The organism is Halomarina halobia, assembly GCF_029338575.1.
In the GTDB taxonomy this organism is placed as follows: domain Archaea; phylum Halobacteriota; class Halobacteria; order Halobacteriales; family Haloarculaceae; genus Halomarina; species Halomarina halobia.
In genome coordinates this window covers 2417234-2470857 of record NZ_CP119992.1, presented here as the reverse complement: position 1 = coordinate 2470857, position 53624 = coordinate 2417234, and the positions used below count along the sequence as shown (strand labels likewise).

The following is a 53624-nucleotide window of genomic DNA, read 5'->3' as shown; positions in this document are numbered from 1 at the left end:
CCTACAATCAGCGTCTCTCCAGTCGTGAGGCCAACGACGTCGACCTCGTGATCGCCGTACCACCACTGCCCGGTGTCCGTGATCGTGTACTCCGGATAAAGCGTCCGCAGAGCGGAGCAACACAGTTCCTCGAACGGGTGGCTCACGAAGTCTGCCAACTCCGGTTCGATCAGCACCTCGTAGGCTTCGTCCCCGAGTTCGTCGTACCTGTCTCCCGTCCCGTATACGAAGTGAAACCAGAAACGGAAGAAGTGGTCGCGGATGCGGTACCGACTTCGCTTGGTCCGCTCCTTCCGTTCGGTGATCGGGACGTGCTGGTCAACCAATCGCAGCCGCGAGAGCCGATTCAGATACTTCGACAGCTGGTTGTAATCGATTCCAGTCGTTCCGGCGATCTCGTTTCGGCTCGTGCTTCCACCGGCGATGGCTTCCAGAATCGAAAAGTAGCGTGTCGGTTCCGTGAGTTCCATCCGGAGGACGTAGTCGGGCTCGTCGTGAAGGGAGCCGTGTCGCGAGAGGATCGTTCGCTGAACGTTCTCGCCGAGACTAACTTCGGGGGACACCTCTTCGAGATAGTACGGAACACCGCCGAAGACACCCCAGGTGAGGACTTGTCCCTCTGACGTGTACTCGTCGGCGAAGAACTCCATTGCAGCATCGAACGGGAGCTGCCTGATGTCTAAATTGAGAGACGATCGGCCGTAGAGAGGACTGTTCCCCAAGAGCGCTGCTTCCTCCATCATGCTAATCGACGACCCGACGAGTACGATGGTGGCCGTCGAATCATTGAGTTCGTGGTCGAACATTGCCTGGAGGACGGATGGGAGACTCTGGTCCTGTTCGACGAGGTACGGAAATTCGTCGAGAACGACGATCGCGTCCTGATCGGCGAGATAGCCGAGAACTGCCTCCCAGTCTTCACGAATGCGCATGATTCCGGGATAGAGCTCCGACACCGTTTCGATGAATTGCTGGAGTTGTAACGCCTCCGTTTTCTGCTTCGCTTGGTAGACGATCGCCTGGTCGTACTCTTTGAGCGAGCGTTTGACGAGTGCAGTCTTCCCAAGCCGTCGCCGTCCATAGATCACTGCTAATTCTGCATCGTCTGAGTCGTAAAGGTCGTAGAGACGAGTGAGTTCCTCCGTCCGATTCACGAAGCCGGGCATACGATTCGATGTCTTCCCCGGTCGACATAGTACTTTTGTTAACCATACTTTAAAGTATCGTACTATAAAGTATCGTACTCTCTAGTACACGTGTATCGACGGTGGAGGCCTACGAAGTGAACGTAATCACGAAGTGGACGAGGAGATCCGAGAGATCGTCGACGACTGCATCGAACACAACCGCCCGGGAGTGACCGACGACTACGGTCGTGAACCGTTGTTCGCTACCAAGTAGGTCGCCCAGCAGATTCGACGATCCGGAAGTACGCGTACATGTGGTCACCGGCTTCACTTGGTCCCGTCGGGCTCGTTCTGCGTGTCTCGAACGGACGTGAGCGACCGCAATCGAACTCCGCGGGATTTGAACCCTGCCAGTCGCAGCGCCCGACACGGCGGGGCGAACCGCTGACCCACCTTCTGCGACGAGCGAACGAGCGTGACGACCCCGGAGGGCTCAAAAGGTCACCACCTCAAATAATGTCATCTATCATTTGTAATCGTGGTCTAATGTATTGCCGTGTGTAGGATTGCTCGTTAGTGTTTTATGAGGTGTAGGCCCTCCTTCGAACTGTGTTGTCCGCGCAACTGATCGAGGGGCGGAGCCGTACGCGATGAACGACACGTCCCCGCCTCCACCGCCCGTCCCGGAGCCGGCACTGTTCGGCCCCGTGGTCTGCTGGCGGGTCGGCCACGACTGGATCGAGAACCCGTTTCTCGACGCGCAGGAGTGCCTTCGCTGCGGGGCGATGCGGGGGGCCGACGGGGAGTACGTCCCGCAGGGGATCACGCCGCGGGACATCGTGATCGCCCTCGCCGTCGGACTGCTCGTCGGGGCGTGGCTCGTCGTCGGCTTCCTCATGTACTACACCGGGTTCTAACCCGCGCCGCGGTCGGGCGTCGGGCGAGGCGGCCGGGCGCTTTTCCGGAGTGCGCCGCCCGCTGCCCGCCTGAGGCGAACGCGAGCGCGTAGCGGGGCTACGTGTATTCCCGTCGCGCGCGGTGACGGTACGATCGGTGACGGAACAGTTATCCGGAGAGTCACCCGAGGGGCAGTCATGTCCGCTACGAGCGCGACTCCGTCGCTCGGGGAGTCGCCACGGGACATCCTCGCCGCTCGATGCCGAACCGTCGCCGAAACGGCCGAACGAATCGCGTCCGCCTACCGGCGGGTGGCGCTCCTCCTCGACAGCTGTACCTCGCTCGCTCGCCGGCGGCGGGTCCTCGACCTCGCCGCGGTGCGCTGGCGGGCGCTGCTCCCCGAACTCCCCGCGGAGTGGGAGTCACCGCCGTACCCGCCCACGACCAACCCGGACACCTTCACGCTCTACGCCGAGGACTACGACGCCCTCGCCGGGGCGTACCGCGAGACGGCGACCGCCCTCTCGACGGACGCGATGACGAGCGGGACGCGGGCCTTCCTCCGCTCCGTCCTCCGCTCGCTGCCCCGCGACGTCTGGCGGGCGATCGTCCGCTCCACGGTCGTCCACGGCCTCGCCGAACGGCTGGAGGCCCGTCACGACTCGGCCCGGGGGCGGCGCGCCGAGTGAGGTGACCACCGCTCCTCGGGTCGGGACGTTGCCAGCCGTTCCCTTTCGTCGCCGGCGCGCGAAGGGGCGGACGGAGGCGTTCGACCCATGGAGTACGTAACCACGCAGGGCGTCGAAGTCCCCGCCCTCGGGCTGGGAACCGCGCGGTTCGACTCGACTGACGTCTGTCGGCGAGCGGTCGAGGCGGCCCTCGACATCGGCTACCGCCACGTCGACACGGCCCAGATCTACGGCACCGAGGGGGCCGTGGGGGCGGCGGTCTCGACCGCCGCCGTCGACCGCGACGACGTGTTCGTCACGACGAAGCTGAGCGAGTCGAACCGCAGCCGCGACCGAGTCCTCGAGTCGACGCGACAGTCGCTCGCGGCGCTCCGGACCGACTACGTCGACCTGCTGCTGATGCACTCGCCGAACAGCACGGTGCCCCTCGCGGAGACGATCGGCGCGATGAACGACCTCCGGGACGAGGGGATCGTCCGACACGTCGGCGTGAGTAACTTCTCGGTCGATCAGTTGCGCCGGGCGATGGAGCGCTCCGACGCGCCGATCCTCACGAACCAGGTCGAGTACCACCCCTACCGCGACCAGTCGGCGCTCCTCGAGACCTGCATCGACGAGGGGGTCGTGCTGACGGCGTACAGCCCGCTCGCCGTCGGAAAGGTGACGTCGAACGCGACGCTCGCGGAGATCGGCGACCGGTACGGGAAGACCGCGGCCCAGGTCGCGCTCCGCTGGCTCCTCCAGCAGGAGATGGTCGCGGCGATCCCGAAGGCGGCCGGTCGCGACCACCTGCGGGAGAACTTCGACGTATTCGACTTCGCGCTCGCGGACGACGAGATGCGGGCGGTCTTCGAGGGGACGGGCGGCCCGATCGACGGACTGCGCGACCGCCTCGGGCTGTAAGGGGAGGAGGGCGGGCGCGACGCGTCTCCGACGATCCGCCCGAGCGCGGTGTAAGACCCTCGCGCCCGGACGTGGGACATGCGCGAGCTCGTCTTCGCACCCGACTACGAACCCGGGTGCAACCCCGTGACCGACGTCCTCGCGACCCGGCTCTCGCGGATCGAACCCGAGCGCTTCGGCGGAGGCGAGACGGACGACTCGCGGTAGTGCCGGCGAACGGGACGAGTCCTCCGATACCAGCCCACTTGCCACGTGTGTAGCCCCGGCCTCGTTCGGGGGCTATACGTATTGACGTGGATGTCATGCGGGATCGACAGTCAGTCCCAGCTAGCACGATACGCCGGGCGGCCGACGGAGCACGTGGGATACGGAAACGGCGGCCCTCACGGTGTCGCGTGGCTGGCACGAATGAAACGGCGCAAGTTCCTCCTCTCGGCGGGAGCGATCGGATCGATGGGATTCACCGGCCGATGGATCTCCCGCCCGGAGGACACCCTCAACGTGAAAGTATGGTTCAGCGAACGGGCGGCGGCCTATCCGGGGCTGCGACGGCGGGTCGGCGACTACCTCGGACGGGCGTTCCGACGGGCGCACGACGGGACGGTCCTCGAGTTCGGCGGCACGCTGCGCGTCTCGACCGAGCGGGCGTACGACCTCGTCGTGGGGGGCGAGTGGCCGCGACGGCTCGCCCAGGGGAGCGCCGGGCTGGGTCCGGCGACGCCCTGCGACGACGTCAACCTCCTCGTCACCGACGAACCGCTGACCGAGTGGCCGACCGGCGCGGGCGTCCCGCACGTCGCGGCGGTCGGGGGCGCGGCGGCGATGGCGAGCCTCCCGCCGGCCGCGATCGCGTCGACGGTCGTCGGGCGGACCTGGGGGACCTACGCGATGCAGGTAGCGCTCCACGAGTGCGGCCACGCGCTCGGCCTCGACCACGACGTCGGCTCGATGCGACCGGACGACGGCGCGCTGGTAGTGAGCCCGATGGTCAGCGGCTATCCCTGGGAGACCCAGTCGATCAAGGCGGAGTACTTCGACTACGAGCGCAGCGTCTGCGGGTGTCGCTACGTCGAACCGGACGGACGCGAGCCGCGCCTGATGCTGCGCTACAGCGACTGCGCGGCCGAGCGCATCCGCACCTACCGGGGCGGCGTCACGCCGTGGTAGGCACTCACGGTGGTCGCCCCGCGGTCGCTCCGCCGCAGCCGCCCCACGGATCGCTAACCGATCACCCGCCGTCGTCCTCGTCCGCGACGGCACCCTCCTCCCAGCCCTCCGTGAACACCCGGTCGTCGGGCGCGCCGAGGGCCGCCAGGCGCTCCGTCGTCTCGACGACCATCGCCGGGACGCCGCAGACGTAGAAGTCCCGCCCCTCGAAGTCGTCGAGGGACGCCTCCAGGTGCTCCTGGACGTGGCCGGTGGGACCGGTCCACTCGTAACCGCTGTCCGACAGCGAGTAGACGACGGTGAGGTTCTCGTGCTCCGCCTCGAGCTGGTCCAGGGTCTCGCGGTAGAGGACGCTCTCCCGGTCCTTCTCGCCGAAGAAGAAGTGGGCGTCGCCCTCACCCTCGCGGAGGTACTGTTTCAGCAGCGCCATCACGGGCGTGATGCCCGTCCCCGTGGCGACGAAGGCGACGTCAGCCTCGGGGTTCTCGAGCGTGAGGTTCCCCTCCAGCGAGCCGAGGACGACCTCGTCGCCGACGCGGCGCGTGTGCATGTACGCCGAGGCGGTCCCGTCGTCGTAGACTTTGATGGCGAGCGTGATCGAGTCCGTTCCGGGGAGACTCGTCGGCGTGTACGGCCGGACGACCTCCTCGCCGTCCCGCTCGAACTGAACGGTAGTGTGCTGTCCCGGCTCGTAGTCGAACTCGTGGCCCTCCGCTCGCAGGCGGAACTGCTTGACCCGGGGCGTCATCCGATGGATGGAGACGACCTCGGCCGTGACGGTCATGGACGTCCCTACGCGCCCCCGCGACGAAAATCCTACCCAGCAGGGCTTTGTCGCCGGTACCCCCACACCCGGTATGCTCACCGTGGACTGCGGCACGCTCGTGGACGGTATCGCCGACGAACCGCGCTACGACGCCCGCGTGGTGATCGAGGACGGGCGCGTCGCGGCGGTCGGTCCACGCGACGAGGTCGAGGCGGTCGGCGAGCGGGTCGAGCACGACGTGGTGATCCCCGGGCTCGTGGACGCCCACGTCCACCTCGCCGGGGTGCGGACGATGAGCCCGATGGACTGGGCGCGCGAGGACGTGGCGACGATGACCGCCCGCGCGACCGCGGACCTCCGGCGGCTCCTCGCGGCGGGCTTCACGAGCGTCCGTGACGTAGGGAGCGCCGCGGGCCTCGGCCTCCGGACGGCCGTCTCGGAGGGCGTCATCCCCGGTCCGCGGATCCACACGAGTGGGCGGGCGTTCTCCCAGACGGGCGGACACGGCGACTCGCACTTCCTTCCCTACGAGTGGTCGCGCTCGCGCGCGGGGCTCTCCGAGATCGTCGACGGCCCCGACGAGTGTCGCAAGGGGGCCAGGCGACGTATCCGCGACGGCGTCGACTGCATCAAGATCATGGCCACCGGCGGGGTGCTCTCGGAGAAGGACGCCCCCGACCAGAGCCAGTACACCGCGGCCGAGATCCGCGCGTTCGCCGAGGAGGCCCACCGCGTCGGGATCCCGGTCGCCGCCCACGCGCAGGGCGCGCCGGGGATCAAGAACGCCCTTCGAAACGGCGTCGACACCGTCGAGCACGGCTTCTACGTCGACGACGAGGCGATCGACCTCCTCCTCGAGACCGACGCCACCTTCGTCCCCACGCTCTCCATCGTGCATCGGATCGTCGCGGAGGGCGCGGACCACGGCATGCCGGAGTGGGGGTGCGGAAGGCCCGCGAGGCCCGGCGCGCGCACCTCGACTCCACCCGACGGGTCCACGAGGCGGGCGTCCCCGTCGCCCTCGGGACGGACTTCATCGGCCCCGACCTCGTCCCCCACGGCGAGAACGCGCTCGAGGCCGAACTGCTCGTCTCTGCGGTCGGCCTCTCTGAGATGGAGGCGATACGGGCGGCCACGAGCGTCGCCGCCCGCACCGTCCCCGGCGACGAGATCGGCGCGATCGAGGCGGGGCGCTACGGCGACCTCGTCGCGCTCGGCTCCGATCCGCTCGACGACATCGAGGCGCTCCGGGACGTCGAGGCGGTGTACAGGGGCGGTGAGGTGGTGTGGGGTAGGTCGATCGCGCACACCTGCGGGTTCGAGGATCACCACCCGGACGGCGTGAACCGTCCGTGTGGACCGCAGTCGAATGCTCGAAGTCGACTGTCTCGGATAGAGTCCAGGCTCTGAACGACGGCCGAGACAACCGCCGGCACCAGCGGACGCGCCGAATCCCTCGAAGGAGGGACGCGACTGAGGGGGTGAGGCGCGGTTTCGGTCCTTCCGGAACCGCCGGACGGTTCCGGAGTCCAGTGAGACGCGAAACGTCTCACTATGCAGATGTTGCCAGCGAGTGAGCGAAGCGAACCAGCGCAGCAAACGGTGGGTGAACAGGCGACGCCGCGGGCGGGGCTGGGTTCGCGGGGCGTGGCGTCGCACACCCGCGAGCACCCCGCGACCGAAGTCAGGTCACACGGACGCTGGTCCCGCTCTCGGATATAAAGATACGGACCGGCGACTGGCCAGGGATCCACCGTCCACACCGGTTCAGCACCCACGAGGGCGCGAGCGCAGCGAGCGCCCGAGGAGGTGACGTGGTTCGAGAGACGCCGGTGGCGTCTCTCGTCATCTCGGAGCAGCAAAGCTGCTCCGACGAATCATCGGAAGACCGGCGGTCTTCCGAGATCACGAAAGGCGCTACGCGCCTTTCGAACGACCGTGCTTTTGATCCAGCTTTTGCCAGCGAACCGCCAGCGACCCGCTTCGCGGTCGCTGGCACGTGAACGCAGCAAAAGGTGGTGGTGCTAGAAGGATTCGACGTGCGGCCGCAGGTCGAGTTCGAGCGTCCACGTCGAGCGGTCCTGCTCGATCAGGTGCCAGTACTCGCGGGCGATCTCGTCGGGGTCGAGGAACGTCTCCGTCCTGCGGTCGCCCTGCTCGCGGGCGCCGGGGGTGAGGATCTGCCCGTCGATCACCACGTGCGCCACGTGGATCCCCTCGGGGCCGAGTTCGCGCGCCATGGACTCCGCCATCCCGCGGGCGGCGAACTTCGCGGCGGAGAAGCCGATGGCCCCCTCGCGGCCCCGGCGCGAGGTCGTCGCGCCGGTGAAGACGACGGTTCCCCCCTCGCCGTCGAGCATGTCACGCACGGCCTCCTGCGAGCAGTAGAGCGCGCCCTCCGCGCCGACGGCGAGCGCCTCGCGGAACGCCTCCCCCGAGATGTCGAGCGTCCCCCTCCAGGGGGCGGCGCTCGCGTGATTGACGAGCACGTCCACGGGGCCGAACGCCTCGCGGACCTCGGCGAACCCGCGGGCGACCTGCGCCTGATCCGAGACGTCCGTCGGGACCGCGAGCGCGCGCTCGCCGAGGTCGGCGGCGAGGTCGTCGAGGTAGGCGGACGAGCGGGCGAACAGCCCGACCGAACAGCCCTCCTCGACGAACCGCCGCGCGAGCGATTCGCCGAGGCCGGGACCGACGCCGGCGATCACTGCCGTGTGCGTCATGCGTCCGGTCACGCGCCCCGTCGGCGTAGTCCTTGCCCCCGGCGCGTCGAGGTCACGCCGGGATACTTATTACATTCCGTGAGTGTCATTTGATATGACCAAAACGAAGTTCCTGCTGACGCTGACGCTGGCGCTCCTCGTGACGACGGCCGGCTGTTCCGGTCTCCTGGGCGACGGCCCGGAGGGTTCTGCGCCGGCGACCGGCGACGGCGCGACGAACGGATCGACGCCCGATAACGCGACGAACGACACCGAGGAGCCATCGGCGACCGAGGTCGACGCGGCGAGCGCGCTCCCGAGCGACCTCGCCGCCGTCCACGAGCGGTCGCTCCGCGCGGCGGGGTCGTTCAGCGCGAGACAGGAGATCACCATCGCGTCGACCGACCCGACCGTCGAACCGAGCGAGTTCAACGCGTCGGTCGGGTATCGGATCGACCTCGGCGCGGACCGGGCGCGCAGTTGGAGCGCGTTCGCGCTGTCGATCGACACCTACACCGAGGGCGAGACGACGTACGAGCAGTCGAAGTTCGACCCGAACGCGACGGACGAGAACGCGACCTACACGGTCGCGTCGGCGAACGATAGCTCGTCGTTCGTCCCCGATCCCGTGAACGTGACCGAGGCGATGGGCCTCCCCCTCACGGAGGTCGGGAACGTCAGCTACGAGCGCGCCGGGACCGATCGCTTCGACGGCGCGGCGGTGACGCGCTACGTCGCGGACGGGCCCGAGGCGTACCACGGCCTGCCGACCCACACGTCCGATAACGCGACCCTCGCCGCGTTCTCCGCGACGCTCCTCGTCGACGACTCGGGGATCGTCCGCCTCAACGAGTGGTCGGCGACGCTCGTCGACGCGGAGGGTGCCGAGGTGTCGTTCGCGTACCGACACGCGATCACCGACGTCGGCGAGACGCGCGTCGAGCGGCCGCCGTGGCTGGAGTACGCGCGCGAGCGGGGAAGTCGGTAGAGGTGAGCTGAACGAAACCGAACCGAGCTACCCGAGGTTCTCCCCCTGGTAGCTCCCGTCGTAGACGCCCTCGTGATCGGCCTCGGCGAGGACGAGCTGGGCGACCCGCGCGCCGCGTTCGAGGTCGATATCGCGGTGGACCTGCAACAGCCCCTCGCCGACCCCCTCGTAGCCCGCGTCCCAGACGGCCGTGTTGAGCATGCAGGAGTTGCGCATGAGCGACGAGCGGGGATAGATGAACCCGACGTGCCCCTCGGGAATGCCGACCGTCTCGGCGTACCGGAGGACGTACGCGCCGGGGTCGAGGCGGAAGACGTCCGCGTCGGGACCCTCGCGGGGGGGACACTCCGCCCGCTCGCCGATCGTCTTCCCGTCGCGGTCGATGCGCCCGCGGGAGACCTGTTCGAAGACGGTGCCGAGGGTGAGATCGAGGCCGTTCGGCTGGACCTGCTCGGGCGAGACGGGCGAGCAGTGATCCGCGACGAACGCGCCGCTTCGGTACATACCGGCGATGCGACGACCTGACGGATGACGCTTGTGATGCGCCGCACGGACCGATGGCCCGCCTCGACTCACGACGGAACGGCTATCAGCGACCCCCCGAAACGAGGTATCGAATGTCTCGTTTCGAGCCCCGTCGAGTCGGGCGGGCCGTCGCCGACAGGATCTGCGCGTGGTGGTTCTCGATCGATCGGGGGTGGCGAGCGACGGCCATCGGCATCGGCCTCGTTCTCGTCGTGGCGGTCGGATCGCCGTGACGGCGACCCGGCCGTCGTCGCTGGCCGCGGCGCGGGCGCGCTCGCTCGCCCCGGGGGCGGCCGTCCTCGTCGCCGTCGCCGTCGCCGCCCACGGGGTGGCGGCGGTCGTGCCGGGCGTCGGGATGCTCGTGGTCGCCATCCTCGTCGGCGCGATGATCGCCAACACCGTGGGAACGCCCGCGTGGGCTGAGCCCGGGATCGGGCTCCACACGCTCGCACTCGAGGTCGGCATCGTCCTCCTCGGCGCGCAGCTGACGCTCGGGGAGGTCGTCGCGTCGGGACCGACCGTCGTCGCGCTCACGCTCGGCGTCGTCGTCCTGGGCGTCCTCCTCGGGGAGACGCTGGCGCGGCGGGTGTTCTCGCTCCCCGAGCGAACCGGCTCGCTGCTCGCCGCCGGGGCGAGCGTCTGTGGGGTCTCCGCCGTCGCCGCCGTCGCCCGGGTCGTCGACGCCGACGAGAGCACGGTGGCGTACGCCGCGGGGACCGTGCTGCTGTTCGACGCGGTCACCATCGTCGCGTTCCCGCTCGCCGGGGAGGCGCTCGGCCTCGGCCAGAAGCCGTTCGGCGTGTGGGCGGGCCTGAGCATGTTCTCGACGGGGCCGGTCGCCGCCGCGACGTTCGCGTACGGCGAGGTCGCCGGGCGGTGGGGGACGGTGACGAAGCTCGTCCGCAACGCGTTCATCGGCGCGGTCGCGATCGGCTACTCGGTCCACTACGCCCGCGGCGACGGGACGGACCTCCGGGCGCTCTGGACGGAGTACCCCAAGTTCCTGGTCGGCTTCCTCCTCGTCGTCGGCGCGACGAGCGCGGGCGCGCTCACTGCGGACGGAACGGCGCTGCTCGCCGCGACGAACGACTGGCTGTTCGCGCTCGCGTTCGCCGGGCTGGGGTTCGACATCCGCGTCGGGGAGATGCGGACGGCCGGGCTCAGGCCGGTCGCGCTCGTGCTCGTCCAGTTCACGATCGTGAGCGCGCTCGCGCTGGTCGCGGTGACGCTCGTCGTCGGAACGTAGGTTCGCCGGCGGAACGTGCGGCCGGCCAAAAACCGTCGTCATCGTTCGTGGACGATTCACGGAGGCACGTCGCCTAAAAGTGCAGAATACGGGTGTTTTGGGGCGTCCTAACGCAAAGCTGGCCGAACACGCGGGATTTATATCTCCACGGGAGGCATCTTCGGGTGATATGGGACAGACGCTCACTGAGAAGATCTTGGCCGACCACCTCGTCGAAGGGGAACTCGAAACCGGCGAGGAGATCGGCATAGAGATCGATCAGGTGCTCACGCAGGACACCACGGGTACGCTGGTCTGGCTCCAGTTCGAGGCGCTCGGGCTGGACGAGGTCCAGACCGAACTCGCCGCCCAGTACTGCGACCACCAGACGTATCAGTTCGACTTCAAAAACACCGACGACCACCGTTTCCTCCGTTCCGCCGCGGGCACCTTCGGCGCGCACTTCTCCCGCCCCGGCAACGGCATCTGCCACAACGTCCACAAGGAGAACTTCGCCGCGCCCGGCAAGACGCTCCTCGGCTCCGACTCTCACACCCCGACCCCCGGCGGGCTCGGTCAGCTCGCGATCGGCTCCGGCGGCCTCGACGTCGCCGTCGCGATGGGCGGCGGCGCGTACTACATCGAGATGCCCGAGGTCGTCAACGTCCGCCTCGAGGGTGAGCTCCCCGAGTGGGCCACCGCGAAGGACGTCATCCTCGAGATGCTCCGTCGGCTCACCGTGAAGGGCGGCGTCGGCAAGATCTTCGAGTACACCGGACCCGGCGTCGAGTCGCTCTCGGTCCCCGAGCGCACCACCATCACCAACATGGGGACGGAACTCGGCGCGACCTCCTCGGTCTTCCCGACCGACGAGCGGACGAGGGACTACCTCGAGCGCCAGGGACGGGGCGACCAGTTCGTCGAGATCGGCCCCGACGAGGACGCCGAGTACGACGACGAACTCGTCATCGACCTCTCTTCCCTCGAACCGCTCATCGCGACGCCGTCGATGCCCGACAACGTCGTGCCCGTCCACGAGGTCGCCGGCCAGTCCGTCGACCAGGTCATCATCGGCTCCTGTACGAACGGCGGCTACGAGGACATCCTCCCGGCCGCGAAGATGCTCGAGGGGCGCGAGGTCGACAAGAAGACCGACATGATCGTCGCCCCCGGCTCGAAGCAGGCCTCCGAACTGCTAGCCCGCGAGGGCTGGGTCGCCGAGCTCATGGCCGCCGGCGTCAACTTCTCCGAGGCCACCTGCGGGGCCTGCATCGGGATCGGCCACGTCCCGGCCAGCGACTCCGTCAGCCTGCGCACGTTCAACCGCAACTTCGAGGGCCGCTCCGGCATCGAGGACGACAACGTCTACCTCTGTTCGCCGGAGGTCGCCACCGCGGCCGCCATCGCGGGCGAGATCGTCGACCCGCGCGACCTCGCCGGCGAACTCGGCGACCTCGAAGCGCCCGGCGTCGAACTGCCCGAGGCCTACAGCGGCTCGAAGGTCGACCTCATCGCGCCCGACGAGGCCGTCGACGACGGCCTCGTCAAGGGGCCGAACATCGGCGACGTCCCGCTCAAGGACCCGCTCGAGTCCGAACTCGCCGGTCCCGCCCTCCTGAAGATGGCGGACAACATCACGACCGACCACATCATCCCGGCGACCCAGGACATCCTGATGTACCGGTCGAACATCCCGAAGCTCTCGGAGTTCACCCTCTCGCGCGTCGACGACACGTTCGCCGAGCGCGCGCTCGAGTCCGACGGCGGCTTCCTCGTCGCCGGCGAGAACTACGGACAGGGCTCCTCGCGCGAGCACGCGGCGCTGTGCCCGATGTACCTCGGGATCCAGGGCGTCCTCGCACAGAGCTTCGCCCGCATCCACAAGGCGAACCTGTTCAACTTCGGCCTCCTCCCGCTGGCCATCGACGAGGAGACCTACGAGCGGATCGAGCAGGGCGACGACATCGAGATCGTCGACGACGTCTCCGAGGCGGTCAGCTCCGGGCAGGAGGAGTTCACGGTCCGCGTGAACGACGACTGGGAGTTCACGGCCACCCTCGACGCCTCCGAGCGCGAGCGCGAGATCCTCGCCGCCGGCGGCAAGCTCTCGCTCACGAGACAGCAGTACGAGGAGTCCTCGGGCGGCGCGGCCCCCGCGGACGACTGAGAACGACCTTTTTCTGCGGTCGCTCGCAGTGCGATCGGTCGCGAGATGCCGCCGGCAGCGTTCGAACGACTGTTCCGCGGAATCGGTACACGGCGATTGGTGGCGTGGATACCGGACGGTGCGGCGGAGGTCGTAGGCGACCGCGAGGATCACTTCCGGGGCTCCGAGTGCCAGCCTCGCGCACGGCGGGACACGACGCGAGCGTGCGATCGATCGGCGGGAAGCGCTTTTACCCGTCCAGCGGCGGACAGTCCACGGTATAGTGCCACGAACCCGCCAGGCTTCGAGGATATATCCAGATTCAATAAATTAATGTATTCTTACTAAAGAAGTGAGCTGTGACAGAGGACTGTCGTTCCACGTCAGCTGCGTTCATCGTATTGCTGGTCGGACTGCTCGTCCTCGGCGCGAGCGTACCGGCGGCTGCAGCTGCGGGGGCGACTGACCACGGACAGTCGCTCGTATCCAGCGCCTCGGTCTCCACGGTCCCGGTAGAGCCATCTCAGTCCACCTTCACATCGACATCCCGAACGATCAAACTCACCCAGGAGTTACAGCTCGTGCCGGACGCGCCGGGGGAGATTGCAGTGACACTCCGGTACTCGGTTCCTACGGATGTCGTCGATTTGAAAACCCGGGTGCCGACGCGCGCGACCGTCACATCCACCGACGGGTTCGTCCCGCGCGATGGCACCGAATACGCGTGGGATCGACAGACATCCGCCCCCGCCCTCACGTACCGTATGCCCGTAAACGAGACGATGGACGTGGCCGGCCCCATCGCCGGCAGAGGTGACTACACGTTTGTCGACCGGGGGGACTGGGCGTTAGTCCGCGTGCCACCGGCAGCGACCGGATGGAGCTGGACCGGTAGCGGAACCATCGGACTGTCCCGCGAGACGACGACTGCCGGTCCAGGCGCTGTCGGTGATGCGATGGCGTTCCTCGGCGAGCACCGCGAGATCACCCGGACATCCAACGGACAGACCTTCCGGCTCATCGTCCCTACCGAGGCCAGTCTCGCCGAGTCGCCGACGAGGATTCTCGACTCGCTGACGGCAGCCTCAGACACTCTCCGGATCGGCGACCGAGACGACCACGTGTTCGTGGTCGCGGCACCCAGCCGGTCGACCAGATGGGGGGTTCGCGGCCTGCAGACCGGTAGCGCGGACATGTGGGTGCGGGACAACGAGCGGCTCGACACGGCTGACAACGTCTGGCTCCACGAGTACGTCCACACGCGCCAGGGCTATACGGCCGCAACCGACGTTCGGTGGTTCACCGAAGCGAGCGCGACCTACTACGCGGCGTTGCTGACGCTTCGACAGAACCGGATCGGATTCCAGGCATTCCGCGATCGATTGGCGCTCGGTACCCGGACTCCGTACAGGAACGCGGTGCTCGCGGACCCGACGACGTGGGACACAGTCGCCCCATACACCAAGGGCGCGCTCGTCGCTGGCGAACTCGACAGGAAGACCCGGCAGTCGTCAGACGGGACGCGTTCGCTCCAGGACGTGTTCAGCCGCATGAACAGCCACGGTAGTGCCGTGACCGGGTCGTCGTTCCGCGAGCTGGTCCGCCAGACCGCCGGTGACCCTACGGTCGCGCAGGCCGACCGATACACGACGACGCAGGAGACGCCAGCGACGTGGGATCGACAGACCCACGACCGGGTGTTCGGTACTACGCCGGCACGTATCAGCTACGCCCTGCCCGGCCTGGAGGACCCATCCGGCTATCGCGTGAGCGGTCCATACCGTAGGGGATCGGTCGGCACCGAGCGCCCGATTCGGATCGCTACCGGCGAGACGCTCACCCTCGACGTGGTGGTGTCGAACACCGGTGGGACGGCGGGCGAGTACGACGCGCAACTGCTGGTGAACGGGCAACGTCAGAGTCGTCAGCACGGCCGCCTCGGCCCGAGTGAAACGAGAACGCTGACGTTCACTCACCGCTTCCCCACGGCGGGCGAATACGACCTAGGGATCGAGGGCGATAGAGTGGCCGTCAGCGTCCGCAAGCCGGCGAAACCGACGGTTACCACGATCAAAGCGGAGAAAACAGCGAAGACACCCGCGAAGACAGGGGAGCCACGCTACGCGGTCGTAGTGACTGCGACTGTACGGAACGACCACTCGTTCCCCGCAGCGGGGACGCTCACACTCCACCAGAACGGCGAGCCGATCGAGACGCGTCGGGTCGAGCTAGCCCCTGACGGGGAACGCACGATCAGCTACAACGAGACGATGGCGAGGCCGGGCGAGCACGTCTACCGGATCGACGGGCAGACGACGACGGTGACGGTCGACCCGTCACCGACGCCGACACGAGAGCCGGAGACGACCTCGACGGGTGGCGATGGGTTCGAAATGATAACGGTACTGTTCGCGGTCGTCAGCCTCGTCCTCGTATTCGCTCGGCGTCAGTAACTCCGTCAACGATCGGGTCGGCAGGGCGAGCGACGGCGTCAAGCGCGGCCTCGCTCGCGTGGGCACTGGTGCGAGTCCCGTTGAAACCCGTCGCGGGTGCGGTGGCCGACCTCACGGCCCCGATCCCGGCCACGGCGGCGCTCGGCGCGGGCTTTCTCGCGAGCGCGGCGGCGATCTACCGCTGGGAGGTTCCCGCGGACGCCGCCGCCGGGGAGGCGCGTCAGTTCGCCGATTGACCGAACGGGTCCGCGTCGTACTGCCGGTCGGGTTCGGATACACGGTCGGTGGCCGTTTCCGGGCCTCGGGTGGGACTGAAAGGGGCTTTCGAGGCCCGCGGACCGAATCACCGGCCGCAACGCTCACCGAACCATCCGACCCCCGGAACCCGGAAGCTCATACCGATCGCGCGCCTCAGTTCCCCCGTGACGGAGGCGACGCCCGGGGGCGGTGCGTCCCCGACCATCCGACCGGCCGCGCGGGCCGACCTGCTCGAGATCTACCGCATCGAGCGGGCGGTGTTCCCCCAGCCGTGGCCCTACGAGGCGTTCGAGCGCTTCCTCGGCGACCCGGGATTCCTCGTCGCGGAGGCCGACCGGCGGGTGGCGGGCTACGTCGTGGCGGACGTGACGCGCAACTTCGGCCGCGACATCGGCCACGTGAAGGACTTCGCGGTCCACCCCGACTACCAGGGACGCGGCGTCGGGACGGCGCTGCTCCGGCGCGCGCTCGCCGTGGTGGAGAGCCGTGGCGCGGGGTACGTGAAGCTCGAGGTACGCGAGGGAAACGAGGCCGCCATCCGGCTCTACCGACGCCACGGCTTCGAGTACCGGCGAACGATACCGCGCTACTACGGGAACGGGGAGAGCGCGTACGTCATGGTCCGAGAGCTGTAGCCGCGACCCGGCGGTCCCATCCCCCTCCCGGGCGAGAGGGAACGACGGAGGCTCGACTCCCGTTACGGCCAGAGTCCGCGGGCGGTGTGGGCGTCGACGATGCGCTGGAGGCCGACCACGTAGGTGGCGTCACGCCACGTGAGGTCGTCGTCGGCCTCGTAGGTCCTCCGCACGTCGCGCCACGCGTCGAGCATCTTCGCCTCCAGTTCCTCGTTCACGCGGTCGAGCGACCACGAGCGGTGGTTGACGTCCTGGAGCCACTCGAAGTAGCTCACGGTGACGCCGCCCGCGTTGGCGAGGATGTCCGGGATGACTTCGACGCCGCGCTCGGCGAGGATCGCGTCGGCCGCGAACGTCGTCGGACCGTTCGCCCCCTCGACGACCATGTCCGCCCGCACGTCGCCCGCGTTCGCCTCGGTGATGACGTTCCCGACGGCCGCGGGGATGAGCACGTCCACGTCGAGTTCGAGCAGCGCCTCGTTCGAGAGCGTCTCGGGGGCGTCGTAGCCCGAGACCATCCCGGGGCGCTCGTCGTGGCCCATCACGTCGTTCGTGTCGAGTCCGTCGGGGTCGTAGATCGCGCCGTTGACGTCGCTCAGCGCGACGACCGTCGCGCCCCAGTCGTCGAGCGCGCGGGCGGCGTTCGCGCCGACGCTGCCGAACCCCTGCACGGCGACCGTCACGTCCTCCAGGGGGCGGTCGTAGTACGTACAGGCCTCGCGGGCGACGATGGCGACGCTGCGGCCGGGGGCCTCCTCGCGCCCGAGGCTCCCGCCGATGACGGGCGGCTTGCCAGTGACGACGCCGGGGATGGTCTCGCCCTCCTGCATGGAGTAGGCGTCCATGAACCAGCCCATCGTCTCGGCGTCCGTCCCCATGTCCGGCGCGGGGATGTCCTGCATCGGCCCGATGACGTCGCGCAGTTCCTGGGCGAAGCGCCGCGTCAGGCGCTCCCTCTCGTCGACGCTGAGGTCCTTCGGGTTGACGACGATGCCGCCCTTCGCGCCGCCGAACGGGAGGTCCATCACGGCACACTTCCAGGTCATCCACATCGCGAGCCCGATGCACTCCTCCTCGCTCACGTCGGGGTGGTAGCGCAGGCCGCCCTTGAACGGCCCGCGGACGCTGTCGTGCTGGGCGCGGTAGCCCGTGTACACTTCGACACTGCCGTCGTCGCGCTCGAGCGGCAGCGAGACGCGCTGGACGCGCTGTGGGTGTTTGAGCCGCTCGACGACGTTCGGGTCGATGTCGAGGTGCGCGGCGGCGCGCTCCAGTTGCCGACGCGCCGTCGCCAGCGCCGACTCGGGTTCGGTCGCCGACGCCGACTCGGACGGAACCGCCCCGGGTTCGGTCGTCGCCACCGTCAGTTCCCCCCTCGGTCGTACCGGTTCGAAGAACGATTCGGACGCGCTCGACCGGTCGCTGTCGCGGACGGGGTCGCTCCCCACCTCCGTATCATGTACACCCGTACCCGATTCGTCTATATAATATTAATCCATATACGGCATATTAACACATTTGTCCGAGGGGAAGTGGCGTATGGACGCCCCGGAGTCCGTCGGGAACGCGTTCCGTCGTCACGGGCGCGGGATCTCGTCCCGTAGCGACGCAACACGGCTTTGTCGCTCGCGGCGCTACGGGGGACATGGGATACGCCTGTCCGGTGTGTTCGACGCCGCAGTCGGACGCCCGCCACCTCGCGAACCACCTCGCGTTCACGGCGCTGATCAGGGGCGAGGACCACGAGGCGTGGCTCGACGAACACGTCCCCGGCTGGTCGGAGCGGGGCGAGGCCGAACTCGCCGAGCGCGTCGTCGAGTTCGCCGAGGAGGAGGAGTTCCCTCAGGTGTTCGAGGACACCGTGTCCGACCGGGCGCGGGGCAGTCGGGCGCGGCGCGGCGGCGCGGCGGACGGGGGCGAGCACGGCCACGATCACACTCACGGGCACGGTCACGAACACAGTCACGGGCACGGCGCGCCGTACGCCGGGGCGGCGAATCCCGCCCCGATGGACGCCGAGGCGCGGGCCGTCGTGGAGGAGGCGCGCGAGCTGACCGAGCGGATGCGCCGCGATGGGGACGGCGAAGACGACGGCAGCGGCGGAAGCGCGGGCGACGGGAACGAGACCGACGAGAGCGACCGCGACGAACCGGACGAAAACTCGTAACTACGCGCCGTGAGTAGCGCCGGTATGCACACAGAGGGCACGCTGGCCCCCGACTCGCCCGAGGCGGCCCGCGCGGCGTACGAGTCCTGTGGCCCCGCGGCGCGGACCGTCGTCCGGGAGGTCGCCCGCGCGATGGACTTCGACCGCGCGGAGTACGAGGAGCGCGTCGACGCCGACGTGATCGCCACCGCGCGGGACGCGCTGTTCGCCTCCCTGCTCGAAGTCCGCGTCGGCGACCGCGGGGAGTTCGACGCCTGGTTCGACGGCCGTGGGGAGGCGCTCGACGCGCACGGGAGCGAGAACGTCGACTTCGTCGCCTGGCACGTCGTCCCCTTCGCCGGGGTCGTCGTCGCGACGACCTACCAGAACGAGGAGGCGGCCGCCGTCGCCACCCTGCGGCGCATCGCCTTCGCCGAGCACTACCGCGAGGTCCTCGCGTGAGGCGGGTCACGCGCAACCTCGTCGTCGGCCTCGCCGTCCTCGGCGTCCTCCTGCTCGCGCTGGGGGCGCTGCCGAGCTACCTCCGCTCGGGCGACCCCTACTACCTCGCGGCGACCGAGGTGCCGGAATACGAGGGGCCGACGGTCGACGCCGCCGACCTCTCCGAGCGGCGCTTCCCCTACACCACCGAGGCGCTGTCGGACGGGCGATCGAGCGCGTACTACGAGGGGCCGACCGGGTTCAAGGAGGCGTTCACCCACTCGCCGTTCGACGAACTGAACGAACTCGACCAGCGCGACCGGGACGAGGCGGGCCGCGACGGCGGCGCGGTGAACGGGACGACCGCCCACGTCACGAGGGACGGAACCGTCTACAGGGTGAGACTCGTCGGGGGGACCCGATGATACCGGACGACTGGGAGCGCATCGAGTCGGTCGTCGAGTACGAGACGGGCTGGTACACCGGCGGGTACGACCTGCTGCGCCAGCCCGACGGCACCGAGAAGCGCTACTACTGGGCCGAGCTCCCGCCGGCGGCCGTCGTCGTCGCCCGGGACGGCGACGAGCTCGTCATGGTCGAGCAGTACCGCCCGCCGATCCGCGAGCGCTGCCTGGAGCTCCCCGCGGGCATCGTAGAGGAGGACGACGTTCCTCGGGGACGCCGCCGCCGAGGCGGTGAAACCGCCGAGGGCGACGCGCCCGCGGGAACGCTCGAACCGCAGGGGGCGGTCCCGCCGGAGGCGTACGAGCGGGCCGCCGCCCGCGAACTGGCCGAGGAGACGGGGTACGCGCCGGGAACCGTCCGGTTCCTCGAGGCCGTCTGGGCCTCCACGGGCGTGCTGCGCCACCGCCGGGGACACGTCTTCGCGACCGACCTCGAACCCGCAGAGCGGGCGCTCGACACCAACGAGTTCATCGAGGTGACGCGGGTGCCGATCGACGGCGCGCTGGATCGGGTGCGCGAGGACCCCACGAACGACGCGACGATCGAGGGCGTCCTGCTCGCCGAGCGCGAGGGATTGTTGGACTGAGCCGCAGTGCCCGGTGAGATCGCGTAGAGTACGGTATGACGTGCCAGGACCGTGACCGAGGACACCTCGAAAGCCGCCCGCGGTGGCTGGTCAAACCACCGCGGTGGGTGGGACCGAAAGGGGCGGGGCACTGGAGGAAGACGGCCGATGCAAGCACCGCAGCGGAGCGAGGCGCGCAGCGAGGCCCTCGACTCCAGCGTCCCGGGGCTTTCGAGGTGGCTGCAGAACGAACGTCGGGATAGCTCACGGACACATCCGAACGCTACCGACGCCCGGCGACTCAGGATTTATCTGGCCGGGGGCGCTCTCCACGCACATGGACGACGAGATCTCCGTGGACGAACTGAAGGAGCTGGTAGACGAGGGGGCGGACGTCCGCCTCGTCGACATCCGCTCCTCGGCGGCGTTCGAGCGGGGACACATCCCTGGTAGCGAGAACATCCCGTTCGCGGAACTCCCCCGACGGATCGAGGAACTCGACGGGGCAGACCGCATCGTCACGATCTGTCCGATGGGTCAGTCCTCGGTCCAGGCCGCCCGCCTCATCAAGTCCTACGAGGGGACGAACGAGGCGACCGTCGAGAGCCTCCGCGAGGGGCTCGAGGGCTGGGACTACGGCTTCGAGACCGGTGAAAACGGCCGGACCGACGGAGCCGAACGGGGGGCGCGGGCGGCGAGCGAGGGCTCGGACGCGCCGTTCTGACCGGAGGACGGCCGTCGGCGCGCCGATCTCTACCTTACAGGGCGTTCTCGCTCGAGGCGTTCTGCCACTCCAGTTCCCCCGCCGAGTCGCCGCTCCAGACGTCACTCGCCGGACCGTCCCCGTTTTCGGGGACGCCCCACTCCTCGCTGTAGCTACCGCCGTCGCGCTCGGCGGCACGGTCCCCGCCGTTCCCCGGGTCGACGAAGTCGGGCGCGTCCGCGGAGGGCGTAGACGGATCGGACGGCTGCCCCGCGGACGATCGCTCCGAGGGCGGTTGCTCGGAGGAGGGCTGCTCCGAGGGCGACTCGGAGGTCGGTCCCGACGCCGGCGTCTCGGTCGGCGCGGGCGTCGGGGTCGACTCGGGCGTCTCCGCGGCGTCCGGCGCGGGTGTAGGCGTCGGGGAGTCCGTCCGCGCCGGTTCGGAAGAGGGGGACGCGGTCGGAGACTGGGCGGGCGATCCGGTGAACGACCCCTCCGCGGAGCGGGCCGGTTCGTCCGTCCGGTCGTCGGACGAAGAGGGCGGCTCCGCCGACGGCGTCCCGTTTCCGACCGCGCCGACGGCGTCTCCGGGATCGGACGCACCTCCGGATGCGTCCGACTGATCGACGAGGCTCGGGAGGGTCCACAGCGCGATTGCGCCCGCGACGGCGACGACGACGAGTCCGGCGATCACGACCAGCGCGAGGACCCCGATCGATTCGAGCGCGGAGTCGCCGTCGTCGGCCGACGACCCCGGGTGCGGCGAGCGAGGTCCGCGACGTCGAGAGTCCGATGGCATTGGATTGTCATCTCCGCGGGATCTATTAACTGTCCTGCACGAAACGACGGAAAATCAGGCGTCGGCGACTGTCCCCGGCGGCGACGCGAGGTCGACGGTGCCGCCACTACTCGGTGGTGGACGACGGAAGAAAGCGCGAGGGTGTCAGGCCACGTTGAAGCCCTTATCGCGGAGGAAATCCTCGACCCGACCGCGGTGGTTGCCCTGCAGTTCGATTGAGCCCTCCTCGACGGTGCCTCCGCAGGCGAACTTCGACTTCAGGTCCGACGAGAGCGTGTCCATGTCCACGTCCCGAGGGTCGAACCCCTCGATGACCGTTACCTCCTTTCCGTATCGGCGCTCGTCGATGCGGATGCTTATCTCCTGGGACTCTCTGGCGACGTCCTCGCAGACGCAGAGTTCCTGGGGCAATCCACACGTCGAGCAGACTTCCGACATTACAGTTGCGAACTACTCGATGCCCATATTAAACGTTGTCGGGACTCACAGGAGGAGAAACGGGAGACTCGGAACGCGTGGGCGCGAGCGGATTCGTTCGCGGTTCGGCAGAGTGACCCACGCACGCAGAACGACCCTGCGGGCCTACAGCCGCGTCTCGTCGTCGACGAGGTCGTCCACGAGCGCGATGGCCTCGTCGGCGAGGTCGCGGCTCGACCGTCCGGCGTAGACCGCCTGCTCGTATATCTCGCCCACCCGGCGGGCGCGCGCGTCGGGGAGCGTCTCGAGGTACTGTCGCGGCGTCTCGGCCGGATCGCGGGCGCGGCGTGTCCGCTCGAAGAGGTACTCGAGGCGCGCGAACGCCCGCCTCACGTCCGCCGACGGGTCGTCGGTGCGCGGCTGACGGCGCAACCAGAGGGCGCGGTAGGCGCGGTCGGCGACGCCCGACCGCCTGGCCCCCGCGGCCAACCCCACCGCGACGACGAGACCCAGCGCGAGTTCCTCGCGCGTGGGGAGCGTGAACTGGAACCCGCCGTCGGCGTCGTCGCCGCCGTCCCCGCCGCCCTCCGTACCGGGTCCGTCGGGACCGGCGACGCCGCCGGGCGTCTCATCGGGCGGACCGGCCGTCCCGTTCGTGCCGTTGGGCTCGGAGCCGTTGTCGGTCGGCGTCGGCGACGGGTCGTCGGTACTCTCGTTGTCCGGGGTCGGGGTGGGCGTCGGGCGCGTCTCGTTGGTGTCGACGTTCGCCGTGCCGTTCTCGCGGGCCGACTCGATGCTCGACTGCTCTGCCGACTCGCGCGGACCGGAGGGGGTCGGGTCGAACGCCACCCAGCCGTGACCGGGGAAGTAGACCTCGACCCACGCGTGCGCGTCGAGGCCGCGGACGACCCACTCGTCGGAGCCGACCCGCTCGCCCTCGGTGTACCCGACCACGAGACGGGCGGGGATGTCCTGCGAGCGGAGCATCGTCACCATCGTCGTCGCGTAGTAGGTGCAGTAGCCCGCCTCCATCTCGAAGAGGAACTGATCGGCGACGTCCCCGCTCGGCTTACGCACGTCGAGGGAGTACGCCTTCTCCTCCTCGAGGTAGGTCTCGACGACCCGCGCGGTGTCGTAGGGGTTGTCCGCGTTCGCGGTGAGGCGGTCGGTGAACTCCCCGACCCGGTCCGGCGTGCTGTCGGGGAGCTGCGTGAAGCGCTGCTCCACGTCGTCGGGATAGGCGGTGCCCGCGTCGCGCAGTTGCTCCGGTTGGGACGTTGGGACCTGACTGACGACGGTGTAGTTGTCGCCCTCGCTCAACGGCTCGCCGGGCGTCACGCCGCCGAAGTCCGTCACGCGCGCGGAATACCCCGACGTCGAGACCGGTTTCCACGCCGCCGGCATCACGTTCAGATCGCCCTCCGCGGTGACGGTCTGACGGACGGTCCGGGTCGGTCCCTCGGGTGGGTCGAGCGCGTCGGCGCTGTACGGTCGCGACTCCGCGGTCCGTATCCACCCGTCGCCCGTGTAGCGGTCGTAGGCGCCGACGCGCCAGTAGCTCCCCTGTTGGCTCTCGACGGTGAAGCGGACCTCGGGGCTGAGGCTGATCGCCCCCTGCATGGCGAACTCGCCGTCGTCGTTCACCAGGCTCGCCTCGACGGTCTCGGCGTCGGGGTCGTCCGTCGGGAGCAGCGGCTGGCCCGAACCGGTCGGGACGACGCTCGCCGAGACGGTGAGCACGACCATCGCGGCGACGACGAGCGCCACGCCGTCCGCGTCCGCGAGCCGACCGCCGCGGCGGTCGAGGTCGCCCACCCCGAGGACCGCAGCGATCGCGACGACCCCGAACAGCGCGGTCATCACGCTCGCGTCGCCCGTGAGGACGAAGAACAGCAGCGCCGCGCCGCCGACGGCCGCCGCGAGGCCGTATCGACGCCGCGCCGTCAGGTACCACGAGAGGAAGACCGGCACCGGCGCGACCGCGAGCGCCCAGACCTCGGCGTTGATGATGCGGAGGATGGACAGTCCCGTCAGCAGCGCCACGACGTCGGCCCAGATGAACTGGACCTGGTCACCCGGCGCGTACGTGTTCGGGATCGTCGGGAGGTAGAGCAACCCGCCGCCGACGGCGAGCGCGGCGGTGAGCAGGACGCCGCCGATCGGGGGGAGCACCCGGGCGAGCGCGACGCCCGCGAGGAGCGACCCCCCGGCGAGCGCGAGTAACAGCGTCGGATCACCAGTGACGTCGACGATCCCGTAGAGGACGCTCAGGTACGATGCGGTGAGGAGACCCATCGACGCGACGGCGACGATCCGGGGGCCGTCGACCGGTGACCGCCACCGTGCGCTCACGCCGGGACCACCCCCCGGTCGGCGGCGATATCGTCGAACGAGACCGTCCGCCCCCGAACGTCGACGGTCACCCGACCGCGGGCGTCGGCGCTGACGCGCACGTCGGCGCGGTCGAGGTCGGCCGCACCGAGCCGGCCGGGCGGGGTGCGCGCCAGCAGTTCCAACACGGCGAGGCGGTGGCGGTCGCCGAGCCCCCGATCGAGGTGCCCGCCGGGCGTCGTCAGCGCCACCTCGACGCCGTGGTCGAGGAGGTACGCGGCGATGCTGGCCGTCGCCGTCGCCATCCGGTCCGCGTTCCGGCCGCGATCACCCGCGGCGGCCTCGCACGCGATGGCGACCGTCCCGGTGTCCTCGTCGGCGAACTCCATGACGACGAACTCCTCCTGTCGTTTCGCGCTCGACTTCCAGTGGATGTCGCGGAGCGCGTCGCCCGGGGCGTACTCGCGGAGGTCGTCGAACGCCTGGCGCTCGGTCGTCCCCGTCCGGTCGACGATCTCCGCGAACGCGCCGCCCGGGGTCACGGGCCGGACCTCGGGATAGACGAGCACGCGTTCGTCCGTCGAAAACCGGTACGTGCGCTCGAACAGCCCCAGCGCGTCGTACGCCGTGACGGTGAGCGGGCCGACGTCGTGGGCGCCGCGGTGGACGAGGTCGAACTCGTACTCGACGGTGGTCGCGCCGGAGATCTCGCGGACGTACTCGCGGGGCCGGAGGCCGCGCCCGAGGCGGTCGGTGACGGTCGCGGGACCGTTCGCGTCGACGCGGATCCGCATCGTCCGCGCGTCGTTCGGAAACCCCGGCGCGGGGACCATGCGCTCGACCTCGGGACGGCCGCCGGAGCGCACCTGGACCGCACCCGCGAGCAGGGCGATGAGCGCCGGCGCGGCGACCGCGTTGAGCCCCTCCTGGCCGAACGTCGCCGCGAAGACGAACGCCAGGGCGGCGATCACGACGACCGTGACGCCGCGTGCCGTCGGCCTCATACCGGCGTCGAGTCGAGCGCCGCCCCCACGACGTCGCGCGCCGTCCGGTCGCCGCCGGGGGTCTCCCGGATGCGGTGAGCGAGCGTCACGACCGCCTCCCGCTGGACGTCGTCCGGGATCACGTAGTCGCGGCCGTCGAGGACCGCTCGCGCCTGGGCGGCGCGCAGGAGGGAGATCGAGCCGCGGGGGCTCACGCCGAGTTGGGCGTGGTCGCGCGTGTAGCGCGCCAGTTCGGTGACGTACTCGCGGACGTCCGCCTCGACGCGGACGCGGGAGACGGCCCGTCGGGCGGCGCGCACGTCCTCGGCCGTCGCCACCGGGTCGAGCCCCTCGATGGGGTGGTCGCCGACGACGCGCGCGAGCACCTCCGACTCGTCGGCCGCGTCCGGATAACCGAGGTGGAGCTTCTTCATGAACCGGTCGAGTTCGGCCGCGGGCAGTTCGTACGTGCGGTCGCGCTCGACCGAGTTCTGCGTCGCGATGACCACGAACGGATCGGGGACGACGTGGGTCTCGCCGTCGACGGTCACCTGCGTCTCCTCCATGGCTTCGAGCAGCGCGGACTGGGTCTTCGGGGGCGCGCGGTTGATCTCGTCGCCCAGCACCACGTTCGCGAAGATGGGGCCCGGACGGAACTCGAACTCGCGGGTCTGCTGGTTGAACACGTTCACGCCGGTCACGTCCGACGGGAGCAGGTCCGGCGTGAACTGGATGCGCTTGAACGTGCAGTCCACCGACCGCGCGACGGCGCGCGCGAGCATCGTCTTCCCGACGCCCGGCACGTCCTCCAGCAGGACGTGCCCCCGGGCGAGCACCGCCGTCACGATGTGCTCGACGGTGTCCGGGTGGCCGACGATGACGCGCTCCACGTTCTCGGCGACGCGGCGGGCGAGCGCCCCCGCGGCCTCCACGTCGTCCGCGTCGCCCGTCGTGTCGGCAGCCACGTTGTCACTCATTGCGTCCGAACGGTATCATAGGTAACAAGTACTTTCCGTCGATCATATCGGGCGAGGCGTTCTCTCACATGCCCCTCACGCGACGGAGCAAAGTAATTCTGCTGGAACAGGAACCCTGTGAGACATCTTATAGGGGAGCTCCGGAGTCGATGTGCGTTCCGCCAGCGTCGTCGGCCGCGCGCCGGAACGCCCGGTCGCACCGTCTCGCAACCACTCAGACGGTCACGCCAGCGCCGGTAGAACGCCGTGCTCCGTGCAGAGACGGATTCATCGCGTTGGATCCCTGAGGTACGCACGCTATGCTCCGCACGATACTCACGGCGGTCGGCATCGTCGAACTCCTCTCGCCCGAGGCGCTCATCGACGCCGCCGAGCGGATCGCGCTCGACGATCCGGACGACTGCGAGTTGAAGCCGTGGGTCGTCCCCGGCGCGCGGATCGAGGGACTCGCCTTCTTGATTCTCATGTGGCGAAGCGACGCCTCGTACTCCGCGTTCAAGAAGTTTCTCGGCCTCGTCGGAATCCTCGCGCTCGCGTTTCCACGCGCCTACGTCGACTACGGCGCTGAACTCGCGTACACCGACGCCGCCGAGTGCGAGTGGAAACCGTGGGTGTACCCGGGGACTCGCCTGGTCGGATTGCTGTACGTGGGCATCGCCCTCGACGAACTACGGAAAGGCAGAGCCTCGGGGAACTCGTAGCGGTGGGTTCGCAGATCGCTCGTCCAGCGGTGACGCGGCTCACCTCACCTCCCGCTAACGCCGTTCGAACCGCCGAACGCGGTCGCGCTCCGGCGAGCAGCGCCGGAATCCGACCGTGAGTTTATACCGAAATACGACCAAATCCGACCCATGACCGAAATCGTCCGCGACCCGAAGCACAGTGACGGCGCGCCGACGATAAACGACACCGGTATCCGCGTGATAAACGTGGCCAGCGCCTACGAGCACAGCGGTTACTCGCCGGACGAGATCGTCGGCTTCTATCCCGTACTCACGCTGGAGGACGTCCACACTGCACTTGCCTACTACTACGCGAACATCGACGAGTTCCGTGACGTCGAGGTCGACTCGGATGCGGCTCCGGCATGAGGGTGTACGCGGACGAAAACGTCTGGCTACCGGTCGTCGAGGGCCTCCGTCGTCGGGGATGGGACGTGACGACGGTCTACGACGAGGGGACGGTAAGGGACAGCGACCGAGAGCACCTCGAACGTGCGACGCGAAACGGGTGGCTCGTTCTCACGTTCGACGACGACTTCCTCTCGCTGGTCGCGGCCGACGAGAACGCGGAGCGCGCCGGGATCGTCTACGTGGGACAGTACGGGAAGGAGGTCGGCGAACTCGTCCGACGCGTCGACGCGGCGCTACGGCGCAATCGCGACCGCGATCTCGTCGGCGAGATCGTCTACGCCTGACCTCACCACTCCTTGCACTCCTCGCACACCAGTCGGTCCCCGTCGCGCCAGCGCCACCCGGTGGGGAAATATAAATTACCACGAAGGGCGTACTTCGACGCATGAGCGAGCGGGAAGCAACGAGTTCGCCGCCGTCGGCCGACACCCACGCCCTCGCAGCGGAGGCGTTCGTCGACCGCGCCCGCTCCCGATTCGAAGCCGAGATCACCGAACTGTACGTCTTCGGTTCGACCGTCCGTGGCGAGACGCGCGGTCTCGCCAGCGACGTCGACGTTCTCGTCGTCCTCGACGACAGCGCCGATCAGAAGGCGATCGCCGACGCCCTCCGCGACCTCGCCTACGACGTGATGCTCGAGTACGGGCCAGTCGTCGAACTCCACGTCCTCTCGGGACGCGAGTTCGATCAGTTCCGAAATGAGGGCAATCCATTCATCGAGAACGTCATCGACGAGGGACGTTCGTATGCCTGACGACGAGGAAGGCCCCGAGGAGGCAGCGGTCGAGGACCAACTCCGGCAAGCCAACCGGGCGCTCGCGGACGCCGAAGGCGCGCGGAACGCGGAACTCTCCGACGCGGTCGTCATCAACCGGCTGTACTACGCTTGCTTCCACGCCGCACAGGCCGTCCTCTACGACCGTAGTCACAACCCCGGCTCCCACGGGGGCGTTCTCTCTCTGTTCGGGTCCGAGGTCGTCGTCGCCGGCGACGTACCGCGTGAGCGTGGTCGCTTCCTCAACGATCTCTCCGAGCTCCGCAAGCGGGCCGACTACGGCTACGGGCGTATCGACGATGACGTCGACGCGCTCCTCGCTCGCACTCAGCAGTTCGTCTCCGAGATGGAAGACCTGTGTACGTCTCGGGACTGAGTGTCGCACTACGCACCTTCGATGGGCAACAGTTCTACGATCACCACTCTTTGCACTCCTCGCACACCAGTCGATCCCCGTCGCGCCAGCGCCGCTCGACGCGCTCCTCACACGCCGCACACGGCGCGCCGCCGGGCGTCCAGGCCATCGTCGCGGCGGCGGGGCGAAGGGGGAGTCCGGCGGGGAGGCCGTCCGGCGCGGACGGCGGATCGTCGGGGGCGTCGGGCGCTACGTCCGCGCCGGGCGGGTCGTCCGCCGACTCGGCGTCCCCCGACGCGTCGGTCGCGATCGCATCCCCCGCGTCCTCCGGATCGCCCGCGCCCCCCGCATCGGCCGCCTCCGCGGTCGAGGCGGACGCGGAGGACGACTCGGCGAGGAACTCGTCGAGCGAGCGGTCCCGTTGCATGTCCCTACCTCTCGCCCGGCGACGTATAGCCGTGGCGGACGGACACACACAAGTACCAGCGGACGAACGGGGAGGTATGCAGAACGTACTCGTGCGACTGATCGAGAGCCTCCCCGAACTCGGCGCGGGGTTCGCCGAGATCGCGTCGATGAGCGTCGGCCAGGCCGTGCTGCTCGCGCTCGGGGCGCTCCTCCTCCTGTTCAGCATGGGCTTTTTCGGCTACCTGGTCTTCGGCGCGCTCGTCCGGCCCATCGCCAACTTCGCGACGCCCGGCCGCGGCCCCGTCGAGCGCCGCGAGCAGGAGTACCGCGAACCGCGCTATTGAATCACGCCGACCACCCACTCCTCACCGCCCTTCCGCCCGGTCGAGCGCCGCCGCCGCGAGGTCCACCGCCGCCTCCAGGTCCGGACCGAGCGGCGCGCCCACGACCACGCCGTCCGCGTGTTCGAGGAGCGACCCGAGTCGCGCCCCGACCGACTCGGGCGTCCCGGCCGCGCTGAACGCGTCGATCATCGCGTCGGTGACCAGCCCGAACGCCTCCGCGAACCGCCCGGCGCTGATGGCGTCGCCGACGTCCGCCGCCCGATCGGCGTCGATCCCGTGGCGGTCCAGCACCGGGGGGGCCGCGCCGGCCGCGATGAACGCCGCCGGCGGCCGCGCGGCCGCGCGGGCGGCGTCGACGTCCTCCGCGACGCTCACGCTCGCGTAGGCGACGAGGTCGAACCCGCCGTTTCCGTCCCGTCCGTCCCGCCCGACCCGCCCGTCCTGCGCGCCCGGCCGGTCCTCCAGTCCGATCTCGACCTGCTCGCGCGCCCACGCGAGGTCGTCCGGGTGCGAGCCGTTGAACAGCAGGCCGTCGGCGCGCTTGGCGGCCATCCGGCACATGTGCGGCCCCTCGCCGCCGACGTACACCGGAATCCCGTCCCCACTCGGCGGTTCGTAGTTCAGGCCCGCGTCCGCCGCGACGAACGTCCCGTCGCGGGTGACGCGCTCGCCGCGCCAGAGCGCCCGCGCGGTCTCGAACGCCTCCAGCACGGGCCGCAATCCCCGCTCGTCGAGCAGGCCGAGGTTCCGGAGGGTCGAGGGGTCGCCCGGCCCGATCCCGAGGACGGCGCGCCCGCCGGAGAGTTCGTCGAGCGTCGCCAGGGCGGAGGCCAGCCGAACCGGGTGGACCTCGTGGGGGTTGACGACGCCCGGACCGAGGCTGACCTCGTCGGTCGCGCCCGCGATCTCCCCGAGCGCGAGAAACGGGTCGCGATTGTTGTAGTGACAGCTCGTGAACACCGTGTCGAAGCCCGCCGCCTCCGCCCGCGCGCCGAGGTCGGCGAGCCGCGGAACGGGGTGTTCGGGCGTGAGTTCGATTCCTCTCATGGGTCGTGTACTAGCGGGCGCGGCGACGGCCGTCGGGTCGGTGCGGTCGCGGCGCTCATCCCGGGAACTCCCACCGCTCTAGGGCCTGTCTGACGAGGTCGTCCTCGCGGGCGCGGAACAGCAGATCGTTCCCGCCGTGATCGCCGAACTCGAAGCCCCGGATCACGACGACCGGGGTGCCGCCGTCGCCCTCGCCGGAGACGAGGTTGGCGGCGGCGGCGAGTTCGTCCACGACCGCCTCGACGGTGACGTCGAGTTCCCGGCCCTCGCGGTCCGTCTCGCCGCGCCAGTCGCGGCTGGCGGGCATCCCCGCCCAGCCGATCGCGACACCGCGCTGGCCGTGGCGGAACGGCCGCCCGCACGTGTCGGTGACGATCGCGGGCACGCCGAGTGCCGTCGAGAGCGCCGCCGCGCTCGCGGTCGGATCCTCGGGCAGCAGGAGCAGGTCCGCCTCGGGGACGTTCGAGCGGTCGATGCCGGCGTTGACCGTGACGTGCCCGAAGCGCGTCTCCGCGAGGAGGAAGGGCGCGTCGAGCAACAACGCGTTCGACTCGTCGAGGACGACCTGCGCGAACCGCGGGTCCTTCGACTCGCCCGTGATCGACGCCAGTCGCCCGGCGAGCGCGCGGGCGCGCTCGCCGGCGGTCACGCTTTCGAGGTTCACCGTCCGGCCCTCGGCCTTCGAGACGACGGTGCTCGCGACGCAGACGACATCGTCGGCGCGCAAGTCGACGCGCTCCTCGACGAGCGCGGCGACGTCGTCGCCCGCGCGGATCTCGGGCAGGTCGGGGACCGCGAACACCTCCATGACGGTGGCTGGGCGGGCCGGAACGTAAAGGGGCGCGGTACCGGCGACGACCGCTGGTGTCCGCCGGCCCGCCCGGTGGCCCACCCGCCGTTCAGGGCCCCTCCTCGACGCTCACCTCGTACTCGCCGCGCTCGGCCCGGACGACGAGCATCGTCGCGTGCGTCGCGGGGTCAGCGCCGGTGGCGCTCCCGGGGTTGAGCAGGCGGACGCCCTCCACCTCCTCGTCCATGAGCCGGTGGGTGTGCCCGCAGACGCCGACGACGGGGGCGTCGCTCTCGTCCCCGTCGGTCTCCCCCCGGACGATCCCCGCCACGCGCTCGCGGTAGGTGTCGAGGTCGCCGGTGCCGTGCGTGACGACGAACCGGACGCCGCCGAGTTCGACCGACGCCACCTCCGGCAGTTCCGCGTCGGACGTTACGGGGTCCATGTTCCCCCTGACGGCGGTCAGCTCCGGGGCGAGGTCTGCGACCGTCGCGTACGCCTCCCGCGAGTCGAAGTCGCCGGCGTGGACGACGTGATCGGCGGCCCGTACCTCGTCGCGCACCCACGAGGGGATCTCCTCGGCGCGCGAGGGGATGTGCGTGTCGCTGATGACGGCGATGCGCATGTGAGAGGCGACACCCGCCAGCGGTATATAGTATCGGCCGTACGTCGGTCGAGCACACCGTGTCCCGAGCGGCGGGTGGTTCGGCGGAGCGACGGCCGACAGTATAAGCCGCTCGCGGTCGCAGGGGCTCGACGAGGAACGATGGACGAGACGCACGTCGTCACCTGCTTCCTTCGGAACGGCAGCGACGTCCTCCTGCTGCGCCGGAGCGACGCCGTCGGGTCGTACTCCGGCATGTGGGGGACCGTCGCCGGGCACGCCGAGGGTGATCCCGACGCGCTCGTCCGCGAGGAGATCGAGGAGGAGACGGGCCTGCTCGACGCCGCGACGTTCGTCCGGCGGGGCGACCCCTTCGCGGTGCTCGACGAGGCGCTCGACGTGCGCTGGGTCGTCCACCCCTACCTCTTCGACTGCGACTCGCGGGCCGTGACGACCAACGCCGAGACGGTCGAGTGTGAGTGGGTACCACCCACCAGGATACTCGAGCGGGAGACGGTGCCCAACCTCTGGCGGTCCTACGCCGCGGTCGCGCCGACGGTCGAGACGGTGGCCGCGGACCGCACCCACGGGGCGGCGTACCTCTCGGTGCGTGCGCTCGAAGTTCTCCGCGACCGCGCCGCCGAGGCCGTCGCGCACGACGAGGCCGAGTGGGACTCCCTCGCCGCGCTCGCCCGCGACCTCCGCGACGCCCGCCCGAGCATGACGGTCGTCGCGAACCGCGTGAACCGCGTCGCTACCGAGGCGGACGGCGACGCGACCGCCGTCGCGGAGTGCGCGGGGACCGAGATCGACCGGGCGCTGACCGCCGACGCGGACGCCGCCCGGGCGGCCGCGGAACTCGTCTCGGGCGCGCGCGTGCTCACCCTCTCGCGGTCGGGGACGGTCCGCGAGGCGCTCGCGCGCGCCGATCCGGCGGCGATCTACGTCGCGGAGTCGCGCCCGGGCGGCGAGGGGGTCGCGGTCGCGGAGGCGCTCGCGGGGGACGGCGACGCGGACGGTCCGACGGTGACGCTCCTCCCGGACGCCGCCGTCGCGCAGGCGCTCGCGGACGAACCGGTGGACGCCGTGCTCGTCGGGGCGGACTCGGTGCTCGCGGACGGGCGGGTCGTGAACAAGGTCGGCACGCGCGCGGCGGCGCTTTCGGCCGACCGGGAGGGAATCCCGGTCTACGCCGTCGCGGCCGCAGACAAGGTCGCCCCGGGGACCGACGCCGACCTCGAACCCCGCGAACGGGGGGCGATCTACGACGGCGACGCGCCGCTGTCCGCGTACGCCCCGACGTTCGACGTGACGCCCGCGGAGGCGGTGACGCTCGTCACCGAGGACGGCCCGCAGTCGGTCGAGGACGTGCGGTCGCTCGCGGCGGCGGCGCGTGAGCGGGCGGGGTGGGACGAGGACGCGGGCGAGGGTGAGAACGGATCGAGCGAGGGAGGCGAGGGCGATAGTCGGGAGGAATGAGAAAGGGCCAAACCCGTCGCGCGTCAATCCCCCGCGGGCGGCGGTGACGACGGTTACCCCCACCGAGCCCCGTGTGACGAGGGACCACGACCGAGCCGCCCGTTCAGTCACTCCTATTACCGTCGTGCGCCGAGCCTCCGCCATGCACGTGGCAGTTCACGGCTCCGTCTCCGCGGTGTTCGACCCCGCACTGCTCGTCGAGTACCTGCGCGAGCGCGACCTCGAGGCGTCGCGCTTCGATCCCGAGCGGCGGGGGGAGTACGACGGCGTCGCCGCATTCGGGCCGGACGAGGCCTTCCTCGACGTCCCGTGGGTCCACTGCGTCCGCGCGGGGTACGACGAGTTCCCCGTCGAGCGCTACGAGCGGGCGGACGTGACCCTCACCAACAGCACCGGCATCCACGGGACGACCATCGGCGAGACGGTCGTCGGGATGATGCTCTCGTTCGCCCGGCGGCTGCACGTCTACCGCGACCACCAGGGCGCGGGCGAGTGGGCGCGCGAGCCCTACGAGTCCGCGTTCACCCTCGCGGGCGAGCGCCTCTGCGTCGTCGGCCTGGGGACGCTCGGGCGGGGTATCGCCGAGCGCGCCGCGGCCCTCGGGATGGACGTCGTCGGGGTGCGTCGCTCGCCCGACCTCGTCCCCGGCGTGAGCGAGGTCTACCGGCCGGAGGACCTCCACGGAGCCATCGCCGACGCGCGGTTCGTCGCGCTCGCCGTCCCGCTGAACGTCGCCACGGCGGAGATGTTCGGGACGAGGGAGTTCGACGCGATGCGCGGTGACGCCTACGTGATCAACGTCGCGCGCGGGGGCGTCGTCGAGCAGGGCGCGCTGGTCGAGGCGCTCTCTAGGGGCGAGATCGCCGGGGCCGGCCTCGACGTGTTCGACCCCGAACCCCTCCCGCCGGAGTCGCCGCTGTGGGGGATGGAGAACGTGATCCTCACGCCGCACGTCGGCGCGATGACCGACCGCTACCACGCCGACGTGGGCGAGTTGATCGTCGAGAACGTCGAGCGGGCGGGGCGCGGGGACGAACTGGTGAACCGGGTCGTCTGAGTCGGGGTACCACACGCGCCGATCCACCGACGACGCTGCCGGCGCGGCGCGTTCTCAGAGGCTCCGTCGCACCTGCCCGACGAACTCGTGCAGTCCGATGTCGAACCGCAGTTCGAACGCGAGCATGACCAGCGCGTAGGCGGCGACGCCGGCGAGGACGGTCGCGACGAACGCCGGGAGAGGTCCTGCCGCGTCGGCGACCGCCCGGCGCACGGCGAGCGCGCAGACGCCCATGACGACGCTCCCGGCCGCCGGGAACGCGACGATGGCGACGAGCGAGCGCAGGTCGTCGTCGACGATCCGGATCGCCAGCCACGTCGCGACGGGGATGCCGACCGCGCTCGTCAGGAGGACCGCCGTCGACGTCCCCGGGAGCCCGAACGCGGCGGTGAGCGGGTAGATGGCGACGACGAGGACGCCCAGCCGGAGCGCGTGGAGCTTCGCGCCGTAGTCCGGGCGACCGACCGCCTTGAACAGGGGGGACGTGCACGTCCGAACCGAGCGCAGCACGCCGAAGCCGGCGAGTATCTGCATCGGGACGATCATCGCCTCCCAGCCGTCGCCGAGGAACGACGGGACGAAGACGGGCGCGACGACGGCGATGCCGACGCCGACCGGTAGCGAGATCAGCGACGAGAGCCGCAGGACGCGGTGGAAGCCCTCGCGGAGGGCGACCGCGTCGCCCTGCACCTTCGAGTACGCGGGCATGGCGACCCGCGAGATGGTGTGTGCGACCTCCGTGGCGGGGGCGTTCGAGAGCTGGTAGGCGAGCTGGTACGCGCCGAGGGCACCGGGGCCGATGAACCGACCGACGAAGACGTCGTCGCCCTCGCCGTAGAGGAACGAGACGGCCGACGAGCCGAGGATCCACTTGCCGTAGTCGACGAGTTCGGCGGCGCGGCCGCGGTCGAACCGCGGCCAGGGGCGGTAGTCGTGGATCGCGTAGGAGGTGACCATCCGGACCCCGTTGCCGACGACGAACCCGGCGACGAGCGCCCACACCGTCGCCTCGACGAACACCGCGTACCCGATCGACACCGCGACTCGGGGGAGCGTCCCGCTGAGGGAGAACGCGAACTGCCTGTGGAACGCGAGGTCCTTCTCGAAGTAGACCCGCCCCGGGTTGTAGAGCGTCTCGAAGAGCGTGGCGAGGGCGACGACGCGCAGCAGGAGCGTCGCGCGCGGCTCGCCGAAGAACGACGCGACCAGCGGCGCGGAGAGGAACGCCACGGCGGCGATGACGAGCCCCCGGAGTATCTGGAGGGTGAACGCCGTGTCGAGGTACGCGTCGACGTCCTCCTCCTCGCGCTGGATGAGCGCCGTGTCGAGTCCCAGCCGCGAGAAGCGCTTGAGCGCCGAGAGCGCGACGAGCGCGATGCCGAACAGCCCGAAGTCGGCCGGCGAGAGCAGCCGCGCCAGCACGACGAGCATCACCGTCTCGAGGACCCGGTTGCCGCCGTTGGTGAACGCGACCCACATCCCCCCGACGACCGTCCGTGAAGTGAGATCGCCGGTCGGCGAGAGCGTCCGCTTGAAGGCGTCGAGGAGCCGCATTAGTACAGGGAACCGTCGAGCGTCCGTCGTCCGCGCGAACCGCGGGGCGGGGTCGCCGGGAAGCGCGACCGGCGTCGGTCGCGCGGATCGGTTCGGGACCGGTGTGATACTGTCACATCGGTAGCTCTCCCGAGCGAGGGGAATACTATTTCGATAGCGTCCGGCGGTCCCGCCCGCGGAGACGGGGCGGGACCGCCCCGGAGAGCGCCTCTGGGAGGCTGCGACGGGCGAGGGGACGGTCGTCGCGCGGCGCGACGGTCGCTCTGGTCGGTGCCGGGTTCAGAGGTCGTACAGCTCGCCGTACTTCGTCTCCGCGTAGTCGAGGAAGTGGTCGGCCGTGTACGCCTCGCCCGTCGCCTCCTCGACGAGTTCGGGCGTGGTGTAGCGCTGGCCGTGTCGGTGAACGCGCTCGCGGAGCCAGTCGCGCAGGGGGTCGAAGTCGCCCTCGCGGACCCGCGCGTCCACGTCCCCGAGGTCGCGCTCGGCCGCGGCGTAGAGCTGCGCGGCGAGGACGCTCCCGAGCGAGTACGTCGGGAAGTAGCCGAAGCTGCCGTGGGCCCAGTGGATGTCCTGCAGGCAGCCCGCCGCGTCGGTCTCCGGGCGGACCCCGAGGTACGCGTCCATCCTCTCGTTCCAGGCCTCGGGCACGTCGCGCACGTCGAGGTCGCCCGCGATCAGGTCGCGCTCGATCTCGAAGCGGAGGATGACGTGCATGTGGTAGGTGAGCTCGTCCGCCTCGACGCGGACGAGGTTGTCCGGGTAGATCCGGTTCGCGGCCTCGTAGCCCTCCTCGGGCGTCGCGGCGGTGCCGAGGTGCTCGTTCACCGTCGGCGCGATCAGCTCCCAGAAGGCGCGGCTGCGGCCGACGTGGTTCTCCCAGAGGCGGGACTGGGACTCGTGGACGGAGAGGTCGCGCGACTGGCCGAGCGGCGTGCCGTACGCCTCGGCCGGGAGGCCAAGCTGATAGGTCGCGTGGCCGAACTCGTGGATCACCGCGGTGAGCGCGTCGAGCGGGTCGTCCTCCTTGAACCGCGTCGTCACGCGTGCGTCGAACTGCGTGCCGGACATGAAGGGGTGGGGGGCGGTGTCGAGCCGACCGCGCTCCCAGGGGTAGCCGAGCGTGTCGAGCACGTCACGGACGAGCACCATCTGCGTCTCGTCGTCGTATCGCCCCTCGAACGGGGCGGCGAGTTCGACGTCGCTCGCCTGGATCTCCTCGATCAGCGGGACGAGCCGCTCGCGGAGGCGTTCGAGCACGCGCTCCGCGGTGTCGAGGTCGAGGTACGGCTCGTAGTCGGCGAACAGCACCTCGTAGGGGTCCGCGGCGGGATCGACGTGGGCCGCGTACTCGCGCTTGAGTTCGATCAGGCGTTCGAGCGTCGGCGCGAAGGCGTCGAAGTCGTCCGCCTCCTTCGACTCCTGCCAGACGGGGAGCGCCTCGCTCGTCACCTCCGAGATCTCCTCGACGAGGTCGGCGGGGACGCTCGCCGCGCGGTCGTGCTCGCGCCGGAGTTCGCGGACGACGGCGCGCTGATCGGCGTCGAGGTCCGCCGCCTCGAGGGCGTCGAGGTCGGCGGCCATCTCGTCCGCCGTGAGCAGTTCGTGGGAGAGCGCGGAGAGCGTCGAGAGCTGCTTCGAGCGGGCGGGCGTGCCGCCCTCCGGCATCATCACCTGCTGGTCCCAGGAGAGCAACATCCCGGCGGATCGGAGGTTACTGATGCGCCTGACCCGATCCAGGAAGTCGCCGTACCGCGACTGCTGTTCGGTCGCCATGCGTGACGACTAGCCACGGCGTCCTATCAACCTGCTGAATGTCTCACAGGATCGACGGCCGAGACACACAGGTCGACGAGAGCGCCGACCACGAACGGCGCGCCGACGGTGCCGTCGTCGGTCAGGGCTGCGCGACCCGCTCGATCGCCCCGCGGTAGATCCCGTAGCACCGATCGAGCGCGGCGAGCGGGACGCTCTCGTCGGCGGTGTGCGCCTCGCCCGGTTCGGCCGCGCCGCAGACGACGCACGCCGTTCCCGCGTCCGCGAGCCACCCGGCGTCGGTCGCGTGGGGCTTGGCGACGTGTTCGGGCGTCCCCGACTGCGCCCCGTCGGCGGCGGCCAGCACCGCGTCCGCGAACGCCTCGTCGCGGCAGGCCATCGGCGGGAGGTCCTGCTCGACGCGCCACCCGACGCCCTCGACCGCCTCGACGCTCCCCAGGTCCGCCCGCGCGCCGGGGACGGTGCGCTCGTCGACCGTCACCTCGCAGCGCTCGGGGACGACGTTCCACGCGCTGCCGCCGTCGATCTCGGTGACGACGACGCTCCCCGCGAGGGCCTCGCCGAGGACGGTCGCCGTCGGCGCGCCGAGGTCGCGGACGATCTCGACGGCGTCGAGCGCCCGGTAGATCGCGTTCTCGCCGGCCTCGGGTTCGCTTGCGTGGGCCGCGTCGCCGCGGGCGATCAGCCGGCTCGCACGCCGCCCCTTGTGGGCGACCGCCACGTCCGTCACCCCCGGCGCGGAGTAGCCCGTGGAGCCCTCGCCGACGATCGCGTAGCCGGGCGCGAACCCCGAGTCGATGGCACGCCGCGCGCCCGCGCCGCCCCGCTCCTCGCCCGCGAACGAGGCGAGGACGCAGGGGGCGTCCGCGTCGCGGAAGGCGCAGCACATCGCGGCGAGCGATCCCTTCATGTCGGCGCTGCCGCGGCCGTAGAGGCGGCCGCCGCGCTCCTCGACGACGTACGCGCCGCCCGCGCCGACCTGCGACTCGTCCGGCGGCACCACGTCGTGGTGGCCGACGAGCGCGAGGCCCCCCTCGACGGTCCACGGGTCGTCCCTGTCGTCCCTGTCGTCCCCGTCCCCACCGCCTCCGTCGCCCGCCGCACCGACGCCCCGCCGCGCGATCACGCCGGCGTCCGTGTGCGCGACCGCGGCGTCGGTGCCGTCCCGGAGCCAGTCCGCGAGGTACTCGCCGGCGGCGCTCTCGTCATCGTGGCTCGGGATCGCCACGAGATCGCGCGCGAGGGTTCGAACGTCGTCCATGGCTAACGAGTCGGTCGCGACGGATTAATTTCTGCCGCGAGCGTTGGACACGCTTATACGGCGGCGCGGCGCAGGTACCGTATGAACGTCGTCCCGGATACGAGCGTGGTCGTCGACGGCCGCGTGTCCGAGCGGGTCGAGAGCGGCGAGTTCGCCGACGCCACGGTCTACGTCCCCGAAGCGGTGGTGAGCGAACTCGAGTCCCAGGCCAACAGCGACCGCGAGATCGGCTGGCAGGGGCTCGAGGAACTCAAGCGCCTCGCCGACCTGGCCGACGAGGGACGGATCCGGCTGGAGTACGTGGGTCGCCGCCCGAACGAGGAGGAGATCCGCCGCGCCAGCGCGGGGGAGATCGACGCCCTCATCCGGGACGTGGCGAGCGAGTACGACGCCACGTTCGTCACCAGCGACATCGTCCAGGGCGAGGTGGCGAGGGCGAAGGGCCTCGACGTGCGCTACCTCGAACCGTACGACTCGGCGGTGGGCGAACTCGCCGTCGAACCCTACTTCGACGAGGAGACGATGAGCGTCCACCTGAAGACGGGGATGGTCCCGATGGCGAAGCGGGGGACCGTCGGCGAGATGCGCTACGAGGCCATCGCTGACGAGGAGCTCGACGACGAGACGATGCGCGAGTACGTCCACGACATCAGGAACGCCGTCGACGTCTCCGACGAGGGCTTCACCGAACTGTCCGAGCCGGGGATGCGGATCGTCCAGTTCCGCAACTACCGCATCGCCATCGCGGAGCCACCGTTCAGCGACGGCGTCGAGATCACCGCCGTCAGGCCCGTCGCCAAGACGAGTATCGGGGACTACAGCCACGCCGAGGAGATGAAAGAGCGCCTGCTCGACCAGCAGCGCGGCGTCCTCATCGCGGGCGCGCCCGGAGCCGGGAAGTCCACCTTCGCGCAGGCGGTCGCCGAGTTCCTCGCGGACGCCGGCTACTCGGTGAAGACCATGGAGAAGCCACGCGACCTACAGGTCGGCCCGAACATCACCCAGTACACGGAACTCGACGGGCAGATGGAGAAGACCGCGGACGCCCTCCTGATGGTCCGGCCGGACTACACCATCTACGACGAGGTCAGAAAGACCAGCGACTTCCGCACCTTCTCGGACATGCGCCTCGCGGGCGTCGGAATGGTCGGCGTCGTCCACGCCACCCGCGCCATCGACGCCCTCCAGCGCCTCGTCGGGCGCGTCGAACTCGGCATGATCCCGCAGGTCGTCGACACCGTCGCCTACGTCGAGGCGGGCGACCTCACGACCGTCTACGACGTGAAGACGAGGGTGAAGGTGCCCGCGGGCCTCGTAGAGGAGGACCTCGCCCGGCCGGTGATCGTCGTCAGCGACCACGAGACGGGCACGCCCGAGTACGAGATCTACACGTTCAACCGCCAGGTCGTCACCGTCCCCCTCGGCGACGAGGAGGAGGAGCGCGAGACGGGCGTCGGCCGCATCGCCAAACAGGAGATCGAGCGCGAGATCCGGTCGGTCGCCCGCGGCCACGTGCAGGTCGACCTGCAGGGACAGAACCGCGCCGTCGTCTACGTCGATGAGGACGACATCTCCTACGTCATCGGGAAGGGCGGCGGCCGCATCAACCAGATCGAGGACCGCCTCGGCATCGACATCGACGTGCGGACCCTCGACGAGCGACCCCGGGCGAGCGCCGAAACCGGTGGCGTGGGGAGCGGCGGCGAGCGGGGAGCGGGCGAGCGCGTCACCCCCGAGATCACCGGCCGCCACATCATCGTCCCGCTCGGCGGTCACGCGGGCGAGACGGTCGAGGTGCGCGCCGACGGCGACTACCTCTTCACCGCCACCGTCTCCCGCGGCGGCGAGATCCAGGTCTCCCGCGGCAGCGCCATCGCCGAGGAGATGGAGGGGGCGATCGACCGGGGGGAGGCGATCACGGTGGTGCCGTCGTAGGGGGGACAGGCGTTCGAGGACGGCGAAACGCGAGACGTACGGCGCGAAGCGGCGGCTCCGCGGTCAGCCCTCGGAGTGCGCCTGCTCGAACGGGCGGGGGGGCAACCGGAGTTCCTCGAGACCCGGACGGTGCTTGACGTTGTAGATGACCTTCATCTCGTCCGTCGCCGGCACGCCGTTACACGACAGTCGGATGCCGCGGTCCAGCATCTCCGGCGGGAGGATGTGGTTGACGGGCATCGACAGTTCACCCTCCATCACCGCCACCGCGCAGTTAGCGCACGCCCCGCCCCGACAGGCGTACGGCCACGCGAACCCCCGGTTCTCGGCGGCCTCGAGGAGGAACTCGTGTGGGTGGACCAGGATCCGACCGTAGTCAGCCGGGTCGAGCCCCTCGTCGGACGCCTTCTGGAAGAGCGCGTCGTCGTCGAGGTCCCAGTCGTAGTCGTCGAGCACCTCGTAGTTCAGGTACTCGACGCGGGTCTCCTCGCGCGGGGGGCGCTCCTCCACGCCCTCGGAGTCGGTGTCGCCCGCCTCGCCGTCGTCGCCCGACAGGACCCGCTCGTACGCCGTCAGTACCGCCTGAAACTCGTCCGCTGAGCCGCCGTGATCCGGATGTGTCTCCTTCACTCGTCGTCGGTACGCTCGAACGACCGCCGCGTCGTCCGCATCCGGATCGATCCCGAGAACGTCGAACGGGGACTTCACGCGTAGTGGTAGGGAAATCGCGCGGATAAATCCTCTCCTAGGGGGCTCGGCGTCCCGATGGTGACCGCAGTACGCCCCGACGAGTCGTCCGACCGATCCCCACCGACGGTTCGACGGAGCAAAGCGGTTACTCGCACGAGCGTCCGCGAGCGAAGCGAGCGGTTCACCGGGCGCGAACGGAGTGAGCGCCCGGCCCTTTTTGGTCCAGATTTTTCGAGGAGCGGTGCGCCTTCGGCGCACCCGACGAAGAAAAAGGTGGTTCAGAAGGAAGACGCCGGCCGCCCCGCCCGGTCGATCACTTCGTCGCTGATCTCGATGGGGCAGTCGATGCGGAGCGCGAGCGCGATGGCGTCGCTGGGGCGCGCGTCGAAGGAGAGCTTGCGGCGTTCGCCGTCGCGGTACTGTTCGGCGTCGACCTTGGCGTAGAAGGTGGCGTCCGCGAGGTCGTCGATCCGGATGCGGTCGATGGCCCCGCCGAACTCCATCACCATGTCGACGAGGAGGTCGTGGGTGAGCGGCCGTTCGAAGCTCTCGCCGTCGAGCGCCAACTGCATCGACTGGGCCTGGTCGTCGCTGATGAAGATCGGAACGACCCGGTCGTTCGCGTCGAGTAACACCACGGGCGTTCGGTGACCATCCTCGGTGACGCTCACACCCACACCCCGCACCGTGGCAGTCGCTGTCATGTTGAGCCATTCACGATGGGAGTATGAAAAGTTACCCTCAGCCGGTTCGTACAGTCAGCGATAGCGACAGAACATGCAGGAAGACGGATACGTCGTCGCCGTGAAACCGTCCGCTCGCCGCCTGAGCGCCGCGGCCGGACGGTGGGTGAACGAGCGGGGACCCCGCCGCCGGTTCGGGACGAAGGCGCTCGCGCGTCGCTGGGCCCGGGAACTGAGCGCGCCGGGCGCGCGGCTGTGGGTACAGGACGCCGTCCCGAACGACCCCGCGCCGGTCGACGGCTACCTCGTCGGGACGGGGCACGAGTGGAAACCCGCCGCCGCGCCGGACAGTACGGGGAAGCAGGCGACGCTCGACCGGACGGCCGGAACGGCTTTTGGTTGCGATTGATTACCGTGATACATGAACACATACATGGCGCTCGTCGACGTGCGGGACACCGTCCAGAACGTCCAGGAACTGGCGAGCGTCTGGGGGGAGATCCGGAACGAGATCCACGACCTGGACGGCACCCTCACGGACGCCTACGCCGTCCTCGGCGAGCACGACTACCTGCTCCTGTTCGAAGCGCCGGACCACGACCGTGCGCTGCAGATCTCGCTCGTCGTCGAGCGCCGCGGGCTCGACATGCAGACGATGGAGCTCATCCCCGTCGATCGCTTCGGGGAACTGGTCGACGACATCTGAGCCGACGCGACCGTCAGCGCGGCGGGTACCGCCCACGCCACGGCCGTTCGCGCTCGTAGGCGGCGCTCGCCGCGAGCACCGTCGCGTCGCCGTGGCGCGGACCGATCAGTTGGAGCCCGACCGGGAGACCGTCGTCGGTCCAGCCCGCCGGGATCGACGCCGCCGGGTGGCCCGTCATGTTGAACGGCTGGGTGAGGTACCAGCCGGTGTAGGGATCGATCGACTCGCCGTTGACCTCCTGGGGGCCGAACGCCGCCTTCGAGAAGGGCGGCACCGCGAGCGTCGGACAGGCGAGCAGGTCGTACTCCCCGAAGAGCGCCTCCACCGCGTCGAAGACCGCCGTTCGGGCGGCGTTCGCCTCCGAGAGTTCGAGCGCCGAGTGCTCCTCGCCGCGGCGGATCATCGGCGCGACCACGCCGCTCAGTTCGTCCATGCGCTCGCGCAGGTCGACGCCGAACGCCTCCCCGGAACCGGCCGCGAGCGCCGCCATCTTCGACTGGAAGATCGTGAGCGATCCGCGGCGGGCGCGGTCCCATACCCCCTGGAGGCCGGGCTCGGCGCGCTCGACCGTCATCCCCGCGTCGGCGAGGGCGCAGGTCGCCTCCTCCACGAGATCGCGCACCTCGCTTGCCACCGGAAAGGCGTCGAGCGTCGGGCTGTAGGCGACGCGCAGGTCCGTCACGGGCGCGTCGAGGGCGGCGACGAAGCCCGTCTCAGGGGAGGGGAGCGAGAACGGGTCGGCGGGGTGCGCCCCGGCCATCGCGTCGAGCAGCAGCGCCGCGTCCGCCACGGTTCGCGTCAGCGGGCCGGTGCAGGTAAACGGGAGGGCGTCGGCGAGCGCGTCCGGTCGCGCGCGTCGAGGCACCAGACCGAAGGTCGGTTTGAGGCCGTACACGCCGCAGCAGGCGGCGGGGATGCGGACCGACCCGCCGGCGTCAGTCCCCTGGGCGAGCGGGACGAGGCCGTCCGCGACGGCCGCCGCGCTCCCGCCGGAGGAGCCGCCCGCCGTGCGCTCCACGTCGTAGGGCGTCGCCGTCGGGCCGAACAGGTCGTTGTCGGTGGTGGCGACGTGCCCGAACTCGGAGGTGTTGGTCTTGCCGACGACGACGGCACCCGCCGCGCGCAGGCGCTCGACCGCCGGGGCGTCGCGATCGGGGACGTGCTCGGCGAGCGGGACCGAGCCGTACGTCGTCCGCACGCCCGCGACCGGCGTGAGGTCCTTGATCGCGACCGGGAGGCCGTGCAGCGGGCCGAGGTCGTCGCCCCGTTCGACCGCGCGGTCGGCGGCCGCGGCGGCGGCGCGCGCCTCGTCCGCGCAGAGCGTGACGAAGGCGTTCGTCCGGTCGTTGCGGGCGTCGATGCGGTCGAGACACGCCTCGACGAGCGCCGACGACGAGAGGTCACCCGCGCGGATCCGACGCGCGAGGTCCGTCGCCGACGAGAAGAGCAGATCCTCGGTCATGTCCACCGCTGTGGGCCACGGTAGCAAAAGTGTATGCGCTCGCGAGAGGTCGCGCCCGCGACGAACGGGGGGCTTTTGCCCACGGCGCTCCGACGGGAGGTATGCGCTACGGCGAGGACTCCCTCACCCGCAAGCGGGCCGCCATCGCGATACTGCCATTTCTCCTCCTCGGCCTGGCGAACGTCGCGCTGCTGCTGACGTGGGGACTCGAGCCGCTCTGGGCGTTCATGATCCTCCCGCCCATCCTCTTCATTTCGGTACTCGGCTGGTTCGCCTTCCGCGGCGGGATGGTTGGACCGGGAGCCGAGGAGGAAGAGGACGTAGAGCGGATCTGAGAGCGCGGTACGCCTGTACTCGACGGTCGGCCCGCGTCACCGCGACGCACCGAACCGACGATCGCGACGGCGAGGCGCTCTCACAGGCGGCCGTCCATCGTCGTTCTCGATCGCGCTGGGTAGACGTCTGGTAGACGGCGGAATCACTCTCTCGGGAGGGCGGTGAACCCGAGTGCCCGAAACCCGCCGTCATAGGTGAGGATGTGATCGATGCCGTAGTCCCGCGCCTGCACGCCGATCACGTGGTCCGTGAGGGAGATCGCTTGGTCGTCGTACTGTCGGAACTGCTCGACAGCCCGCTCGGCGAGCGACGGCTCGACGTCGAGGATGCGGAAGGTGTCGGTCTCGAGTATCCGATCGGTGACCTGGTGGGCAACTCGCGTCCCTGCGTGTGAGAGAAGCAGGGAAACGACCTCGTCGAGCACGCACTGATTCGTGACGAGCGGGTAGTACGGGAGGTCATTCGCCCCGATCGCCTGGATCACCGGCCGAATTTCCTCGTGGCGTGACGCGCCCTCGTACTGGTGTGCGACGATGGCGTTGGTATCGACAAAGAGCGGCACGCGCCCGTCGACGCTGTCGGTCGGGACGAATCGGGGGAAGTCGCTCGACACGCTTCACTCGGTCTCGGTCTCGGCGGCGATCGCATCCCCGAGGAGCTCGTCGGTGTCCGCGACGTCGATCGGCTCGCCCTCTTCCTCGTCGAACGGCTCTTCAGCGAAGAACGGGGCTTCGGAGTCATGGTCACCCGTGGTGTCGAGCGTCCGCTCCCGGTCCGTGAGCCACCATACGACGGCGCGCCCGCCGACCTTCCGCCGGGCGACTCGGCCCTGGTCACGAAGCTGCTTGAGCTTCTTTGTCGCCCCTTCGGGAGTGCAGTCGAGCGCGTCGGCAACGTCCCGAGCGGTAACGATCGGGGCGTCTACCTCGTTCATCACCGCAAGGACGCGCTCGGGAGTAAGCGTCTCGACGAACTTGCCGCTGTTATCTCGCGCCCGTTCGCTCATACGCTCCCTTCGAGACCGGGGTGCATAGACCTGTTGTCTCGTGCTAAAAGGGTAGCGCCATATCCAGTTAGCACGTGCTAACACGTCCCGGTCAGTCAGTCGGTCACGGAGGAAGCTAACCGGGGAGTCGAATCGAGAACTCGATAGACTCTGCCCCTCCCCGGAGGATCGGTCGCTTCTGCTGGCCGCTCGTTTCGAACTCGATAACGCCTAACGATTCAAGTTCGGCCAGATTCTGATGTACCTCACGGTACTCGCGGTCGACGGTCGCTGCCGCCTGACGGATGCTCTCGGGGCGCTGAGAGACGATCGCCTCGATGAGTTCGAGATTCGACGTGCGCATGAGGCGGTCGATGTCGTCGAACGCTTCGAAGTTCAGGATGAAACGGACGTCCTGTTCGATCGCCTCGCCAGTCTCGCCAGCTTCGGCGCGGCGGAGTCGCTCGCCGGCTGCATCGCGGTGGTCGTCACGCTGTTTGAGCGTGATTTTGAGCGTGTTTTCGGTCATGGTGGGCGTCGACCTCGGCCATGAATCGGCCCCGAAGCGTCATTATTCCATGCCGTCACGGCTTGTACTGCCGCGTACCGAACTACGCGAGCGTACCTCCCCCCTCGCACACCACGCTTCTGCAGAAATCACACGACTGCACCGTGACGGTGTGCTAACCCATTCAGTCTGGAACGGTGTTTGGCGGGCGGCGCGGCGACGGTCTATCAGGAAAGGAGAAACGTCTTGAGCGTCTGGGAGGCCCCATACAACACACAGGTGATACCACAACCATGACCATGATGGACGCATTCGATGGGGGTCCGACTTCGCGGACGCTCCTCGTCACCGTCGATAGTGACGGGGAGTTTTATCGTGCTGGCCGTGAGGCGATCGAACGACTTGAGCGCGGCGACTCGATCGAGACTCGTGACACGTTCTCGCTCCCGAGCGTCGAGTTGCTCTTTGAGACGTTCACCCCGCGGACGATACAATTGCTTGAGACGATTGCGGACGCCGAACCGGGGAGCATCCGAGAGACGGCCCGCCTCGTCGAGCGCGACGTGAAGAACGTGCACGAGGAACTGAGCGAACTCGCCCGCCTCGGACTGATCCAGTTCGAGCAAGCGGGTCGGGCAAAGCGCCCGCGCTTCCCGTACGAAGAAATCGTGATTAGCCTCCCGTTCGACCAGTGCACGACATCCCGTCAGTGACGGGCACCGCGTTGCGCGTCAGAACGTCCGGACGGCCCGGTCGGGGTCTATCTCGTCGTCGATCTCGTCGACGAACGCCTCCAAATACTCGCGAAGCATCGCCGCGCGATCGGCGTCCGAAACCTCGCACACGTCGACCCGATTTTCGTGCTCATGCGGGCAGGCGTCCATCTCGGCGTCCTCCCCGTCGGTAAGGCCACTGAGGTGTGCCTCGCACAGCGAGCCGTCGCGCCGGCTCCGTCGCCTCACGCTTGCATGTGGGAAGCGTGCACTGCCGCGCCGGCGGCACCGTCACGTCGTCTCGATAGAAGCGCCGAGGGAGAGATTTGAACTCTCGAGTCCTTGCGGACAGCAGATTTCGAATCTGCCGCCTTGGCCGGGCTAGGCTACCTCGGCTCGCGAGTCACTACCTCGCCGCGCCTTTAGTCGGTTTCGGTTCCGGACAGTGTCGTTCGACAGCGATAAACGCGCCACGAATTAGCGTTGCGCCACGGACACCGACGAGGCGCGCGATGGCGCGCCGTCGCAGACGTGACGGTGTCGGTCTCGTCGACGGCGGAGGGGTCCCCGACCGCGTGCTACTCGGCGGTCTCACGCCCGGCGTACCGTTCTCCTCGTGGTAACGACCGGCAGTCGATCGCGTCGGGGGTGAGCGTCCGTTCGGCGACCGCCCGGGGAACGTCGGCCGCGCCACACTGAAGGGTCGCGCGGCCGCACGTCGAGTATGGAGATCGGCGTCATCTCCGACGTCCACGCGAACGCGGTCGCCCTGGAGGCGGTCCTCGCTGCCATGCCGCCGGTCGACGCGGTGGTCTGCGTCGGCGACGTCGTCGGCTACGGTCCCCACCCCGTCGAGTGCGTAGAGCGCGTCCGGGACGCCGCGGCGCACGTCGTGCAGGGTAACCACGACCGCGCGGTGGCGACGCCGGAGGCGTACCGACACAACGAGATGGCCTACGAGGGGCTCCGCCACGCCCGAGAGCGCCTCGACGACGAGCAGCGCGCGTGGCTCGCGGGGCTCCCCGAGGAGACCACCTGCTGCGACGGGCGCGTGCGCCTGGTCCACAGCCACCCGGCGGAGCGCGATCGGTACGTCTACCCCCGGGAGTTCGAGGCGCTCGCCCCCCTCCTCGGCGACGAGCGCGCCCTGGTGCTCGGTCACACGCACGTCCAGCACGACGAGCGCGTCGAGGGTACGCTCGTCGTCAACCCGGGGAGCGTCGGCCAGCCGCGCGACGGCGACCCCCGGGCCGCCTACGCCGTCCTCGACCCCAACACGCCGTCGGTCGAACAGCGCCGCGTGGCCTACGACGTGGAGCGCGTGCGGGCCGACGTCGCGGCCGCAGGCTTACCCCAGCGGACCGCGGCGCGGCTGGCTCGGGGGGAGTGATCGAGAATCGGGCGGATGGAGGACGAAGCGACGCGGCGACGCCGCGCGTGACGACGCCGCTATCGCCGCCGCTCGGCCCCTAGCGCCCGATAAAAAAAACCGTGGTACGTCGATCGACCGAACCTAGAACTCGGAGTCGTTCTCCGAAGTGTTGTTCTCGCCGAACGTGTCGTTCTCGGTCATGTTCGTGTCGTTCTCGGTCATGTTCGTGTCGTTCTCGGTCATGTTCGTGTCATTCCCGAGCGTCTCGTTGTCCTCGCCGAACGTGTCGTTCTCAGACTCGTTCATGCCCGTCTCGTTGTCGTCGCCGATCGTGGCGTTGTCGGTCTCGTTCTCGGTCGTGTTGTTACCACCGCCCGGGCCCGCGCAGCCGGCGATGACGAGCAGACCGGCCACGAGCAGCGCGGCCAGGACCTTCCGTGTGTTCGACTTCATGTGCACTTCCTCCTGAAGCCGCCAGGGGGAATAAAGCGGTGGAGTCGTCCCACCGTTTCGAGGGTGAGACAGACATTGTTGCAGACTGTTTCACGGCGACGACCGGTGGTTAGGCGACTTGTACGTAACCGGCACACCATCTCACATTCACATAAAGAAACGAAAAAAGGCTATGTTGTGCGGCGATAAGGGGTACATTACGGCGCACACAATGTCAAGTCCCCGGACCACTATATTAAACCGCGTCGCGGTTGTACTCGCCGTTCTACTCGTCTGCGCGGTCGGCGCGGTGCCGATCGCGGCGCAGTCCGCGAGTATCGGGAACGTCAGCTACGCGGGTGAAGGGCTCGTCACCACCAACGACGGCGTGACGTACCTGACCCAGTGGCAATCACACAGCCTCGACGCGGAGGTTTCGACCGGGTCCGGCGACTACCAGGTGTGCGTGGAGGCGGGCAGCGGCGACGACTTCCGCGAGCTGTCCTGCCAGCCGGTGGACGGGAGCGGCAACCAGACCAAGTCGTTCACCTTCGAGCAGTGGCCATCCGACCTCGGCGGCGAGCAGACCGTCCGCGTCGTCCTCACCGACGGCGACGGGGATCGAATCGACCGCGTCAGTGCGGACGTGCACGTGCTCACCCCCAACGGCGACTTCGACGGCGACGGGCTGAGCAACCGTAACGAGGTCGAGATCGGAACCGATCCCCTCGCGAAGGACACCGACGGCGACGGCCTCACCGACGGCCAGGAGGTGAACGTTCACGGGACCGACCCGACCAACCCCGACACCGACGGCGACGACCTCTCGGACGGGGCTGAGGTGAACGACCACGGGACGAACCCGACGAAGAAGGACACCGACGGCGACGGACTGTCCGACGGCGTCGAGGTCACGAAGCACGGAACCGACCCCACCGAACCGGACACGGACGACGACAGCCTCGGGGACGGGGCCGAGGTCCGGAAGCACGACACCGACCCGACCAACCCCGACTCGGACGGCGACGGCCTCACCGACGGTCAGGAGGTCAAGGTCCACGGGACCGATCCGACCAACCCCGACACCGACGGCGACGGCCTCACCGACGGCCAGGAGGTGAACGAATACGAGACGAGTCCGACCAAGGCCGACACCGACGGCGACGGCCTCTCGGACGGGGCCGAGGTGAAGAAACACGGGACCGACCCGACCAACCCCGACACCGACGGCGACGGGGTGAGCGACGGGGACGAGATCAAGGCGGGGACCGACCCCAACCCCCCGAGCGGCCTGAAGAGTTTCCTCCAGCCGACCGGCGAGCAGGTACCGCTGTACGCGGGGGTGGCCGGTGCGTACCTGATACTCGTCGCGGTCGCCGCGCTGTGGGCCTCCCGCCGGAGCGGCCCTGCCGGCGGGGCCGCGACCGCCGAGGCGGCCGACGGTGCCGGCGAAGCCGAGGCGGTGCCGGAGCCGCTGACCAACGAGGATCGGATCATGCGACTACTCGACGAGAACGGCGGGCGACTCCGCCAGGCGGACATCGTCGACAACACCGACTGGTCGAAGTCGAAGGTCAGCCGCCTGCTCTCCCGGATGGAGGAGAACGGGGAGGTCCGCAAGATAAGCATCGGACGCGAGAACCTCATCGCGCGCCCGGGGGACGAACCCGAGAGCGCCCGCTCGCCGTTCGACGAGACGGACTGATCCGCCCCGCCCCCTCTCACTCGGCTCTTCCACGAAGTCGCTGGTGAACGTCAAGTACAGCCGCCCTCCGACCCGTCCGAGGCCGAGCGGGGCGACGATACCGAGGAGGCCGAGGATCGAGAGGAGCGGCGCGACCGTGACGGTCTCGATGGCGACCGCGTAGATCGAACGTTCCTCGCCGGCGTAGACGAGTCCGGCGACCGCTGCGTTGAACGCGACCGTGCCGACGGCCGTGTAGAGCGCAAAGCGCGTCGAGTCCATCCCGGCGACGCTCGCGGGGATCGAGACGACCGAGCGGAGCACGGGGAGGAGTCGACCTCAGCAGACCGCGCCGGAGCCGTAACGGCGGAACCAGCGCCGTCCGCGGTCGGGATCCCGCGCCGAGATGCGCAGATAGCGGCCGTAACGGTCGAGCGCCTCCTCGCCCGCACGCCCCGCGCCGTAGGCGACGAGGCTGCCGCAGACCGTCCCGATCGTCGCCGCCGCGACGAACAGCGCGAGGCTCGTCCGATCCGTCACTCCGACTGACCGTTCACGTCCGTGGCGTCCGTCTCGGACGTGAACGGCGTGCCGAGACGGCGCTGAACGCGTCCACCGCCGCGCCGTACCGATCGAGCGAGCAAACGAAGGCCGTAGGCCATCAGTTCACCGAACTCCTGGACGGGATCCTCACGCGCGGCCGCGGACACCGTCCTCGTCCTCTCTGACGCTGGACGATCGGGGTCGGCTTCGCGGGGTCGTCGCTCCCCCGTGCGTAGCTGACCGACCCCGTCCTCCCGTTCCTCGATGCGTCCGTCCTTCGCCGCGGGCGCGTCCTCCGTGGCGACCGTTCGCTCGCTATCGTTCCGCTCGCCGGCGGTCTCGAACCGGTCCAGCAACGCCGACTCGATCGACTTCAGGTCCGGACGCTCGTACCCCTCCAGCCCCGGCGTCGCCCCGGCGTCGAACGTCTGCTTCCGTTGGAACTGGACCCGCCGAACCCGTTCGTCCCAGTCCGTCATCAGGATCGCTTCCCCGTCGGCGAGTTCCTCGACCGACTCGGCCGACTCGGCGTCCACGATCCGTGCGACGACGCGGGTGTCGTTCTCCCACGTCAACCGGTGCCAGACCAGCCAGTCACACTGCGTGATGTAGTCCTTGTCGACCGCCGCGGGTCGCTGCGACATGCCGCAGATCCCGAGTCCGCGTTTCCGACCGCGTTTCGCGACCTGAATGAGGACCTCCCCGAGATCGTCGAGACTGCCGGACTCGGGGAGATACTCGTGCATCTCCTCGACCAGGAGGAGGAACGGCTTCTTGCGCGTCTTCTCCATGAGGAACAGCGTCCGGACGACGCCCTCGACGAGCGAGCGTGCCTCGTCGCGATCGAGGTACCCGGAGACGTCGAGGATCACCGGCACGTTCTCGGTGAGCGCCAGGTCCGCGAGCGCCTCCGCGTGCTCGGGTCCCACCCGGACGTCACACTCCCCGTCACCGCCGACGTGCAGCAACTCGAACTGCTCCTTGAGTCCGTAGTACTCGCCGTCGGTATCGACGACGAGGAGCGGAACGTTGTACTCGAGCAGTCTCTCGGCGATGACGCTGGCCGTGTTCGACTTGCCACTCCCCGACTTTCCGGTGATGAACCCGCGACCGGTGAGCAGCTCGGCTACCGGGAGCTCCAACCCGTCCGTCGTCACGGAGATCGTTTCGGGAACGTCGGCCATCGCTTCTCGACACATTCGCGGGAGCGACCATAAGTTCTCTGCCAGAGGACACTCATCGATATATTGTAAATCTCGCTGTGATGTCCCTGACGAACTCGGATACGCCCCTCGATCCGCTCTTCCGACGCCTGTGAGGGCATCGTACGTTCTTTCGAACCGACCAGTAGCTATTTCGTCACGTGTGACCAGACGGTATACATGCTACTGCTCGCGCGGTACCCCTCGCACCTCGGTCGCGCGATACTGCTCGTGGCCCTCTCGACGCTGGTGCTCACCGCCAGTTTCGTGGGGTTGCTATCGCTGGTGTCGGGCCAGACGACGGGGTTGAGCGGACGGTTCCCGCTCTACGTCCTCGCGATGGCGATCGGCTTCGTGGGGGCGGTCTTCGCGTTAGACGGCGGCGAGACCGACGGGAAGACGGTCCTCCTCGGATCGGTCGGCACCGGGCTACTCAGCTTCCTGGTCACGACGCTGAGTGGGGAGGGTCTCGTCCACGCCGCCACCCGGCCGGACCGCGTGTTCGGGTCACAACTCCTGCTCTACTTCGTCGCCGCCGGCCTGGTCACCACCGGACTGTCGTTCTGGATACTCAGCTACTGGCGCGAGTTCGCCGCGACGGAACCGATCGAGTGAACCGGCGGTCCGTGGCTCGATCGGTGACCTTCGTTTCTCACGTCGTTCGGGGCCGCGCGTCCCCAGTCGTCGACCGTGCCGTCTCGCGAGAGACGCGGCCGGGCGAGCGGGACGGACGGCGTCGAGGAGAGGGGGGTAAAGGACGGACGGCGGAGGCGGCCCGAAACGGGCCGTCTGCGGAGGTGCGCGGGCCACTGACGAGCCCGGCGCGCTACCGCAGGCGGTGAGACGTCCCCCACCGTATTATATTTTACCCATTTATGTATTCTTAAATTTTATATTTCCAGAGATCGTCCCACCGCGGTCGATGAGCGCATCGACGGTTCCGAACTGGTCGCCGTCCCTGCGCCCACGAATCCTTTACCATCCTGGAAACGTAGCGCCGCCCGAGATGGATCACGACGTGAACGGGCGGCTCCTCGATCGTCCCGCGATCGAGCCCCCCGAGTCGTTCGTCGCGCAGGCGAACGTGTCCGACCCCGACGTCCGGGCGGCGTTCGAACGGGAGTGGCCGGACTGCTGGGCGCAGGCGGGGAGGCTACTCGACTGGGAGCGACCGTACGACGAGACCCTCGCGGGCGGGGCCGCGGAGCCGCCGTTCGAGTGGTTCGCCGGCGGGCGACTGAACGCCTCGCACAACTGCGTCGACCGGCACGTGGACGAGCGGAAGAACCAGGTCGCCGTCCAGTGGGAGGGTCGGCTCGGCGAGACGCGTACGTACACGTATCTCGACCTCTACCGGGAGGTCAACGAGTTCGCGGCCGCCCTGCGGTCGCTCGGCGTCGCGGCGGGCGACGTCGTCACGCTGTACATGCCGATGATCCCGGAGCTCCCCGTCGCCATGCTGGCCTGCGCGAGGCTCGGCGCGGT

At 69.4% G+C, this 53624-nt stretch carries 62 protein-coding genes, 1 tRNA gene and 1 pseudogene (2 of these 64 running past the window's edge); 36 read left to right on the top strand and 28 right to left on the bottom strand.

Annotated features, from left to right (window positions below):
* Positions 1–1166, bottom strand: the 5' portion of a protein-coding gene (locus tag P1K31_RS13085) for an ATP-binding protein (RefSeq protein WP_276303768.1). The gene continues 226 nt to the left of window position 1, outside the view; the window shows 1166 of its 1392 coding nt (coding positions 1–1166); the start codon lies at positions 1164–1166; its stop codon lies off the left edge, out of view.
* Between the two features lie 611 nt (positions 1167–1777).
* On the opposite strand from P1K31_RS13085, the gene P1K31_RS13080 reads away from it, so the two are divergent.
* The 5 genes from P1K31_RS13080 (at position 1778) to P1K31_RS13060 (ending at position 4783) form a co-directional block, all read left to right on the top strand.
* Complete coding sequence (locus tag P1K31_RS13080; protein WP_276303767.1) at positions 1778–2044, top strand: hypothetical protein; 267 nt, start codon at positions 1778–1780, stop codon at positions 2042–2044.
* 177 nt (positions 2045–2221) lie between these two features.
* Positions 2222–2713: a hypothetical protein gene (locus P1K31_RS13075; RefSeq protein WP_276303766.1), complete on the top strand. Its 492-nt coding sequence runs from the start codon at positions 2222–2224 to the stop codon at positions 2711–2713.
* Between the two features lie 87 nt (positions 2714–2800).
* The gene (locus tag P1K31_RS13070; protein ID WP_276303764.1) at positions 2801–3616 is read left to right on the top strand and encodes an aldo/keto reductase; all 816 of its coding nucleotides are present in this window, start codon (positions 2801–2803) and stop codon (positions 3614–3616) included.
* A 78-nt stretch (positions 3617–3694) separates the two neighbouring features.
* Positions 3695–3823 carry a hypothetical protein gene (locus tag P1K31_RS13065; RefSeq protein WP_276303763.1) on the top strand — a complete coding sequence of 43 codons (129 nt, stop codon included), beginning with the start codon at positions 3695–3697 and terminating at the stop codon, positions 3821–3823.
* Positions 3824–4024: 201 nt separating this feature from the next.
* Positions 4025–4783, top strand: coding sequence for a hypothetical protein (locus P1K31_RS13060; protein ID WP_276303762.1), 759 nt, complete (start codon positions 4025–4027; stop codon positions 4781–4783).
* A gap of 61 nt (positions 4784–4844) precedes the next feature.
* Here the strand turns inward: P1K31_RS13060 and P1K31_RS13055 are convergent, their stop codons facing one another.
* Positions 4845–5567, bottom strand: coding sequence for a ferredoxin--NADP reductase (locus tag P1K31_RS13055; RefSeq protein ID WP_276303761.1), 723 nt, complete (start codon positions 5565–5567; stop codon positions 4845–4847).
* Here P1K31_RS13055 and P1K31_RS21900 point away from each other — a divergent pair.
* Together P1K31_RS21900 and P1K31_RS21895 are read left to right on the top strand one after the other, a co-directional pair.
* Positions 5539–6372: pseudogene (locus P1K31_RS21900) on the top strand (amidohydrolase family protein); the annotation flags it as partial. The gene P1K31_RS13055 and the pseudogene P1K31_RS21900 overlap by 29 nt on opposite strands.
* Positions 6373–6485: 113 nt before the next feature.
* Positions 6486–6959, top strand: a complete 474-nt coding sequence (locus P1K31_RS21895) for an amidohydrolase family protein (protein WP_368410862.1) — start codon at positions 6486–6488, stop codon at positions 6957–6959.
* A gap of 614 nt (positions 6960–7573) precedes the next feature.
* Here P1K31_RS21895 and P1K31_RS13045 read toward each other — a convergent pair.
* Positions 7574–8272, bottom strand: a complete 699-nt coding sequence (locus tag P1K31_RS13045) for an SDR family NAD(P)-dependent oxidoreductase (protein ID WP_276303759.1) — start codon at positions 8270–8272, stop codon at positions 7574–7576.
* A gap of 94 nt (positions 8273–8366) precedes the next feature.
* Between P1K31_RS13045 and P1K31_RS13040 the strand changes: the two genes are divergently transcribed.
* Positions 8367–9239: a DUF7537 family lipoprotein gene (locus P1K31_RS13040; RefSeq protein ID WP_276303758.1), complete on the top strand. Its 873-nt coding sequence runs from the start codon at positions 8367–8369 to the stop codon at positions 9237–9239.
* A gap of 27 nt (positions 9240–9266) precedes the next feature.
* Here the strand turns inward: P1K31_RS13040 and P1K31_RS13035 are convergent, their stop codons facing one another.
* Entirely contained in the window at positions 9267–9815 is a 549-nt protein-coding gene (locus P1K31_RS13035; RefSeq protein ID WP_276303757.1) for a deoxyuridine 5'-triphosphate nucleotidohydrolase, read from the bottom strand.
* A gap of 41 nt (positions 9816–9856) precedes the next feature.
* On the opposite strand from P1K31_RS13035, the gene P1K31_RS13030 reads away from it, so the two are divergent.
* The 6 genes from P1K31_RS13030 to rimI all read left to right on the top strand — a co-directional run bounded on the left by P1K31_RS13030 (position 9857) and on the right by rimI (position 16481).
* Positions 9857–9997 (top strand): hypothetical protein, encoded by a 141-nt coding sequence (locus P1K31_RS13030; protein WP_276303756.1) that lies wholly within the window; start codon positions 9857–9859, stop codon positions 9995–9997.
* Positions 9994–11010, top strand: a complete 1017-nt coding sequence (locus P1K31_RS13025; protein WP_276303755.1) for a YeiH family protein — start codon at positions 9994–9996, stop codon at positions 11008–11010. Before P1K31_RS13030 ends, P1K31_RS13025 begins: the two co-directional genes overlap by 4 nt.
* 169 nt (positions 11011–11179) lie before the next feature.
* A complete protein-coding gene (locus P1K31_RS13020; RefSeq protein WP_276303754.1) occupies positions 11180–13156 on the top strand; it encodes an aconitate hydratase in 1977 nt (658 codons plus the stop codon).
* Positions 13157–13494: 338 nt separating this feature from the next.
* Positions 13495–15588: a glycyl aminopeptidase gene (locus P1K31_RS13015; RefSeq protein WP_276303753.1), complete on the top strand. Its 2094-nt coding sequence runs from the start codon at positions 13495–13497 to the stop codon at positions 15586–15588.
* A gap of 68 nt (positions 15589–15656) precedes the next feature.
* A complete protein-coding gene (locus P1K31_RS13010) occupies positions 15657–15824 on the top strand; it encodes a hypothetical protein (protein ID WP_276303752.1) in 168 nt (55 codons plus the stop codon).
* 186 nt (positions 15825–16010) lie between these two features.
* Entirely contained in the window at positions 16011–16481 is a 471-nt protein-coding gene (gene rimI, locus P1K31_RS13005) for a ribosomal protein S18-alanine N-acetyltransferase (RefSeq protein WP_276303751.1), read from the top strand.
* A gap of 62 nt (positions 16482–16543) precedes the next feature.
* On the opposite strand, the gene gdhB is transcribed toward rimI, so the two are convergent.
* Complete coding sequence (gene gdhB, locus P1K31_RS13000; RefSeq protein WP_379794429.1) at positions 16544–17848, bottom strand: glutamate dehydrogenase GdhB; 1305 nt, start codon at positions 17846–17848, stop codon at positions 16544–16546.
* Between the two features lie 278 nt (positions 17849–18126).
* Between gdhB and P1K31_RS12995 the strand changes: the two genes are divergently transcribed.
* The 5 genes from P1K31_RS12995 (at position 18127) to P1K31_RS12975 (ending at position 20822) form a co-directional block, all read left to right on the top strand.
* Positions 18127–18648, top strand: a complete 522-nt coding sequence (locus P1K31_RS12995; protein WP_276303749.1) for a DUF5810 domain-containing protein — start codon at positions 18127–18129, stop codon at positions 18646–18648.
* Between the two features lie 24 nt (positions 18649–18672).
* Complete coding sequence (locus P1K31_RS12990) at positions 18673–19089, top strand: DUF5809 family protein (protein WP_276303748.1); 417 nt, start codon at positions 18673–18675, stop codon at positions 19087–19089.
* Positions 19086–19493 (top strand): hypothetical protein, encoded by a 408-nt coding sequence (locus P1K31_RS12985; RefSeq protein WP_276303747.1) that lies wholly within the window; start codon positions 19086–19088, stop codon positions 19491–19493. Before P1K31_RS12990 ends, P1K31_RS12985 begins: the two co-directional genes overlap by 4 nt.
* On the top strand, positions 19490–20119 hold the full coding sequence (locus tag P1K31_RS12980) for an NUDIX hydrolase (protein ID WP_276303746.1): 630 nt from the start codon (positions 19490–19492) through the stop codon (positions 20117–20119). Before P1K31_RS12985 ends, P1K31_RS12980 begins: the two co-directional genes overlap by 4 nt.
* 316 nt (positions 20120–20435) lie before the next feature.
* Positions 20436–20822, top strand: a complete 387-nt coding sequence (locus P1K31_RS12975) for a rhodanese-like domain-containing protein (protein WP_276303745.1) — start codon at positions 20436–20438, stop codon at positions 20820–20822.
* Between the two features lie 34 nt (positions 20823–20856).
* On the opposite strand, the gene P1K31_RS12970 is transcribed toward P1K31_RS12975, so the two are convergent.
* The 5 genes from P1K31_RS12970 to P1K31_RS12950 all read right to left on the bottom strand — a co-directional run bounded on the left by P1K31_RS12970 (position 20857) and on the right by P1K31_RS12950 (position 26308).
* Complete coding sequence (locus tag P1K31_RS12970) at positions 20857–21600, bottom strand: hypothetical protein (protein ID WP_276303744.1); 744 nt, start codon at positions 21598–21600, stop codon at positions 20857–20859.
* 144 nt (positions 21601–21744) lie between these two features.
* Positions 21745–22038: a stress response translation initiation inhibitor YciH gene (gene yciH, locus P1K31_RS12965; RefSeq protein ID WP_276303743.1), complete on the bottom strand. Its 294-nt coding sequence runs from the start codon at positions 22036–22038 to the stop codon at positions 21745–21747.
* Positions 22039–22182: 144 nt separating this feature from the next.
* A complete protein-coding gene (locus P1K31_RS12960; protein ID WP_276303742.1) occupies positions 22183–24369 on the bottom strand; it encodes a transglutaminase TgpA family protein in 2187 nt (728 codons plus the stop codon).
* Positions 24366–25352, bottom strand: coding sequence for a DUF58 domain-containing protein (locus tag P1K31_RS12955; RefSeq protein WP_276303741.1), 987 nt, complete (start codon positions 25350–25352; stop codon positions 24366–24368). The genes P1K31_RS12960 and P1K31_RS12955 overlap by 4 nt, the downstream gene beginning before the upstream one ends.
* Positions 25349–26308 (bottom strand): AAA family ATPase, encoded by a 960-nt coding sequence (locus P1K31_RS12950; protein ID WP_276303740.1) that lies wholly within the window; start codon positions 26306–26308, stop codon positions 25349–25351. Before P1K31_RS12950 ends, P1K31_RS12955 begins: the two co-directional genes overlap by 4 nt.
* Before the next feature lie 299 nt (positions 26309–26607).
* Here P1K31_RS12950 and P1K31_RS12945 point away from each other — a divergent pair, with 299 nt between their 5' ends.
* The 5 genes from P1K31_RS12945 to P1K31_RS12925 all read left to right on the top strand — a co-directional run bounded on the left by P1K31_RS12945 (position 26608) and on the right by P1K31_RS12925 (position 28592).
* Positions 26608–27009: a hypothetical protein gene (locus tag P1K31_RS12945; RefSeq protein WP_276303739.1), complete on the top strand. Its 402-nt coding sequence runs from the start codon at positions 26608–26610 to the stop codon at positions 27007–27009.
* A gap of 150 nt (positions 27010–27159) precedes the next feature.
* Positions 27160–27399: a DUF433 domain-containing protein gene (locus P1K31_RS12940; protein WP_276303738.1), complete on the top strand. Its 240-nt coding sequence runs from the start codon at positions 27160–27162 to the stop codon at positions 27397–27399.
* Positions 27396–27725, top strand: a complete 330-nt coding sequence (locus P1K31_RS12935; RefSeq protein ID WP_276303737.1) for a DUF5615 family PIN-like protein — start codon at positions 27396–27398, stop codon at positions 27723–27725. Before P1K31_RS12940 ends, P1K31_RS12935 begins: the two co-directional genes overlap by 4 nt.
* A gap of 101 nt (positions 27726–27826) precedes the next feature.
* On the top strand, positions 27827–28195 hold the full coding sequence (locus P1K31_RS12930) for a nucleotidyltransferase domain-containing protein (RefSeq protein WP_276303736.1): 369 nt from the start codon (positions 27827–27829) through the stop codon (positions 28193–28195).
* Positions 28188–28592: a HEPN domain-containing protein gene (locus tag P1K31_RS12925; RefSeq protein WP_276303734.1), complete on the top strand. Its 405-nt coding sequence runs from the start codon at positions 28188–28190 to the stop codon at positions 28590–28592. The genes P1K31_RS12930 and P1K31_RS12925 overlap by 8 nt, the downstream gene beginning before the upstream one ends.
* A 40-nt stretch (positions 28593–28632) precedes the next feature.
* Here the strand turns inward: P1K31_RS12925 and P1K31_RS12920 are convergent, their stop codons facing one another.
* Positions 28633–28998 carry a DUF7573 domain-containing protein gene (locus tag P1K31_RS12920; RefSeq protein WP_276303733.1) on the bottom strand — a complete coding sequence of 122 codons (366 nt, stop codon included), beginning with the start codon at positions 28996–28998 and terminating at the stop codon, positions 28633–28635.
* Positions 28999–29074: 76 nt separating this feature from the next.
* Between P1K31_RS12920 and P1K31_RS12915 the strand changes: the two genes are divergently transcribed.
* Positions 29075–29323 (top strand): DUF8024 family protein, encoded by a 249-nt coding sequence (locus P1K31_RS12915; protein WP_276303732.1) that lies wholly within the window; start codon positions 29075–29077, stop codon positions 29321–29323.
* Positions 29324–29344: 21 nt separating this feature from the next.
* Here the strand turns inward: P1K31_RS12915 and P1K31_RS12910 are convergent, their stop codons facing one another.
* From P1K31_RS12910 to P1K31_RS12900, 3 genes are all read right to left on the bottom strand, one after another.
* Entirely contained in the window at positions 29345–30370 is a 1026-nt protein-coding gene (locus P1K31_RS12910) for a 5,10-methylenetetrahydromethanopterin reductase (RefSeq protein ID WP_276303731.1), read from the bottom strand.
* Between the two features lie 55 nt (positions 30371–30425).
* Positions 30426–31178 (bottom strand): coenzyme F420-0:L-glutamate ligase, encoded by a 753-nt coding sequence (locus P1K31_RS12905; protein WP_276303730.1) that lies wholly within the window; start codon positions 31176–31178, stop codon positions 30426–30428.
* Between the two features lie 91 nt (positions 31179–31269).
* Entirely contained in the window at positions 31270–31785 is a 516-nt protein-coding gene (locus tag P1K31_RS12900; protein ID WP_276303729.1) for a metallophosphoesterase family protein, read from the bottom strand.
* Between the two features lie 141 nt (positions 31786–31926).
* Here P1K31_RS12900 and P1K31_RS12895 point away from each other — a divergent pair, with 141 nt between their 5' ends.
* Positions 31927–33243: an eIF2B alpha/beta/delta subunit family protein gene (locus P1K31_RS12895; RefSeq protein ID WP_276303728.1), complete on the top strand. Its 1317-nt coding sequence runs from the start codon at positions 31927–31929 to the stop codon at positions 33241–33243.
* Positions 33244–33385: 142 nt separating this feature from the next.
* Complete coding sequence (ddh, locus tag P1K31_RS12890) at positions 33386–34300, top strand: D-2-hydroxyacid dehydrogenase (RefSeq protein WP_276303727.1); 915 nt, start codon at positions 33386–33388, stop codon at positions 34298–34300.
* A gap of 54 nt (positions 34301–34354) precedes the next feature.
* Here ddh and P1K31_RS12885 read toward each other — a convergent pair whose 3' ends face one another.
* The 3 genes from P1K31_RS12885 to P1K31_RS12875 form a co-directional block, all read right to left on the bottom strand.
* Positions 34355–35854, bottom strand: a complete 1500-nt coding sequence (locus P1K31_RS12885; protein WP_276303726.1) for a lipopolysaccharide biosynthesis protein — start codon at positions 35852–35854, stop codon at positions 34355–34357.
* A 279-nt stretch (positions 35855–36133) separates the two neighbouring features.
* A complete protein-coding gene (locus P1K31_RS12880) occupies positions 36134–37627 on the bottom strand; it encodes a carboxypeptidase M32 (RefSeq protein ID WP_276303725.1) in 1494 nt (497 codons plus the stop codon).
* A 121-nt stretch (positions 37628–37748) separates the two neighbouring features.
* Positions 37749–38888 carry a M20 family metallopeptidase gene (locus P1K31_RS12875; RefSeq protein WP_276303724.1) on the bottom strand — a complete coding sequence of 380 codons (1140 nt, stop codon included), beginning with the start codon at positions 38886–38888 and terminating at the stop codon, positions 37749–37751.
* Positions 38889–38969: 81 nt separating this feature from the next.
* Between P1K31_RS12875 and P1K31_RS12870 the strand changes: the two genes are divergently transcribed.
* On the top strand, positions 38970–40823 hold the full coding sequence (locus P1K31_RS12870) for a PINc/VapC family ATPase (RefSeq protein ID WP_276303723.1): 1854 nt from the start codon (positions 38970–38972) through the stop codon (positions 40821–40823).
* 63 nt (positions 40824–40886) lie between these two features.
* Here the strand turns inward: P1K31_RS12870 and fer are convergent, their stop codons facing one another.
* Positions 40887–41531 carry a ferredoxin Fer gene (gene fer, locus P1K31_RS12865; protein ID WP_276303722.1) on the bottom strand — a complete coding sequence of 215 codons (645 nt, stop codon included), beginning with the start codon at positions 41529–41531 and terminating at the stop codon, positions 40887–40889.
* Positions 41532–41791: 260 nt separating this feature from the next.
* Complete coding sequence (locus P1K31_RS12860; protein ID WP_368410810.1) at positions 41792–42217, bottom strand: bifunctional nuclease family protein; 426 nt, start codon at positions 42215–42217, stop codon at positions 41792–41794.
* A gap of 73 nt (positions 42218–42290) precedes the next feature.
* Between P1K31_RS12860 and P1K31_RS12855 the strand changes: the two genes are divergently transcribed.
* Positions 42291–42605, top strand: coding sequence for a DUF8081 domain-containing protein (locus P1K31_RS12855; protein WP_276303720.1), 315 nt, complete (start codon positions 42291–42293; stop codon positions 42603–42605).
* A gap of 12 nt (positions 42606–42617) precedes the next feature.
* Positions 42618–42902, top strand: coding sequence for a GYD domain-containing protein (locus P1K31_RS12850; RefSeq protein WP_276303719.1), 285 nt, complete (start codon positions 42618–42620; stop codon positions 42900–42902).
* 13 nt (positions 42903–42915) lie between these two features.
* Here P1K31_RS12850 and P1K31_RS12845 read toward each other — a convergent pair whose 3' ends face one another.
* A complete protein-coding gene (locus P1K31_RS12845) occupies positions 42916–44364 on the bottom strand; it encodes an amidase (protein ID WP_276303718.1) in 1449 nt (482 codons plus the stop codon).
* A 101-nt stretch (positions 44365–44465) separates the two neighbouring features.
* On the opposite strand from P1K31_RS12845, the gene P1K31_RS12840 reads away from it, so the two are divergent.
* Positions 44466–44699 carry a DUF8142 family protein gene (locus tag P1K31_RS12840; protein ID WP_276303717.1) on the top strand — a complete coding sequence of 78 codons (234 nt, stop codon included), beginning with the start codon at positions 44466–44468 and terminating at the stop codon, positions 44697–44699.
* A gap of 143 nt (positions 44700–44842) precedes the next feature.
* Here P1K31_RS12840 and P1K31_RS12835 read toward each other — a convergent pair whose 3' ends face one another.
* From P1K31_RS12835 to P1K31_RS12825, 3 genes are all read right to left on the bottom strand, one after another.
* Positions 44843–45313, bottom strand: coding sequence for a type II toxin-antitoxin system VapC family toxin (locus tag P1K31_RS12835; RefSeq protein ID WP_276303716.1), 471 nt, complete (start codon positions 45311–45313; stop codon positions 44843–44845).
* Between the two features lie 3 nt (positions 45314–45316).
* A complete protein-coding gene (locus P1K31_RS12830; RefSeq protein WP_276303715.1) occupies positions 45317–45706 on the bottom strand; it encodes a helix-turn-helix domain-containing protein in 390 nt (129 codons plus the stop codon).
* 115 nt (positions 45707–45821) lie between these two features.
* The gene (locus tag P1K31_RS12825) at positions 45822–46214 is read right to left on the bottom strand and encodes an HVO_A0114 family putative DNA-binding protein (RefSeq protein WP_276303714.1); all 393 of its coding nucleotides are present in this window, start codon (positions 46212–46214) and stop codon (positions 45822–45824) included.
* Positions 46215–46390: 176 nt separating this feature from the next.
* Between P1K31_RS12825 and P1K31_RS12820 the strand changes: the two genes are divergently transcribed.
* Positions 46391–46906 (top strand): HVO_A0114 family putative DNA-binding protein, encoded by a 516-nt coding sequence (locus P1K31_RS12820; RefSeq protein WP_276303713.1) that lies wholly within the window; start codon positions 46391–46393, stop codon positions 46904–46906.
* 18 nt (positions 46907–46924) lie between these two features.
* Here the strand turns inward: P1K31_RS12820 and P1K31_RS12815 are convergent, their stop codons facing one another.
* Together P1K31_RS12815 and P1K31_RS12810 are read right to left on the bottom strand one after the other, a co-directional pair.
* Positions 46925–47155, bottom strand: a complete 231-nt coding sequence (locus P1K31_RS12815; RefSeq protein ID WP_276303712.1) for a hypothetical protein — start codon at positions 47153–47155, stop codon at positions 46925–46927.
* 62 nt (positions 47156–47217) lie between these two features.
* Positions 47218–47302, bottom strand: a tRNA-Ser gene (locus P1K31_RS12810).
* 328 nt (positions 47303–47630) lie between these two features.
* On the opposite strand from P1K31_RS12810, the gene P1K31_RS12805 reads away from it, so the two are divergent.
* On the top strand, positions 47631–48296 hold the full coding sequence (locus P1K31_RS12805; RefSeq protein WP_276303711.1) for a metallophosphoesterase family protein: 666 nt from the start codon (positions 47631–47633) through the stop codon (positions 48294–48296).
* Positions 48297–48419: 123 nt separating this feature from the next.
* On the opposite strand, the gene P1K31_RS12800 is transcribed toward P1K31_RS12805, so the two are convergent.
* Entirely contained in the window at positions 48420–48731 is a 312-nt protein-coding gene (locus tag P1K31_RS12800; RefSeq protein WP_276303710.1) for a hypothetical protein, read from the bottom strand.
* Between the two features lie 211 nt (positions 48732–48942).
* Here P1K31_RS12800 and P1K31_RS12795 point away from each other — a divergent pair, with 211 nt between their 5' ends.
* Positions 48943–50415, top strand: coding sequence for a helix-turn-helix transcriptional regulator (locus P1K31_RS12795; RefSeq protein ID WP_276303709.1), 1473 nt, complete (start codon positions 48943–48945; stop codon positions 50413–50415).
* Between the two features lie 318 nt (positions 50416–50733).
* Here the strand turns inward: P1K31_RS12795 and P1K31_RS12790 are convergent, their stop codons facing one another.
* Together P1K31_RS12790 and P1K31_RS12785 are read right to left on the bottom strand one after the other, a co-directional pair.
* A complete protein-coding gene (locus tag P1K31_RS12790; RefSeq protein WP_276303708.1) occupies positions 50734–50934 on the bottom strand; it encodes a DedA family protein in 201 nt (66 codons plus the stop codon).
* Positions 50931–52121 carry an ATP-binding protein gene (locus tag P1K31_RS12785; protein WP_379794160.1) on the bottom strand — a complete coding sequence of 397 codons (1191 nt, stop codon included), beginning with the start codon at positions 52119–52121 and terminating at the stop codon, positions 50931–50933. The genes P1K31_RS12790 and P1K31_RS12785 overlap by 4 nt, the downstream gene beginning before the upstream one ends.
* A gap of 198 nt (positions 52122–52319) precedes the next feature.
* On the opposite strand from P1K31_RS12785, the gene P1K31_RS12780 reads away from it, so the two are divergent.
* Together P1K31_RS12780 and acs are read left to right on the top strand one after the other, a co-directional pair.
* Positions 52320–52754, top strand: a complete 435-nt coding sequence (locus P1K31_RS12780) for a hypothetical protein (protein WP_276303707.1) — start codon at positions 52320–52322, stop codon at positions 52752–52754.
* Positions 52755–53145: 391 nt separating this feature from the next.
* Positions 53146–53624, top strand: the beginning of a protein-coding gene (acs, locus tag P1K31_RS12775; protein WP_276303706.1) for an acetate--CoA ligase. It continues 1483 nt past the right edge of the window; 479 of the gene's 1962 nt are visible here — the first part of the coding sequence; its start codon is at positions 53146–53148; its stop codon lies beyond the right edge, outside the window.

Coding starts and splice junctions, on each gene's coding strand:
- P1K31_RS12920 (WP_276303733.1), bottom strand. CDS start 28,998: ATGCAACGGGACCGCTCGCTCGACGAGTTCCTCGCCGAGTCGTCCTCC.
- P1K31_RS12830 (WP_276303715.1), bottom strand. CDS start 45,706: ATGAGCGAACGGGCGCGAGATAACAGCGGCAAGTTCGTCGAGACGCTT.
- P1K31_RS13020 (WP_276303754.1), top strand. CDS start 11,180: ATGGGACAGACGCTCACTGAGAAGATCTTGGCCGACCACCTCGTCGAA.
- P1K31_RS12910 (WP_276303731.1), bottom strand. CDS start 30,370: ATGAGAGGAATCGAACTCACGCCCGAACACCCCGTTCCGCGGCTCGCC.
- P1K31_RS12955 (WP_276303741.1), bottom strand. CDS start 25,352: ATGAGGCCGACGGCACGCGGCGTCACGGTCGTCGTGATCGCCGCCCTG.
- P1K31_RS12945 (WP_276303739.1), top strand. CDS start 26,608: ATGCTCCGCACGATACTCACGGCGGTCGGCATCGTCGAACTCCTCTCG.
- P1K31_RS13040 (WP_276303758.1), top strand. CDS start 8,367: ATGACCAAAACGAAGTTCCTGCTGACGCTGACGCTGGCGCTCCTCGTG.
- P1K31_RS12925 (WP_276303734.1), top strand. CDS start 28,188: ATGCCTGACGACGAGGAAGGCCCCGAGGAGGCAGCGGTCGAGGACCAA.
- ddh (WP_276303727.1), top strand. CDS start 33,386: ATGCACGTGGCAGTTCACGGCTCCGTCTCCGCGGTGTTCGACCCCGCA.
- P1K31_RS12785 (WP_379794160.1), bottom strand. CDS start 52,121: ATGGCCGACGTTCCCGAAACGATCTCCGTGACGACGGACGGGTTGGAG.
- P1K31_RS13075 (WP_276303766.1), top strand. CDS start 2,222: ATGTCCGCTACGAGCGCGACTCCGTCGCTCGGGGAGTCGCCACGGGAC.
- P1K31_RS12930 (WP_276303736.1), top strand. CDS start 27,827: ATGAGCGAGCGGGAAGCAACGAGTTCGCCGCCGTCGGCCGACACCCAC.
- P1K31_RS12845 (WP_276303718.1), bottom strand. CDS start 44,364: ATGACCGAGGATCTGCTCTTCTCGTCGGCGACGGACCTCGCGCGTCGG.
- P1K31_RS12850 (WP_276303719.1), top strand. CDS start 42,618: ATGAACACATACATGGCGCTCGTCGACGTGCGGGACACCGTCCAGAAC.
- P1K31_RS13060 (WP_276303762.1), top strand. CDS start 4,025: ATGAAACGGCGCAAGTTCCTCCTCTCGGCGGGAGCGATCGGATCGATG.
- P1K31_RS12895 (WP_276303728.1), top strand. CDS start 31,927: ATGGACGAGACGCACGTCGTCACCTGCTTCCTTCGGAACGGCAGCGAC.
- P1K31_RS12900 (WP_276303729.1), bottom strand. CDS start 31,785: ATGCGCATCGCCGTCATCAGCGACACGCACATCCCCTCGCGCGCCGAG.
- P1K31_RS13055 (WP_276303761.1), bottom strand. CDS start 5,567: ATGACCGTCACGGCCGAGGTCGTCTCCATCCATCGGATGACGCCCCGG.
- P1K31_RS13070 (WP_276303764.1), top strand. CDS start 2,801: ATGGAGTACGTAACCACGCAGGGCGTCGAAGTCCCCGCCCTCGGGCTG.
- P1K31_RS12980 (WP_276303746.1), top strand. CDS start 19,490: ATGATACCGGACGACTGGGAGCGCATCGAGTCGGTCGTCGAGTACGAG.
- P1K31_RS12795 (WP_276303709.1), top strand. CDS start 48,943: ATGTCAAGTCCCCGGACCACTATATTAAACCGCGTCGCGGTTGTACTC.
- P1K31_RS12805 (WP_276303711.1), top strand. CDS start 47,631: ATGGAGATCGGCGTCATCTCCGACGTCCACGCGAACGCGGTCGCCCTG.
- P1K31_RS12855 (WP_276303720.1), top strand. CDS start 42,291: ATGCAGGAAGACGGATACGTCGTCGCCGTGAAACCGTCCGCTCGCCGC.
- P1K31_RS12840 (WP_276303717.1), top strand. CDS start 44,466: ATGCGCTACGGCGAGGACTCCCTCACCCGCAAGCGGGCCGCCATCGCG.
- P1K31_RS12905 (WP_276303730.1), bottom strand. CDS start 31,178: ATGGAGGTGTTCGCGGTCCCCGACCTGCCCGAGATCCGCGCGGGCGAC.
- P1K31_RS12995 (WP_276303749.1), top strand. CDS start 18,127: ATGGGATACGCCTGTCCGGTGTGTTCGACGCCGCAGTCGGACGCCCGC.
- P1K31_RS13080 (WP_276303767.1), top strand. CDS start 1,778: ATGAACGACACGTCCCCGCCTCCACCGCCCGTCCCGGAGCCGGCACTG.
- P1K31_RS12915 (WP_276303732.1), top strand. CDS start 29,075: ATGCAGAACGTACTCGTGCGACTGATCGAGAGCCTCCCCGAACTCGGC.
- yciH (WP_276303743.1), bottom strand. CDS start 22,038: ATGTCGGAAGTCTGCTCGACGTGTGGATTGCCCCAGGAACTCTGCGTC.
- P1K31_RS12935 (WP_276303737.1), top strand. CDS start 27,396: ATGAGGGTGTACGCGGACGAAAACGTCTGGCTACCGGTCGTCGAGGGC.
- P1K31_RS12800 (WP_276303710.1), bottom strand. CDS start 48,731: ATGAAGTCGAACACACGGAAGGTCCTGGCCGCGCTGCTCGTGGCCGGT.
- P1K31_RS12990 (WP_276303748.1), top strand. CDS start 18,673: ATGCACACAGAGGGCACGCTGGCCCCCGACTCGCCCGAGGCGGCCCGC.
- P1K31_RS12975 (WP_276303745.1), top strand. CDS start 20,436: ATGGACGACGAGATCTCCGTGGACGAACTGAAGGAGCTGGTAGACGAG.
- P1K31_RS12950 (WP_276303740.1), bottom strand. CDS start 26,308: ATGAGTGACAACGTGGCTGCCGACACGACGGGCGACGCGGACGACGTG.
- P1K31_RS12940 (WP_276303738.1), top strand. CDS start 27,160: ATGACCGAAATCGTCCGCGACCCGAAGCACAGTGACGGCGCGCCGACG.
- P1K31_RS12880 (WP_276303725.1), bottom strand. CDS start 37,627: ATGGCGACCGAACAGCAGTCGCGGTACGGCGACTTCCTGGATCGGGTC.
- P1K31_RS12875 (WP_276303724.1), bottom strand. CDS start 38,888: ATGGACGACGTTCGAACCCTCGCGCGCGATCTCGTGGCGATCCCGAGC.
- P1K31_RS12970 (WP_276303744.1), bottom strand. CDS start 21,600: ATGCCATCGGACTCTCGACGTCGCGGACCTCGCTCGCCGCACCCGGGG.
- P1K31_RS12780 (WP_276303707.1), top strand. CDS start 52,320: ATGCTACTGCTCGCGCGGTACCCCTCGCACCTCGGTCGCGCGATACTG.
- P1K31_RS12870 (WP_276303723.1), top strand. CDS start 38,970: ATGAACGTCGTCCCGGATACGAGCGTGGTCGTCGACGGCCGCGTGTCC.
- P1K31_RS12885 (WP_276303726.1), bottom strand. CDS start 35,854: ATGCGGCTCCTCGACGCCTTCAAGCGGACGCTCTCGCCGACCGGCGAT.
- P1K31_RS13045 (WP_276303759.1), bottom strand. CDS start 8,272: ATGACGCACACGGCAGTGATCGCCGGCGTCGGTCCCGGCCTCGGCGAA.
- P1K31_RS12860 (WP_368410810.1), bottom strand. CDS start 42,217: ATGACAGCGACTGCCACGGTGCGGGGTGTGGGTGTGAGCGTCACCGAG.
- P1K31_RS13030 (WP_276303756.1), top strand. CDS start 9,857: ATGTCTCGTTTCGAGCCCCGTCGAGTCGGGCGGGCCGTCGCCGACAGG.
- P1K31_RS12825 (WP_276303714.1), bottom strand. CDS start 46,214: ATGACCGAAAACACGCTCAAAATCACGCTCAAACAGCGTGACGACCAC.
- P1K31_RS13065 (WP_276303763.1), top strand. CDS start 3,695: ATGCGCGAGCTCGTCTTCGCACCCGACTACGAACCCGGGTGCAACCCC.